This is a genomic window from Gammaproteobacteria bacterium (assembly GCA_013214945.1).
Lineage (GTDB): Bacteria > Pseudomonadota > Gammaproteobacteria > Enterobacterales > Psychrobiaceae > Psychrobium.
In genome coordinates, this window is the sequence record JABSRT010000007.1 from 57,672 (window position 1) to 115,342 (window position 57,671).

General features: G+C 42.8%; 49 protein-coding genes (2 of these 49 cut by a window edge). 23 read left to right on the plus strand and 26 right to left on the minus strand.

Translation table 11 applies throughout. The features are described 5' to 3' along the window. Together HRU23_06770 and gabT are read left to right on the plus strand one after the other, a co-directional pair. Positions 1–748, plus strand: partial view of an NAD-dependent succinate-semialdehyde dehydrogenase gene (locus HRU23_06770; GenBank protein NRA53832.1) — the 3' portion only. It extends 710 nt beyond the left edge of the window; 748 of the gene's 1,458 nt are visible here — the last part of the coding sequence; its start codon lies beyond the left edge, outside the window; it ends in the stop codon at positions 746–748. A 94-nt stretch (positions 749–842) separates the two neighbouring features. Then, positions 843–2,120 carry a 4-aminobutyrate--2-oxoglutarate transaminase gene (gabT, locus tag HRU23_06775; protein ID NRA53833.1) on the plus strand — a complete coding sequence of 426 codons (1,278 nt, stop codon included), beginning with the start codon at positions 843–845 and terminating at the stop codon, positions 2,118–2,120. A gap of 106 nt (positions 2,121–2,226) precedes the next feature. Here the strand turns inward: gabT and HRU23_06780 are convergent, their stop codons facing one another. Then, positions 2,227–2,679, minus strand: coding sequence for an Lrp/AsnC family transcriptional regulator (locus HRU23_06780; protein ID NRA53834.1), 453 nt, complete (start codon positions 2,677–2,679; stop codon positions 2,227–2,229). Between the two features lie 96 nt (positions 2,680–2,775). On the opposite strand from HRU23_06780, the gene HRU23_06785 reads away from it, so the two are divergent. Continuing rightward, positions 2,776–3,366, plus strand: coding sequence for a LysE family translocator (locus HRU23_06785; protein ID NRA53835.1), 591 nt, complete (start codon positions 2,776–2,778; stop codon positions 3,364–3,366). A gap of 58 nt (positions 3,367–3,424) precedes the next feature. Here HRU23_06785 and uvrD read toward each other — a convergent pair whose 3' ends face one another. The 7 genes from uvrD to HRU23_06820 form a co-directional block, all read right to left on the minus strand. Continuing rightward, on the minus strand, positions 3,425–5,590 hold the full coding sequence (uvrD, locus tag HRU23_06790) for a DNA helicase II (protein NRA53836.1): 2,166 nt from the start codon (positions 5,588–5,590) through the stop codon (positions 3,425–3,427). Positions 5,591–5,806: 216 nt separating this feature from the next. Next, complete coding sequence (locus HRU23_06795) at positions 5,807–6,532, minus strand: HAD-IA family hydrolase (GenBank protein ID NRA53837.1); 726 nt, start codon at positions 6,530–6,532, stop codon at positions 5,807–5,809. Continuing rightward, positions 6,529–7,437, minus strand: a complete 909-nt coding sequence (xerC, locus tag HRU23_06800; GenBank protein ID NRA53838.1) for a tyrosine recombinase XerC — start codon at positions 7,435–7,437, stop codon at positions 6,529–6,531. The genes HRU23_06795 and xerC overlap by 4 nt, the downstream gene beginning before the upstream one ends. Then, the gene (locus HRU23_06805; protein NRA53839.1) at positions 7,437–8,108 is read right to left on the minus strand and encodes a DUF484 family protein; all 672 of its coding nucleotides are present in this window, start codon (positions 8,106–8,108) and stop codon (positions 7,437–7,439) included. Before HRU23_06805 ends, xerC begins: the two co-directional genes overlap by 1 nt. After that, positions 8,105–8,935: a diaminopimelate epimerase gene (gene dapF / locus HRU23_06810; protein NRA53840.1), complete on the minus strand. Its 831-nt coding sequence runs from the start codon at positions 8,933–8,935 to the stop codon at positions 8,105–8,107. The genes HRU23_06805 and dapF overlap by 4 nt, the downstream gene beginning before the upstream one ends. A gap of 42 nt (positions 8,936–8,977) precedes the next feature. Continuing rightward, positions 8,978–10,234: a diaminopimelate decarboxylase gene (gene lysA / locus HRU23_06815; GenBank protein ID NRA53841.1), complete on the minus strand. Its 1,257-nt coding sequence runs from the start codon at positions 10,232–10,234 to the stop codon at positions 8,978–8,980. Next, a complete protein-coding gene (locus HRU23_06820; protein ID NRA53842.1) occupies positions 10,234–10,368 on the minus strand; it encodes a lipoprotein in 135 nt (44 codons plus the stop codon). Before HRU23_06820 ends, lysA begins: the two co-directional genes overlap by 1 nt. Positions 10,369–10,447: 79 nt before the next feature. Between HRU23_06820 and cyaY the strand changes: the two genes are divergently transcribed. Further along, positions 10,448–10,765, plus strand: a complete 318-nt coding sequence (gene cyaY, locus HRU23_06825) for an iron donor protein CyaY (protein ID NRA53843.1) — start codon at positions 10,448–10,450, stop codon at positions 10,763–10,765. After that, the gene (locus tag HRU23_06830; GenBank protein ID NRA53844.1) at positions 10,766–11,431 is read left to right on the plus strand and encodes a carboxylesterase; all 666 of its coding nucleotides are present in this window, start codon (positions 10,766–10,768) and stop codon (positions 11,429–11,431) included. Between the two features lie 4 nt (positions 11,432–11,435). On the opposite strand, the gene HRU23_06835 is transcribed toward HRU23_06830, so the two are convergent. Both HRU23_06835 and HRU23_06840 read right to left on the minus strand, forming a co-directional pair. Beyond that, on the minus strand, positions 11,436–13,862 hold the full coding sequence (locus HRU23_06835) for a class I adenylate cyclase (protein NRA53845.1): 2,427 nt from the start codon (positions 13,860–13,862) through the stop codon (positions 11,436–11,438). Between the two features lie 54 nt (positions 13,863–13,916). Continuing rightward, positions 13,917–14,552 (minus strand): hypothetical protein, encoded by a 636-nt coding sequence (locus HRU23_06840; protein NRA53846.1) that lies wholly within the window; start codon positions 14,550–14,552, stop codon positions 13,917–13,919. Positions 14,553–14,705: 153 nt separating this feature from the next. Between HRU23_06840 and HRU23_06845 the strand changes: the two genes are divergently transcribed. The 8 genes from HRU23_06845 (at position 14,706) to HRU23_06880 (ending at position 24,193) form a co-directional block, all read left to right on the plus strand. Beyond that, positions 14,706–15,983 carry a hypothetical protein gene (locus tag HRU23_06845; protein NRA53847.1) on the plus strand — a complete coding sequence of 426 codons (1,278 nt, stop codon included), beginning with the start codon at positions 14,706–14,708 and terminating at the stop codon, positions 15,981–15,983. 51 nt (positions 15,984–16,034) lie between these two features. Further along, entirely contained in the window at positions 16,035–17,783 is a 1,749-nt protein-coding gene (locus HRU23_06850; GenBank protein ID NRA53848.1) for an asparagine synthase, read from the plus strand. A 21-nt stretch (positions 17,784–17,804) separates the two neighbouring features. Next, entirely contained in the window at positions 17,805–18,797 is a 993-nt protein-coding gene (locus HRU23_06855) for a polysaccharide deacetylase family protein (GenBank protein ID NRA53849.1), read from the plus strand. Between the two features lie 38 nt (positions 18,798–18,835). Further along, complete coding sequence (locus tag HRU23_06860) at positions 18,836–19,690, plus strand: DUF2914 domain-containing protein (GenBank protein ID NRA53850.1); 855 nt, start codon at positions 18,836–18,838, stop codon at positions 19,688–19,690. A gap of 90 nt (positions 19,691–19,780) precedes the next feature. Next, a complete protein-coding gene (gene hemC, locus HRU23_06865) occupies positions 19,781–20,713 on the plus strand; it encodes a hydroxymethylbilane synthase (GenBank protein NRA53851.1) in 933 nt (310 codons plus the stop codon). Further along, positions 20,700–21,458, plus strand: coding sequence for a uroporphyrinogen-III synthase (locus HRU23_06870; protein NRA53852.1), 759 nt, complete (start codon positions 20,700–20,702; stop codon positions 21,456–21,458). The genes hemC and HRU23_06870 overlap by 14 nt, the downstream gene beginning before the upstream one ends. A 3-nt stretch (positions 21,459–21,461) precedes the next feature. Then, a complete protein-coding gene (locus tag HRU23_06875; GenBank protein NRA53853.1) occupies positions 21,462–23,018 on the plus strand; it encodes a uroporphyrinogen-III C-methyltransferase in 1,557 nt (518 codons plus the stop codon). A 2-nt stretch (positions 23,019–23,020) separates the two neighbouring features. Continuing rightward, entirely contained in the window at positions 23,021–24,193 is a 1,173-nt protein-coding gene (locus HRU23_06880; GenBank protein NRA53854.1) for a hypothetical protein, read from the plus strand. A 157-nt stretch (positions 24,194–24,350) separates the two neighbouring features. Here the strand turns inward: HRU23_06880 and HRU23_06885 are convergent, their stop codons facing one another. After that, entirely contained in the window at positions 24,351–25,712 is a 1,362-nt protein-coding gene (locus tag HRU23_06885) for an MATE family efflux transporter (GenBank protein ID NRA53855.1), read from the minus strand. A 288-nt stretch (positions 25,713–26,000) separates the two neighbouring features. On the opposite strand from HRU23_06885, the gene HRU23_06890 reads away from it, so the two are divergent. Together HRU23_06890 and HRU23_06895 are read left to right on the plus strand one after the other, a co-directional pair. Next, positions 26,001–26,516, plus strand: coding sequence for a winged helix DNA-binding protein (locus HRU23_06890; protein NRA53856.1), 516 nt, complete (start codon positions 26,001–26,003; stop codon positions 26,514–26,516). A 78-nt stretch (positions 26,517–26,594) separates the two neighbouring features. Then, positions 26,595–26,813 carry a DUF1107 family protein gene (locus tag HRU23_06895; GenBank protein NRA53857.1) on the plus strand — a complete coding sequence of 73 codons (219 nt, stop codon included), beginning with the start codon at positions 26,595–26,597 and terminating at the stop codon, positions 26,811–26,813. A gap of 40 nt (positions 26,814–26,853) precedes the next feature. Here the strand turns inward: HRU23_06895 and HRU23_06900 are convergent, their stop codons facing one another. Next, positions 26,854–27,381 (minus strand): cell division protein, encoded by a 528-nt coding sequence (locus HRU23_06900; GenBank protein NRA53858.1) that lies wholly within the window; start codon positions 27,379–27,381, stop codon positions 26,854–26,856. Further along, on the minus strand, positions 27,378–28,001 hold the full coding sequence (lexA, locus tag HRU23_06905; protein NRA53859.1) for a repressor LexA: 624 nt from the start codon (positions 27,999–28,001) through the stop codon (positions 27,378–27,380). The genes HRU23_06900 and lexA overlap by 4 nt, the downstream gene beginning before the upstream one ends. Positions 28,002–29,268: 1,267 nt before the next feature. Here lexA and HRU23_06910 point away from each other — a divergent pair. Continuing rightward, positions 29,269–30,153, plus strand: a complete 885-nt coding sequence (locus HRU23_06910; protein NRA53860.1) for a LysR family transcriptional regulator — start codon at positions 29,269–29,271, stop codon at positions 30,151–30,153. Between the two features lie 17 nt (positions 30,154–30,170). Here the strand turns inward: HRU23_06910 and HRU23_06915 are convergent, their stop codons facing one another. From HRU23_06915 to HRU23_06940, 6 genes are all read right to left on the minus strand, one after another. Further along, positions 30,171–30,839 (minus strand): HAD-IB family hydrolase, encoded by a 669-nt coding sequence (locus tag HRU23_06915; protein NRA53861.1) that lies wholly within the window; start codon positions 30,837–30,839, stop codon positions 30,171–30,173. A gap of 10 nt (positions 30,840–30,849) precedes the next feature. Next, a complete protein-coding gene (locus HRU23_06920) occupies positions 30,850–32,160 on the minus strand; it encodes a hypothetical protein (GenBank protein NRA53862.1) in 1,311 nt (436 codons plus the stop codon). Positions 32,161–32,239: 79 nt separating this feature from the next. Then, entirely contained in the window at positions 32,240–33,070 is an 831-nt protein-coding gene (locus HRU23_06925) for an outer membrane lipoprotein-sorting protein (protein ID NRA53863.1), read from the minus strand. A 24-nt stretch (positions 33,071–33,094) separates the two neighbouring features. Further along, on the minus strand, positions 33,095–35,440 hold the full coding sequence (locus tag HRU23_06930; GenBank protein NRA53864.1) for an MMPL family transporter: 2,346 nt from the start codon (positions 35,438–35,440) through the stop codon (positions 33,095–33,097). Further along, positions 35,437–37,053, minus strand: coding sequence for an FAD-dependent monooxygenase (locus tag HRU23_06935; protein NRA53865.1), 1,617 nt, complete (start codon positions 37,051–37,053; stop codon positions 35,437–35,439). Before HRU23_06935 ends, HRU23_06930 begins: the two co-directional genes overlap by 4 nt. Continuing rightward, positions 37,050–37,790: a hypothetical protein gene (locus HRU23_06940; protein NRA53866.1), complete on the minus strand. Its 741-nt coding sequence runs from the start codon at positions 37,788–37,790 to the stop codon at positions 37,050–37,052. The genes HRU23_06935 and HRU23_06940 overlap by 4 nt, the downstream gene beginning before the upstream one ends. 563 nt (positions 37,791–38,353) lie before the next feature. Here HRU23_06940 and plsB point away from each other — a divergent pair. Beyond that, entirely contained in the window at positions 38,354–40,771 is a 2,418-nt protein-coding gene (gene plsB / locus HRU23_06945; protein NRA53867.1) for a glycerol-3-phosphate 1-O-acyltransferase PlsB, read from the plus strand. 257 nt (positions 40,772–41,028) lie between these two features. Beyond that, on the plus strand, positions 41,029–43,326 hold the full coding sequence (locus HRU23_06950) for a nitric-oxide reductase large subunit (protein NRA53868.1): 2,298 nt from the start codon (positions 41,029–41,031) through the stop codon (positions 43,324–43,326). An 84-nt stretch (positions 43,327–43,410) separates the two neighbouring features. On the opposite strand, the gene HRU23_06955 is transcribed toward HRU23_06950, so the two are convergent. Then, positions 43,411–44,364 carry a LysR family transcriptional regulator gene (locus HRU23_06955; GenBank protein ID NRA53869.1) on the minus strand — a complete coding sequence of 318 codons (954 nt, stop codon included), beginning with the start codon at positions 44,362–44,364 and terminating at the stop codon, positions 43,411–43,413. 238 nt (positions 44,365–44,602) lie between these two features. Between HRU23_06955 and HRU23_06960 the strand changes: the two genes are divergently transcribed. Next, the gene (locus HRU23_06960; GenBank protein ID NRA53870.1) at positions 44,603–45,940 is read left to right on the plus strand and encodes an aspartate aminotransferase family protein; all 1,338 of its coding nucleotides are present in this window, start codon (positions 44,603–44,605) and stop codon (positions 45,938–45,940) included. A gap of 417 nt (positions 45,941–46,357) precedes the next feature. Here the strand turns inward: HRU23_06960 and HRU23_06965 are convergent, their stop codons facing one another. Then, positions 46,358–47,356 (minus strand): NADP-dependent oxidoreductase, encoded by a 999-nt coding sequence (locus HRU23_06965; GenBank protein ID NRA53871.1) that lies wholly within the window; start codon positions 47,354–47,356, stop codon positions 46,358–46,360. A gap of 134 nt (positions 47,357–47,490) precedes the next feature. Here HRU23_06965 and HRU23_06970 point away from each other — a divergent pair, with 134 nt between their 5' ends. Next, entirely contained in the window at positions 47,491–48,396 is a 906-nt protein-coding gene (locus tag HRU23_06970) for a LysR family transcriptional regulator (GenBank protein ID NRA53872.1), read from the plus strand. A 121-nt stretch (positions 48,397–48,517) separates the two neighbouring features. On the opposite strand, the gene HRU23_06975 is transcribed toward HRU23_06970, so the two are convergent. Continuing rightward, positions 48,518–49,462, minus strand: coding sequence for a carbon-nitrogen hydrolase family protein (locus HRU23_06975; GenBank protein ID NRA53873.1), 945 nt, complete (start codon positions 49,460–49,462; stop codon positions 48,518–48,520). A 54-nt stretch (positions 49,463–49,516) separates the two neighbouring features. Then, positions 49,517–49,951: a GFA family protein gene (locus tag HRU23_06980; protein NRA53874.1), complete on the minus strand. Its 435-nt coding sequence runs from the start codon at positions 49,949–49,951 to the stop codon at positions 49,517–49,519. Between the two features lie 129 nt (positions 49,952–50,080). Between HRU23_06980 and HRU23_06985 the strand changes: the two genes are divergently transcribed. Beyond that, on the plus strand, positions 50,081–50,767 hold the full coding sequence (locus HRU23_06985; protein ID NRA53875.1) for a helix-turn-helix transcriptional regulator: 687 nt from the start codon (positions 50,081–50,083) through the stop codon (positions 50,765–50,767). Between the two features lie 87 nt (positions 50,768–50,854). Here the strand turns inward: HRU23_06985 and HRU23_06990 are convergent, their stop codons facing one another. The 3 genes from HRU23_06990 to pepA form a co-directional block, all read right to left on the minus strand. Beyond that, positions 50,855–53,617 (minus strand): valine--tRNA ligase, encoded by a 2,763-nt coding sequence (locus HRU23_06990; GenBank protein NRA53876.1) that lies wholly within the window; start codon positions 53,615–53,617, stop codon positions 50,855–50,857. 63 nt (positions 53,618–53,680) lie between these two features. Next, positions 53,681–54,106 (minus strand): DNA polymerase III subunit chi, encoded by a 426-nt coding sequence (locus HRU23_06995; protein NRA53877.1) that lies wholly within the window; start codon positions 54,104–54,106, stop codon positions 53,681–53,683. Between the two features lie 81 nt (positions 54,107–54,187). After that, positions 54,188–55,696: a leucyl aminopeptidase gene (pepA, locus tag HRU23_07000; GenBank protein ID NRA53878.1), complete on the minus strand. Its 1,509-nt coding sequence runs from the start codon at positions 55,694–55,696 to the stop codon at positions 54,188–54,190. Positions 55,697–55,945: 249 nt separating this feature from the next. Here pepA and lptF point away from each other — a divergent pair, with 249 nt between their 5' ends. Both lptF and lptG read left to right on the plus strand, forming a co-directional pair. After that, entirely contained in the window at positions 55,946–57,046 is a 1,101-nt protein-coding gene (gene lptF / locus HRU23_07005) for an LPS export ABC transporter permease LptF (protein ID NRA53879.1), read from the plus strand. Next, positions 57,043–57,671, plus strand: the 5' portion of a protein-coding gene (gene lptG, locus HRU23_07010) for an LPS export ABC transporter permease LptG (protein NRA53880.1). It continues 436 nt past the right edge of the window; the window shows 629 of its 1,065 coding nt (coding positions 1–629); its start codon is at positions 57,043–57,045; its stop codon lies off the right edge, out of view. The genes lptF and lptG overlap by 4 nt, the downstream gene beginning before the upstream one ends.

The following is a 57,671-nucleotide window of genomic DNA, read 5'->3' on the forward strand; positions in this document are numbered from 1 at the left end:
TGGTAAATCACTGATTAGCCAATGTGCTGCTGGCGTTAAAAAAGTGTCAATGGAACTGGGTGGCAACGCGCCATTTATCGTATTCAATGACGCCGATATCGACGCTGCGGTTACTGGTGCAATTGCCTCTAAATATCGTAATGCCGGTCAAACTTGTGTTTGTACCAACCGTATTTTTGTTCAGAGCGGCGTGTTGGCTGAGTTTACCGACAAATATACCACCGCAGTGGCAGCGCTTACTATCGGTAATGGTTTAACACCAGGCGTTACGATTGGCCCGATGATTTCGAGCAAAGCGGTTGCTGATGTTGAGAAACTAGTTGCCGACTCTATTGCACAAGGCGCGACCTTGGTTATTGGTGGTAAACGCGATGCTGCTGGCGAAAATTTCTATCAGCCAACTATTTTAACCAACGTTACCAATGATATGCCGATTGCGCGTAATGAAATTTTTGGTCCAGTATCACCGATCATTGTCTTTGAAACTGAAGACGAAGTTATCGCGCTGGCTAATGATACCGAATACGGTTTAGCGGCTTATTTTTACTCACGTGACATTGGTCGAGTATGGCGTGTTGCTGAAGGCCTAGATTACGGCATGGTTGGCATTAACGAAGGCATTATCTCTAATGCTGCAGCGCCATTTGGTGGCATGAAGCAATCAGGTAATGGCCGCGAAGGTTCGAAGTATGGTCTAGATGATTACTTAGAAATTAAATACCTTTGCATGGGCGGTCTTGATAAGTAACGCAAGTTCTATCAATTGGTTAATACGTAAAATAAAAATAATAAGTGTCGCTGTGGCTCAAGCTGCCACAGTGACCACAATTTAGGTAAAGAAAATGAGCAATCAAGCGTTACAAGCAAGAAAAACCAAAGTTATCGCCCGCGGTCAAGGCAACATGTATCCAGTTTACGTTGAGCGTGCACTCAACGGCGAAATTTGGGACGTTGAAGGCAAGCGTTATATCGACTTTGGTTCAGGCATCGCGGTCTGTAATACGGGTCATAGCCACCCGAAAGTTGTTGCGGCAGTAAAAGCGCAGCTTGATAAGTTTAGCCACACTTGTGTGATGGTTAACCCATATGAAGTAGCCGTTGAACTGGCTGAAAAGCTAACGGCTATTGCCCCTGGTGATTCAGAGAAAAAAGCAATTTTTGTCTCAACCGGTGCTGAAGCGGTTGAAAACTGTGTCAAGATTGCGCGTGCTTATACTGGTCGTCGCGGTGTTATTGCGTTTAATGGTGGTTTCCACGGCCGTACCAACTTGGCGATGGCACTAACAGGTAAAATCACCCCATACAAAAACTTGTTTGGTCCTTTCCCGGGTGATATTTTCCATGCCCCATTCCCAATTGAGCTGCATGACATCACGGTTAAGCAATCACTAAAAGCCATCGAAAACTTGTTTAAGGTTGATATTGCGCCAAGTGATGTGGCAGCGATTATCGTTGAGCCTGTACAGGGTGAGGGCGGTTTCTATGCGGCACCTGCTGAGTTCTTGCAAGCATTACGTAAGCTGTGTGATGAGCATGGCATTATGTTAATTGCTGATGAAATTCAAACTGGCTTTGGCCGTACTGGTAAAATGTTTAGCTTTGAACATGCTGGTGTTGAAGCAGACATCATGACGATGGCCAAAGGCATTGCTGGTGGTTTCCCTATTGCGGCGGTTGTCGGTAAAAGCGAAATCATGGACGCACCATTACCTGGTGGTTTAGGTGGTACTTACGGTGGTTCTCCAACGGCTTGTGCTGCAGCATTAACCGTGCTTGATATTATTAAAGACGAAAATTTGATTGAACGGGCAAACCAGCTTGGTGACCTTTTCAATGAACGTTTGTCAGTACTGCAGGCGCAGCACCCACAGCTAATTTCTGATGTTCGAAATCAAGGCGCGATGATCGCGATTGAATTAATGATTGACGGTGATCTTGAGCAACCAAATGTTGCATTGACTCAAGCGTTAATTGCTGGCGCTGCTGAGCATGGCTTAGTATTGTTGGCGTGTGGTTTCTACTCTAATGTGTTGCGTTTCTTGCCCGCGTTAACCATTAGTGACGAGCTAGCGAATGAAGGTATCGATCAGTTTGTTACTTTATTCAATAGCGTGGCTTAATAGCTTGGCTAAATAGCCCGTTAATGAGTGCACTGCAGTGGCAATCGATGTCATTGTTGTTGCCCTTGCCCTGAATACTCTAACTGTTCAGGGCGAGATTTCACCCTTAAGCGCGATCATCTTTCGGCGAGTCCATCACCATGTAAGTGGTAATCGAATTAACTTGCGGTAAAATCCCCAACACATCACTATGAAATGCCTTATAAGAGGCCAAATCGGTTGTTTCAACCCGTAATAAATATTCGTACGAGCCGGTAATGTTGTGACATTCACGCACTTCATCTGATTTTGTTATCGCCACTTCAAATGCTTGTTGAGCGTATTTGGTATGATCCGACAAACCCACCGCGACATAAGCAACACAGCCAATGCCGAGCGCTTTAGGCGAAAGCACCGCTTTATAACCTTGAATCACTCCCGAACGCTCTAACTCTTGCACCCGACGCAAGCAAGCCGAAGCGGACAAGTTGACCCGATTAGCCAGCTCAGCATTACTGATCCGACCGTTATTTTTTAGTTCGCGCAAGATTGTTGCGTTAATTTTATTTAAATCATTCATAAGTTGCATTATAAGCGGCAGTGGCGCAAAACAAGCAAGATAATTCTTCCTAAATCTAATTATAATTGCTTAACGATTACTAGATAGGAAAGCCTAATGACTAACGAATTATTAACCGCACTGATTGTATTTGCTGTGGTTTCGACTATTACCCCTGGCCCGAATAACCTGATGTTAATGTCGTCAGGCGCAAACTTTGGGTTTAAACGGACTATTCCGCATATGTTAGGCATTGGGCTTGGCTTTGCATGGATGGTGGCGCTGGTTGGCATTGGTTTAATTGAAGTTTTCGATCGTTTCCCAGTCAGTCACGACATATTAAAGGTGGCGAGCATCGGCTATTTATTGTATTTAGCCTATAAAATTGCTACTTCGCAACCTATCGAAGAGCAAGGCAATAATAAAGTGGCACCGCTAACTTTTATTCAATCCGCAGCGTTTCAATGGGTTAATCCAAAAGCTTGGAGCATGGCGTTGACCGCTATTAGTGTTTATTCGCCCTCGCGCAGTCTTGAGTCGATAGCACTAGTTTCAATCATTTTTGCGCTGGCCAACATTCCTTCGGTCAGTCTGTGGACGGTGCTGGGGCAACAGCTACGTCGCTTGCTAAGCAGCACAATTAGGCTGCGGGCATTTAACTGGACGATGGCAGGATTGCTGGTGGCTTCGATTTATCCGACCTTGTAGCAAGATGTTCACGCTTAGATAAAAGCGTGAACATCATTTGCTCAGTTGATAACAGTAACTAAATGGCTTCTAAGCGTGCGTAAGCGACTACTAGCCATTTACTGCCAACTTGTTCAAAGCTAACTTCAACGCGCGATTGGGCGCCGCTGCCTTCGTAATTAATAATCACACCTTCACCAAACTTGGGGTGATTAACGCGTTGGCCCAAGGTTAAACCGGTTTGGTTAAACTGGTCCTGACTTTGGTTAAATCGGTTGTGTTGCGTTGGGCGGCTTACTTGAGTCGTTAGGCGAATTTCTTCGACTAATTCGCTCGGAATTTCTCGAATAAAGCGTGACGGTTTATGGAATTTTTCCTGACCGTACAGACGTCGTGATTCGGCATAACAGATCACGAGTTGCTTCATTGCTCGGGTAATGCCAACGTAAGCGAGACGACGTTCTTCTTCCATTTTGTCAGGTTCTTCAATGGTGCGCTGACTTGGGAACATGCCTTCTTCAACACCGACAATAAACACCATTGGAAATTCTAGACCTTTGGCGCTGTGCATGGTCATTAGCTGCACTGCATCTTCATATTCGTCTGCTTGAGAGTCACCCGACTCTAATGCAGCATGAGACAAAAAGGCATTAAGCGGGGTCATTTCTTCCGCTTCTTCAGGTACCACAAAGTCGTTCATCGCTGTGAGTAGCTGATCAAGGTTGTCGAGTCGGTCTTGACCACGCTCGCCTTTTTCTGCCTGATACATTGCTTTAAGACCACTGTGATTAATCACTAAATCAGCGGTCGAACGCAGAGTCATTTCGACACTGTCATCTTCAAGTCGGTTGATTAAGTCGATAAAACCCTTAATCGCATTGGCAGCGCGACCGGTTAGGATTTTTTCCCTAAGCAATAAATGGCTAACTTGCCACATAGTCATGCCATGTTGACGAGCATTACTGCGCAGTTTATCGAGTGTGGTGGTACCAATTCCGCGGGTTGGGGTATTAACTATCCGCTCGAAAGCCGCGTCGTCGTCACGATTGCTCATTAAGCGCAGGTAACCTAAAGTATCTTTAATCTCTAGACGATCATAAAAGCGCAAGCCGCCGTAAATACGGTAAGGTAATTTTTGGGCCAGTAACGCTTCTTCGAGAATGCGTGACTGAGCATTGCTGCGGTATAAAATCGCGACTTCTTCAAGGTTGCCACCTTGCTCGTGCCAGTTTTTGATCCGGCTGGTCACAAAACGAGCCTCGTCCATTTCATTAAACGCGGCATAAAGTAAAATCGGGTCGCCTTTGCTGCCATCGGTCCATAACTTTTTACCAAGGCGTTGCGAATTATTGCTGATCACCGCATTGGCGGCCTCAAGAATGTTGGCGGTTGAGCGGTAGTTTTGCTCAAGCTTTATGGTGGTGGCTTTCGGGTAATCTGTTAAAAAACGTTGGAGATTTTCAACTTTGGCGCCACGCCAGCCATAGATAGATTGGTCATCATCACCAACAATCATTAAATTACATTGTTGGCCTGCCAGCATTCGGATCCAAGCATATTGAATGTTGTTGGTATCTTGAAACTCGTCGACCAATATGTTGCCAAAGCGGCGCTGGTAATGGGCTAATACCTGAGGATTATGAAGCCATAACTCGTGTGCGCGCAGCAATAACTCGGCGAAATCAACTAAACCAGAACGATCGCAGGCATCTTGATAAGCTTGATAAACATCACGTTGAGTCGTCTCAAACGAATCGCCATAGGTATCGATATGAGAGGGGCGTAATCCTTCATCTTTATGGCTGTTAATGTACGACTGCATTTGGCGCGGCGGAAATGACTTATCGTCAAGGTTCATTGCTTTAAGCAGGCGTTTTAGCATTTTCAATTGGTCATCAGAATCGATAACCTGAAAGTTTTCTGGCAATTTTACGTCGGCATAATGCATGCGCAATAAGCGGTGCGCAATACCGTGGAAGGTGCCAATCCAAATGCGGCCTAGTTGATCACCAAGCAAGCTTTCGATCCGGTGACGCATCTCTTTCGCGGCTTTATTGGTAAAGGTTACCGCCAGAATTGAATGCGGCGATTGACGCTCAACACTCATTAACCAAGCTATTCGATGAACCAAGACTCGGGTCTTGCCACTACCAGCGCCGGCTAATACCAGTTGGTTGCCCGGCGCGGCGGCGACAGCTTGGCGTTGATGTTCGTTTAATGAGTCGAGTAGCAGAGATACATCCATGGCTAATCCTAGAGTTGTTGGGGCAAAATAAATAAGGGCGATGTTGTTTTATCAATCGAGGGAATAAATTAGATAAATTTTGCCAAGATTATATACTCAATCGCCCCTAAGATGCGACTTATGGTCACTGATTTTCGGCTTAAATGCGACGGCTGATGTAATCGTAAGGGCAGTTAGTTATGGCGGTGAGCACGAACATGCGCCGCCGAGTCGGTTTTAGTCACACAGTTGCTGTAAGTCGCTGAGCTGCGAAAATTCAAACGTTGGCAGTTGCAAAGGCTTAGTTCGGTGATCAAGCGCTTGGCCAGTGGCATTAATCCAGCCCGTTTGCCAGCCCGCGCGACTAGCACCGACAATATCAGAGACGGGGTGGTCACCAATATAAAGAATTTGAGCGGTGCTTAAACCGAGTTTGCTGTTGGCCAGATCAAACAGCTGCTGGGCCGGTTTCATTGGCTGGTTAATATCGGCGCGTAAAGCAAATTCAAAATATTGGCTTAAATTTAATGTGTCAGGGCACGCGTTGCCGTTCGTGATCGCAAATAAGCGATATTCTTGAGCTAATTTAGCCAGTAATTGATGGGTTGAGCACGCAATATCAATGGTATTGCGCCAGCGAAGAAACTCGGCCATTGCGTTATTAGCACCGTTGATTGCATCAGCTTGAGCATAACCTAGCTTGATTAACCCTTGGGTTAGCGCCTCGACCCGCGCGAGGCTAATGTCGTTACTCAGTGCCGGATTAGCTGCGACGGCCTGATTGCGCAGGGCTAGCCAATTTTGCGTTGTCATGGTGGTTGTGCGTGGGAAATTGGCGGTTAAATATCGCTGAAGTTGCTGCTCAGCCTGCTTTAGCACGGGCGCGTTATCGTATAGGGTATCGTCTAGATCAAAGCCAATAGCCACCGGTTTGGTGAAGCTCTTATAACATCGAATGGTCATATTTTTTTCTTCTGAGTGGTGGCTAGTTTTGCCCTAGGATGAGCGGCGTCATAAACCTTGGCCAAATGTTGAAAATCAAGATGAGTATAAACCTGAGTGGTGGCCAAATCGGCATGGCCTAACATTTCTTGTACCGCGCGCAGGTCGCCGCTGCCTTCAAGCAGATGAGTCGCAAAAGAGTGACGTAATTTGTGGGGGTGAACCGTGGTTGATAAATTACGATTTACGGCCCATTTAGCCATGCGTAATTGCACGCTGCGGTGTGAAATTCTACGGCCTAGTTTACTGACAAACAGTGAATTTTCAGCTGAGTTGGCCATTGACGATCGCACGGGCAGCCATAACTCAATTTGTGCTAGCGCTTTTTTAGTGACTGGGATAATCCGCTCTTTTGAACCTTTACCCGTTACTTTGACCAATTGTTCGTGTGCTGAAATATCAGCGATATTTAACGACACCAATTCAGCGAGACGTAAGCCGCTCGAATAAAATAATTCCATCATTGCCCGATCGCGAATAGCCAAGGGATCTTGGTCGTCAAAGTCGAGCAATTGGCAGACTTGGTCAACGTTGATATTCTTGGGTAATGGCTTGGCCTGTTTCGGCGCACTGATGCCAATGCAAGGGTCGAGCGCAAGATGGCCGTGCCTTAACAAATAACGGCAAAAACTGCGCAACGCCGATAAGCGGGTCGCTATTGAGCGGTTAGCCAGGCCTTGGCGTTTGCTGTTGGCAATCCAAAATTTTATTTCATTGGCGTTTAATTGCTGCCAATTACTGATTTCTTGTCGGGTTAGTTGTTCAACCAAATGGTTTAACTGGCGACGATAATTACTAATAGTGTGAGGAGATAACTGCCTACTGTCGGCTAAACTGGTTAAAAATTCTTGCAGTAGGCTTTCCATTACGGGGGAGTAAGGTTGGCTATTTGGTTCGAAAACTGGCGGCATAACTGCATTAACATCAGGTTATCCATCGTCGGTTCGAAATGGTTTGGATCGGCACTGGCAATGGCTAACAGGCCAAGTTCACCATGTTTACCCAACGATATAAGCGCAACTGAACCTGGGGTAGTTTGGCCAAAGAGCAAATGTTGCTCTTGCTGGTTAATCCGGCCAAAGTAGCAGTGAGTTTTGTCTAAGCGTTGCACCATGATGTTGTCTAGCGTACTACGTTGGCAATGAAGCTCAGTTGGCGAATGAGTTTTAAATAGCTTAATCGCGACTTCTGTCATGCCCAATTGCTCAGTAAAGCTGGTGTATAACACGCTGGCCAGCTGCTCTACTATTTCGCAATCGAGCAGTTGGTTGTGCAGCTGCGAAAACTTTTGATACAGCTGCTGGTTATGGCTCGCAATCGACATTAAAGCGGTGATTTCGTCTTCAAGATTATGAATCTTTTCCCGCATTAACTGCTGTTGCCGCGTTACTAATGAAATGGTGCCTTGCTGGGCTGTCTCTAAACTAAGCTGATTTAATAACTGTGGATTATTTTGAAAAAAATCAGGATGATCTAACAAATATTCTGCCACAGTAGTCTCGTCAACGAGTGTACTCAGCTGGTTTAGATTATTCATAAGCGAATTTGTCCATCGTAAACATGCACTGCTGGGCCCGTCATTTTTAATTGGCTTTCGCCTTGGCGCCAGTTTATTTTTAATTTACCGCCGGGTAATTCAACGGTCACCGATTGATCAAGTTGACCTTGCAGTTGACCGATTACAACGGCTGCACAGGCGCCAGTACCGCAAGCTTTGGTTTCGCCAACGCCGCGCTCGTATACCCGCAATTTAATATGATTACGCGACACAATTTCCATAAAACCAACATTTGCTCCTTGTGGAAAACGTTGGTGAGTCGCCAGTGCTGGGCCTAAGGTGTCGACTGGTGCCTGGGTAACATCGTCAACGGTAACCACACAATGTGGATTGCCCATCGAGACGACACCACACAAAACCGTTTGATCTTCGGTCCGTAAGATATAATTGGTTTCTTTTTTCTGAGCGTCAAATGGCACTTTAGCCGGACTGAGCTGAGGTATGCCCATCGACACAGTTATTTGACCGCTGCGCTCGTGTTTGAGCTGCAACTTGCCGCCTTTACAGCTAACACCAAGCCGATATCTATTGCTTAAGCCTTTCATTCTGACAAAGCGGGCAAAACAGCGAGCGCCATTGCCACATTGCTCAACCTCTGAGCCGTCGGCATTAAAGATCCGATAATGGAAATCGAGTTCAGGATCATAAGGCGCCTCAACCATTAATAATTGGTCAAAGCCAATGCCGGTATTACGATCGGCCAAAAAGCTAATTTGCTCAGTCGATAAAAATATATTTTGGGTCACTGCATCAACCACGACAAAATCATTGCCGAGGCCGTGCATTTTTGAAAAATTAAGTAGCATTTAATTTCTTATAGTCATATTGCTCAACCGATAGTCTTGATGCTAATCGATATCTAGCGTTTTTAATTCGCCTCGCCATAAATCGGCTAAAGTTTCGCGTTGACGAATTTCGATGGCTTTATCGTTATCTACCATCACTTCAGCAGGCTTTACCCGAGAATTGTAATTTGATGCCATCGTGAAGCCATATGCACCAGCAGATCTCACCGCAACATAGTCACCTTGCTGTAACGCCAGTGACCGTTCTTTACCGAGGAAATCACCAGTTTCGCAAATCGGTCCAACCACATCATAGATACGGTTTGGTTGATCGCTTGCTTGCACTTCAACTATCTCTTGCCAAGCACTATATAGTGATGGTCGAATTAAGTCATTCATTGCGGCGTCAATTATTGCAAAATTCTTATCTTTGGTCAGTTTTAAATACTCAACCTTAGCGACTAAAATACCCGCATTAGCCATAATGGCACGACCCGGTTCGTATATAACGGATAAGTGCTGATGATCTACAAGGCATTTGTTGATCGCTTGCGCATATTGCGCCGGTTCCGGTGGTTGCTCGTCTTTGTAGGTTACGCCAAGGCCGCCACCAACATCGATATGGCTAATTTTTATGCCTTGCTGGTCGAGTAAATCAATTAAAGAAAGCACCCGCTTGATCGCGTCAGTAAAAGGTAATAAGTCAGTCAGTTGCGAGCCAATGTGGCAATCGATCCCTTTCACTTTTAAGGCCGGGGCATTAGCGGCAAACTGGAATGCTGTGAGTGCGTCTTCCATGCTAATGCCAAACTTGTTGTCTTTAAGCCCGGTTGAAATATACGGATGGGTACCAGCGTCAACATCTGGATTCACTCGAATAGAAATTGGCGCTATAACACCCAGTTCGGTTGCAATGGTATTAATCCGCTCAAGCTCAGGTAATGATTCGGCATTAAGACAGTAAATGCCGGTTTCTAACGCGTATTTAATTTCCCAGTCAGCTTTGCCTACTCCAGAAAATACTACCTTATCTGGATTGCCACCGGCCTCCATGACGCGGGCTAGCTCGCCGCCAGAAACAATATCAAAACCAGAGCCTAATTTAGCTAGAGTATTTAAAATAGCTAAGTTTGAATTTGCTTTTACCGCATAACAAATTAAATGCGGGTGGCTACCTGCTGCTTGATCAAAGGCATGCCAATGGCGTTCTATGGTCGCGCGCGAATAGATATATAAAGGGGTTTTAAATTTTTGTGCTAAATCTTTAACGGCTAATTGTTCGGCAAATAGTTGGTTATCTTTAAAGTTGAAAAAATCCATTATGTTCTATCTTCTTGTTTATTAATGTCTTTTGTAGGTTGTTCTGCTGCTGGTGCTGGGTGGTACAGTGGGCCTTTTTGGCCACAGCCGGCAATAAAGCCAAGTAAAATAAAGACAACTGCTAGTTTCCGCATTTTTTATCCGGTGATTATTTGACAATTTCACCTTATAATCGCATTCCAGAGAGTAAATGCAAATGGTTTGAGGTTTTAAATGAACGATAGCGAATTTCATCAAATTGTTGATAATTATCTAATGCTAATTGAAGAGACGCTTGACGATGCGATGGTCGACTTTGACTACGAGACATCTTCAGGGGTATTGAAATTAGCCTTTAGTGATCGCAGCCAAATAATAATAAACCGTCAGGAGCCGTTACACCAAATTTGGGTGGCGACAAAATTTGACGGTCATCATTTTGAGTTGACTAATGGTCGTTGGATTGACAACCGAGGCGGCGAAGAATTACTGAAGTTAGTGACCGATGCTATTGAGCGTCAGTCGGGTGAACGCATTGAAATAAGTGAGTAAATGGTGTCTTTACAAGCAATTATAACTGAACCAAAAATAGCTGCTGATGCAGTGGTTATTTGGCTGCATGGCTTAGGCGATTCGGGTGAAGGCTTTAGTGGGGTGATCCCAGCGTTAGGCGGAAAACTCGATTCAGTTCGTTTTATCTTTCCACATGCGCCAAAGCAAGCTGTCACTATTAGTCGCGGGTTAGTGATGCGTTCTTGGTACGATATTAAAACCATGGATCTCGACGGGCGTGCTGATATTCCTAGCCTGCAACAAAGTGAAATCTTGATTAATCAATTGATTGAACAGCAGATTGGCACAGGAATTTCACCAGAGCGGATTGTTTTAGTTGGCTTTTCCCAAGGCGGTGTATTGGCCTTGTATAGTGGTTTACGCTTAAAGCATAAGTTAGCAGGCATTGCTGGCTTGTCTTGTTATTTAGCGCAGGATCAGCTGCCCGCAGTTGGAGCCGCTGGCATTAATAGTAAAACCCGCTTGTTCATCTCGCACGGTGAGCAAGATGCCACGGTGCCTTTTGCGGCGGGTCAGCAAAGCGCGCAACAACTGAAAGCGGTCGGTTTTGACGTTAGCTGGTCGCAGTACCCGATGGAACATTGGGTATGTGAGCCACAACTAGCAAAGTTAGGGCAATGGATCACTGAGCGCTTGTCTGCTTAAATCGTTAAAACCCTTCGTCGGCATGACGGTCAAATGGCTCGATAATAATCAAGCTGTTTGAGCGTTTTATTCGACTAAATTGCGGTAAATTAAAGCTTATTTCTAACTTTTCCTGACTAATGTTCTGAGTATCTTTGGTGAAAGTGTAAAAACGATAAATCGATTTAATTAATTCGGATTCATCGAGGTCATCTTGCAAATAACTTGAAAAGTTGTTTTGCTCATCCAAGACGTAAACTTGAATCCCCTGTGGCTGTTGTTCTAAAAAAAACTGAACGTAACCACTGCTCGCGTATTCGGTAATAATTTGATTAATTTTACTGTCTACTGGATTTTGACTTGGTATTTGAGTTAATGGGTTGTCGGTTAATTTGCGATAAAGATCTAACGCGCTACTAATCTCTTGATATTCAACCTTGTCGGGATGAAAAAACAGACCAAAGAGTTTGCCTGCCACCACCAGGGATTTAACCTTGATCCCTGTTTTGGTCGATTTCTTGCGAATAGTTAAACATTCTTTAAGCAAAAATAGCACTTTGTCACTCAGCAGTCGTTGCTGGTTTTCGCCGACACACAGGGTTTGAATATTAGGTGTTTTACTTGAAGAGCTAATCAGGCTCAGAAAATAGCTTAAAAAATCCAAGATCGCTTGGTCGCCGCTAAATTCAACTGCGTGATGCTCTTGCCATGAGTTACGATAAACAATATCAATGCTTGATAGTAGGCTGTACTTTTTATGCCCGATCGAAAATAGATTGCTTTTAATCCAGTTCATAATCAGTTCTTGGCCATGAAACGAGCGAGTTGGATCTGCTCGCATATTCAAAATAATCACCACTTGTTCAACTTGTGCCGCTTGAACTAAGGCATTTTTAGTCGCCTTGGTCTGGGTGCTAAACATGCGATGGATAGCCTGCAGCGCCTGTCGTAACTTCGGTGACCAATGACTAATATCTGCCGGTAACTTAACTTGAGTAGCGATGCCACAGTAGTTATTAATTGCTGCCCAGCTAATCAGTTTAATTAATTCTTTATCTTGATGAATTTGGTAATCTTTACCAAAAACAGGAGCCTGATTAAGCAGCAACCAACTTTGCTCGCCCGTCGTTGAGACTGCGCGGCGGATGTAAAGTGCCGAGTTTTGCCCGCTTGTTAGCGCTTTAGATGGTAACTGATTAATTTTAGTGGTGCTGCTTTGATAAGCTGAATAAAGTCGGCGACTTAAAATAGCCATTTCTTGGGGGTAAAGCGCTTCGTCGATTTGATGATGCTGCGCCATGGCTTTTAGCCGTTGGTGGCTTGTTAATAGCGCGGTGACTAAACGGTGGTGGTGCTGTTGAACTGCGACCGGATCCCAACGTGAGGCGCGATCTAGATGGGCGATCTTAGTGGTGCTAAATTGCCATTGGTTGACTAATATCTGCAACTGTTGCTGCTGATATGTTGGGGTTGATGTTCGATTGAGATAGCTTAAACCCGGCGAACATTTTAAATAAAAGCACTCGCGCACTAATTCTAGTCGTGAAGGGTCATTAAGTTCGGTCAGGTAAATCGAGATCCGTTGCAGCAACAATAAATAATGGTCAACAAATTCTTGCTGATCAACTAATCGTTTCCATTGTTGCGATAGCAGTTCGGTGTGGGGAAAATCATTAAAGTAAGACTCCAGCAGTAAAGCTTTTAATAACGACTTTTCTGGTGAATCAATACCCTTATAAAGCTGCCACAACATTGCGCCAAAATACTCTTTAGCTGGTGGTACGGGTATGTCACCAAAATCGACATAACTCTCGTTATTGTCACTTAGTTGAGGTTGTTGCCAAGCAATGGGTTTGCCCGCTAGGGTTAAAGCCGAACGATAGAATTCGTCCAATAATAACCAGTGCTGAGCACTGCCGCTCGACTCCTGATCTAAACTTAATTGGGTACCATGGTGAAACTGGTCTTGCGAGACCATAAATAAGTGAAGCTCAGCGCCAACTTGGGCGGCCCAATGTTCGATCCCGCGACATTTCTTAGCGAGATATTGCTGCTCGCTAAGAGAAATCTGAAGGGGAAAACAAACCCAAATATCCCAATCTGAATGACGGCTTTGGCCAACGCTGCCAACGCTGCCAATCGTATAAATACCATCGATACTGTCATGCTCTATCAATGAACAGTCGGTAATGGCAAATAGCTGATTAACAATAACTAGGGTTTGAGATCTAGCTTGATAGTTGAATATTTTTCCTAGTGGATAATCACTGACATAACCTGGTAACTCAGGGTGATTGACACTGAGTAAATAAGGTAAAATTTCCAATACCAATTGGCTGCCAGCCGATAGCTCGGCGGTTATTTTTTTACTATGCTGGCTTTGTTGCTCAGATATAAAGCAAAAATTGCCAGCAGGAGTTTGAGCATTATTAAAACGGGTACTACAAGCCATTGAGATATCGTTATTTTAGTCAGTGGTTAAATTTGTAACCGCTAAGAATAACATTTAGCCTTGATACTTGGCTAATTTATTCTTGAGTCCTTGCAGTGGGTAACCTTTGCTGTAGGCAATAGTTGCTGCTTGTTGTGCTTCTTTATATTGTTTTAAGTCGATTAACAATAAGCCGTAATTGTAATTTAACTCAGCGCCTTCGGGGCGGATCCGCAGCGCCAGCTCGTATTGAATTTTAGCCAATTGTAGTTGCTTAGTCATATGAAGATGAATAGCAAATAACATTTTGCTGATGTCATCTTTGGGTTGTAAATAGATTGCCCGTTTAAAATAACACTCAGCGTTATAATATCTTTTATGCATTTTACGACCGAGTCGTTGGTACTTCGCAATTGCATGTAACGCCCGATGATAATTGGGGATCGCCCGTAATGTATAGTCTATATCAGCATGAACGCTGCCGGTGTTTCCTTTAATTAAGCGTTCAACTTCGGGGGTGAAATGGGCACCTATTACTATCGGCAATTTTGCATGGTGCTTCGGATTGGTAAAGTCGTATGGCCCATACGAGTTGGTTAGTGGTTTGCCTGGAGTTATTCCGCAAGTCAATAAATTTCTTGCCGCCTGCGCTGTCGCAGGAATGACTAAAAACGCCAAGACTAACGCAGCTGCTGATAGATTAATTTTCACCTTTGTTCCCTCAAATTTGTACTATTATCTTCAGTATAGTCTTAAATAGTGTGAACACTCACCGAGACTCAATTAAACAAGCAACGGGTGCTGGAGTGTTTTTTATACCAGCGAGTAATTAATCGGCAGCATTGAGTTAAAAATATCAAGGGAATGAGTTTGAAATTAACCGACAAGTCAGTTCTTTATATTGCGTACCACTATCCACCATTATTAGGTAGTAGTGGCGTGCATCGTAGTTTGGCCTTTAGTCGCTATTTAAGCGAGAACGGTTGGTCTACGCGTGTGCTGACAGCATCGTTAAAAGGTTACGAGCAATGGTCGCCTCAGCAATTAGATTTTATTCCACCTGAGGTTGAAGTCATACGCGCTTTTTGTCGTAATGCTGCAAAAGATTTTAGTATTAAAGGCAAATATTTTTCGTGGATGGCGATGCCTGATAATTGGCAAAGCTGGATCGTTGGCGGAGTAATTAGTGGTCTTCGTGCAATTAATAAGCAGCGACCGTCGGTGATTGTCTCAACTTACCCTATTGCATCCGCTCATTTTATTGCTTACTTTTTACATCGAATGACCGGGGTACCTTGGGTGGCGGACTTTCGTGATCCGATGGCGCAAGATGATTACCCGATAGATCCAGCAAAAAAGAAAGTTTTTCAATGGATCGAAAGCAAAGCGGTCGCTCATTGTTCACATATTATAGTAACGGCCCCAGGGGCATTAGCCTTATATCAAGAGCGCTACAGTTCAACCAATAAGGATTTTTGGCAACTAATCAATAATGGTTACGATAAGGTTATCCTCGATAAAATTGAGCAAGAAGTACAAGAAAAACCGCAACCTAAGAATCTTGGGTTGCCTTATGTATTGTTACATAGCGGGGTAATTTATCCGAGTGAACGAGATCCTAGCCAGCTATTTGCTGCGATAGCTCAGCTAAAAAAAGCGAAGCTGCTCGATGCCAATATGCTGATATTTCGTTTGCGAGCTACCGGTCACGACCATTTATATCAAACAATAATCGCAGATCTCGATATTGCAGATATGGTGTTTTTAGAACCCGCGATCCCTTATCAAGATGCGCTGCAAGAGATGTTCGCTGTTGATGGGCTGTTATTACTTCAGGCTGATAACTGTGACTTTCAAATACCTGCTAAAGCTTATGAGTATATTAAAGTGAATAAACCGATCTTGGGTTTAATGCCCCGAGATGGTGATACTGGTCTACTATTACAGCAGGTTGGTATTTCAAGTATTGCACCATTAAATAATCAAGAACAAATTGAACAGGCATTGCTTAGCTTTGTTAGCCTGCTGTTCAATGGCGGTTTTGTTGGGTTGGCAGCAACGAAAATAGAACAATATTCTCGGCAAAGTCAGGCGGTACGATTCGAGCAGTTATTAAGTCGAGTAATTAGTAACAATCAATGACCTTCCCATGGACTGGTGCCTTAAAATGACGGATAAAAGTTGAGACAAGGAATGCAAACAACAATAAATAACAATACTGATGTTAATACGCAGCAGTTGGTGTTGCCATGGCTGCAACAACAAGTAACTATTGCCAATGATAAAACACTGAGCCAAGCGGAAAGTGAGCGTTATACCGTGGTGGTGTTTGGTACCGTCAGAGCGTATCAGCAATTGGTTAGTCACGAAATAAGTGCCGCCAAATGTTTATTAAATGCCGTAGAACACGATGCGGAGCTTTTTTATCACAATATAGCGGGATTTTTTAGTGCCGTTATTATCGATAAAGAATCTGGCCAGTGTTTTTTAGTTACCGATCATGTCGGTTCTATTGCGTTGTATTATCACTATAATCAGAGCGGTTTATCGATTGCGACAAGCTTGGCAGCTATGTCACCTGAGCAGTTTGAGCTTAACCCGCAAGGAATTTTTAATTACTGTTACTTTCATTGCATACCTGCACCAACCACCATTTATCAAGATGTCTATAAAGTAGAAGCTGGGCATCAAGTGCGCTTTAATACGCAAGGGTTTAAAGGGTCAACGTTACTCTACCGGCCGCAATATAATTACAGTACCGCACCCGATGACAAACTTTACCAGCAATGTCACACCTTAGTCTCACAAGCAGTAAAGCGCCATATCAGTCCAACGTGTGGTGCATTTTTAAGTGGCGGATTAGACAGTTCGACCGTGGCTGGCATGTTGGCGACTGAACAGGAACATGCCAAAACATTTTCGATAGGCTTTGCCGAAAAAGATTATGACGAAACTAAATATGCCAACATCACCGCCCAGCATTTCAAAACGGACCATCATCGATTAGAGCTAAAACCCGAGGCGTTAGTCAGTAATTTTGAACAAATAGCGGCTTATTTTGACGAGCCTTTCGGCAATTCATCTGCGATGGCAGCCTACGCGTGTGCTAAATTCGCTAAATCTCACGGTGTTGACCAAATGTTGGCCGGAGATGGTGGCGATGAAATATTCGCTGGTAATGAGCGTTATGCCAAGCAAAAGGTCTTTGAACGCTTTAGTAATAGTCCGCCGTTAATTCAACGGATGTTAAATGGATTATTTTGCCAGACCCCGCTTGGTAAGTTGCCCTTAGGAACCAAGGCGGCTAGTTATATCAAACAGGCGCAGCAAGGCTTACCCGATCGGTTAGAAAGTTATAACTTTATTAACCGTTTTGCGGTGACCGAAATGTTCAGTGATGAATTTTTGGCTCAGGTTAATATCGAGCAACCGATTGAGCAAAAGCGTGCGCGTTATAATCAGGCCGACTCGTCTTGCATGATTGAAAAAATGTTGTTTCTCGATTGGAAATTCACCTTGGCAGATAACGATTTAATTAAAGTTAGCAAGATGGCTGAAATGGCTGGTGTCAGCGTTAAATACCCCTTGTTGGAAAAAGAGTTAATTGATTTCAGTTGCACCTTAGATGCCAAGAAAAAATTGCCAAAACAGCAGCTACGTGATTTTTTCAAACAGGCATTTTCAAACTTTTTAGCGCCGCAAACGCTTACTAAAAGCAAACATGGTTTTGGTCTGCCCTTTGGTGCTTGGATGCAGCAAAGTGATGAGCTAAAGACCTTAGTGGCTAAAACTTTACGGCGTTTAAGTGATCGCAACATTGTAAAAAAAGAGTTTATTGAGCGAGCTATCACTATGCACCAGCAAGAACATTCAAGCTACTATGGTGAGCTTATTTGGATTTTAGTCGTACTTGAATTATGGCTTGAAGCGCATCAGCGTTGAAATGGCTTGGAATGAGATGAAATGACTCAAGACAGCATGAATAATAATTATAAAATGCCTATTTCTCGGCGGCTGGCCCACCGGGCTCTTTCATTTGGCTCGAAGGTATTATCTAAAAATAAACTCAATATTTTAATTTACCATCAGGTGATGGAATCACTCGACCCAATGCGACCAACTGAGCCAACTCGAGATGATTTTTATCGTCAAATGTTATTGATCAAACAATATTACAACCCGATCCCCTTGAGTGATGCAGTAAAATTGCTGGCGCAGTCAAAGTTACCAGCCAACAGTATTTGCATTACCTTTGATGATGGCTACCTCAATAACTATTCTATTGCGGCGCCGATCTTAAAAGAATTAGCCTTGCCGGCCACTATTTTTATCGCGACTAAATTTAGCGAAGGCAGCAATATGTGGAATGATAACCTAATCGATTTAATTTCAGATCCCGCTCGAATTAAATTCGATTTAAGCTTAATTGATTTAGGGATTTGCGAGGCTCACAGTTTAATACAGCGGCGCTTATTAGTAGAAAAAGTGATCCAAAAGGTCAAATATACCCCTTATCAACAGCGTTTACAGCTAGCTAATCAAATTTTATTAGTTAACGGGAAATTGAATTCTAGCGCTAAAATGATGTCACCAATTCAGCTAAAAAAATTAGCCCAACAAGGAATAGAGATAGCAGCTCATACTCATGACCATCCGATATTGGCTGTATTAGAACCTGCGGAACAAAAAGCCCAAATAACTCAAAGCCAACAAAAACTAACTGAGTGGCTAGGGGTGCCTATTAAGGGCTTTGCTTACCCAAATGGCCGATGGTCAACCGATTATAATTCGGAGACTATAGATGCGCTTAATCAGTGTGAATTTGATTATGCGGTGTCGACTGACAATGGGGTATCAACTCCAAGTACCAACCCGATGCAGTTAAATCGTTTTACGCCATGGAATAAAGATTTATTAAAATTCCACTTAAAACTGCTCATTAACACCGTACAATAGCAGCGGAACCAAGTGAATTAATTAAAGAAGATTAGAGTGTGAAATTAACAATTCAAATAAAATTAGATGATGTGGTAAATTTTCAAGAGTTAGAACAGGCGCCAATAGATCCGCGTAAAGTAGTATCCTTTATCGTGTTATTAATATTACCGCTAGTACTTTTTGGGGTATATCACTGGTCTGAAAGCAATCAAAATTCAGTTGTTGCTAACGAGTTTACCGTTACGTCAGAGCTGCAACAGCAAGTTGATATTACGTCTGAAGTTGTAGAACCATCAAACCAACAGCTGCCAATAGAACCGCTAAATTCGAGTATGGTTCAACCAATCGAGCGTGTGGAAATAGACGATCCGCAGTTAACAACAATTACCCTCGCAGCACCACTGCAAGTTAAGGCGCCAGTTAAGGCGTTAGTTGAAGAGATTGCCGAGCCTGTTGAGGCAAAAGAGACAGCTCAAACTCAGGAAATAGCAATTAACCAACCGTTAGTTCAAGATATAGTCATTGAGTCGGCTAGCCAAAAAATCGCCCTGTCAGAGACCGAGCAATCAGCGAAAACTAATCAGTCAGATTATATTACTCGGATAACATTAACGTCGGGTATTGTTCAACGTGAACCCGTTGATGATTTGGGTAACCGAATTGACGGTGATGATGAACGGATCGTATTCTTATTTAATGAAATTCGCGATTTGGCTGGTCAGACATTAACTCATCGTTGGTTGTTAAATGGTGAGGAAATTGCCAGGGTTAATTTACCAGTTGGTGGAGCGCGCTGGCGGACTTACTCGAGCAAAACGATTACGCCGACAATGGTAGGAGTGTGGCAAGTTGAAGTACTTAACAATAAGGGCGAGTTACTCTCGGTCCATAAATTTGATTATTATCATTAACGGCCTAAAAAAGTGGTTTCAAACTTATACAAACTATTAAGGCAATGATAGGATCGGGTATAAATCAATACAACACTATTTGGAAATATGATGTCAGGTGAAATTGTACGTATCGCAACCCGAAAAAGCCCATTAGCCTTATGGCAAGCTGAATTTGTCAAAGCGCAATTAGAGCATTTTCATCCTGGACTGCAAGTGGAACTAGTGACCATGGTAACCAAGGGTGACATCATTTTAGATACGCCATTAGCTAAAATTGGTGGCAAGGGCTTGTTTGTTAAAGAACTTGAAGTTGCGATGCTTGAAGGGCGAGCTGATATTGCGGTTCATTCAATGAAAGATTTACCGATGGATTTTCCTCCTGGTTTAATGTTGCAAACGATTTGTCGTCGTGAAGACCCACGCGATGCGTTTGTGTCGAACACTTATAGTTCAATCAGCCAGCTGCCTGCTGGTGCGGTGGTCGGTACGTCAAGCTTACGTCGTCAATGTCAGCTGCGTGCGGCTCGACCTGATTTAATTATTAAAGACCTGCGCGGCAATGTCGGTACTCGATTAGGAAAACTTGATAAAGGCGAATACGATGCGATTATTTTAGCGGCGGCAGGTTTATTACGTTTAGAACTGCCACACCGGATCGCGGCCTTTATCGAACCTGAAGAATCACTACCAGCGGTAGGCCAAGGCGCGGTAGGCATTGAGTGCCGCGAAGGTGATCAACGAATTCAAGAGTTGCTAGCGCCGTTAGAGCATCAAGAAACCCGCTTACGAGTATTGGCTGAGCGCGCATTAAACAAACGCCTAGAAGGCGGTTGCCAAGTGCCAATTGGTAGTTACTGTATAATCGAGAATGATCAATTTTGGCTGCGAGCCATAGTAGGAAGCCCCGACGGTAGCATAATGCTAAAAGAAGAAGTGCGAGGCCCGCTAGCCGATGCACAAGCGCAGGCAATTATATTAGCTGATAAATTACTCGACAGTGGCGCCCGAGAAATATTGCAAAAAGTGTATGCCGATCAGTAAAGCGCCGATCGATATCGGGCGAGTGTTGCTTACTCGCCCTGAGCCTAAAAATAAAGAATTGGCGCAGACTCTTGCAACGCTACAGTTTGAAACTGTAAGTTGCCCGATGGTCGAAATCGCGCCAATTGCTACTCCACAACTGCAAGTACAAATCAATCAACTGCGAACTAGTGACATAATTATTGCTGTGAGTGCTCACGCCGTGACTTATGCGACTAAAGTTATTAACGTTTGGCCTCAAGAATTTAAGTATTACGCCATTGGTAAAGCCACTCAGCGCATGATGGCTAACGCAGGAATCGATGCAATCTCACCAAGCCAACCAATCTCCGAAAGTTTGTTAACCGAGCCGGGTTTGCAGCAGGTGTCTGGCCGCAAAGTTTTGATTTTACGTGGTGTTGGCGGACGAGAGACCTTGGCTCAACAACTATCCTTACGCGGTGCTCAGGTTGAATATTGCCAATTGTATCGCCGAGATCCGATAAAGTATGATCCTGAATATTTGATTCAAAGCTGGAAAAATCATAATGTTAAGACCATAGTAGTAACTAGCGGTGAAATCTTGAAAAACCTGTTAACCTTAGTAAGCACTATCGATCAGCAGTGGTTAGTTGGTCTTAATATAGTTGTGCCTAGTGAGCGGGTAGCAATTTTGGCGCAAGAGAGAGGATTTAGTCGTTGCTTTGTCGCCGCAGGTGCCTCAAATAAAGCAATTTCACAAACATTAATGACAATAGAGCAATAATTAATGAAAAAAAACAGTGGACGAAAAACTAAAGAGCAAATGACAAAGACTGAAAACGCTGATAAAAATTTATCGAGCGTATCACCTGAGTCACCAAAATCTGAATCTAATGATATTACTGTATCAAAGGGATCTGTTGAGTCAAAAAGCACCCCAGATACCGCTGACAACAATGCTCAAAGCTCAGTCAAGCAAGTTGCGTCAGCTAAAAAGCAGTCCTCGGGACAAGCTGACTCTCCAGTAATGAAGCCGCCATCTGTTGATAAAGAGTCCTCAACTATTAAAAAGCCCTCAACAAGCGAAAAACTTTCAGTTAAAGAGCAGTCCTCGGCTACGCAAGCATCATCAGCCAAGGAAGATCCCACAGCTAATGAAGTGCCCTCAGCTAATGAGAAGTCTTCAGTTAAAAAAGAGCTTTCATCAGGCGATAAGCCATTAGCTAAAGCTGAGCCAGCGACCAATAAAGCAGCAGAGGTTAAGCCTAAACCTAAGGCGAAATCCAATGGGCCTAGCTCACCATCACAGCCGCAAGCTCAAGTTGTGGAACAAAATAATAGTAATGTGATTGCTATTATTGCGATAATTTTAGTCTTTGTATTAGGGGCTGGTGGTTATTATTTTTACCAGCAACTCAACTCTCAGCTACTTGCAAATAGCAATAGCGTAACGAAATTGTTAACGTCACAGTCTCAAGAGCGTGATAAAACTAGAGCTGCCATCAATGAACAACTAAATAGTGCAGAACAACAGGTTCAAGCATTATCGACTCAAGTTTCAGTATCGGACAAGAACGTTGCTCTGTTGCAAGACAAGCTGCTTGATCTGTCAGGGCGACGCCCTAATGACTGGCTGTTAGCCGAAGCTAACTATTTAGTCCGACTGGCAGGGCGCAAGCTGTGGTTAGAGAAAGACCAGCAAACCGCTAGCTCATTGCTTGCCACTGCAGATTTACGAATTGCGGAAATGAATGACCCGTCATTATTGGCTTTACGCAAGGCACTGGCTAAAGATATTGCAGCCTTGCAGGCGTTGCCAACGGATCAAACTGAATCTATTGCCCTGCGAATAGACGGTTTAATAAGCCAGGTCGACAACTTAAAGCTAAATAATATTAAAGTGCCGCAAGCGCTGGCTAATGATGACGGTAGCTTGTCAAAGTCGCCCGCTGATTGGAAAGAGAACATTGCTAAAACATGGGACTCATTTCTAGAAGGTTTTGTTACTGTACGACGTCGCAGTGGCACTATTGAGCCGTTAATGTCACCGAAGCAACAATGGTATTTAGAAGAGAATCTTAAGGGTAAATTGGTGCAATCACAGCTAGCGTTATATCGCCAGCAGCAAGATGCATTTGAACACTCAATTGAGTTGGCTACCCGCTGGGTGATGCAATTTTACGACCGTAGCGACAGTACGACCGAGTTTATGCTTAAAGAGTTTGCTCAGCTTCAACAGTTAAAAATTAGCGTTAAATATCCACAAAAATTTAATACCAGTGACCTGTTATACCTTGAGTTGTCACGTCGCAGCATTGCTGCACCAACAAATAAGAGAGGTTAACAATGATCAGATTACTAATATTAGTACTGATTGTTTTCGCTGGCTTATTGGTTGGGCCGATGTTAATCGATCAAAAAGGCTATGTTCTGATTGCCGTGAACGATTGGACGGTTGAAACAAGTGTTGTAGTAATGGTGATGCTTATTCTTGTTTTTTATGCCTTATTACAATTGTTTGAATGGCTGTTAGTTAACACATTAACTTTCTGGGGCCGCACTCGTAACTGGTTTGGATGGCGACGCCAGCGTGTTGCTCGTGAAAAAACCTTAGCCAGTGTGCTTGAGTTGGCTCAGGGCGAATATTTGTTAGCGGAACAAAATAGCGCGCGCAATGCTCAGCTTAGCGACAAGCCCTTGTTGAACTACCTAACAGCGGCTCAGGCCGCTCAACGTCAAGGTAAAAGCGAGCAACGCGATCAGTATTTAGAGCGAGCCGATGAGCTAAAAGGTGGCAAGTTGGCGGTGCAAACAACCCGCTTAAAACTGCATATCGACGCCGATGAATTTGACGAAGCCTTAGCTTGGTTAAAAGAGCAGAGCGAAGCAACCCTGAGTCAAAAAGCGATCTTACGTTATGCCCATTTGGTTTATTTAAAATTAAACTGCTGGGATTTACTGCTACCTCAACTGGCAGGATTAAAAAAGCACGGCATAATTGACGCTGATAAATCACAACAATTATTAGTGCAATGTCATCGCGGATTACTGCGAACTGCTGCGGATCAAGGAATTGATCAACTCAAGGCCTATTACCGTGGTTTGAGCCGCAAGTTACGCAGCGACATTGATATTTTTACCGATTTCGCTCAACTGACAATAGAACGTGGCGGCTTTAAAAAAGTTGAATCTGAGCTGTTTAAGCGATTGCGCAAGAGTATTCACACCCCTTTATTAATGGCACTAACTGCCGTCGATAAAGATGATGCCGAGGCGATAACAGAAGATGTCGCATTATTAACCCGACAACATCCTGATGAGGTGGTTACCTTTGATATCGCAGGGCGCTTATCAATGAAGGCCGAGCATTGGGAAAAAGCCCAAGAATGGTTTAACACCGCAATTGCGATTACGCCATCACGAGAGCTTTATCAAAACCTTGCCTTTGTCCAGCATCAGTTGGGTGAAAACAATGGCGCGTTAACGAACTATCAATTAGCGATAGCCCACGGTAATTAACCAATCGACCTAATTAGTTAAAGCAGAACACGGGGCCATATTTGGCCCCGTACTTATTTGCAATGTGCTCAGCAGCTAATTAGCGATAGCCCAGTTTAATCAACCTAGTCGACTTAATTAGTTAAAGTAAAACACGGTGCTAGATTTGGCCCCGTACTTATTTGTAATTTGCTGAGCTTATTTTTATAAAACGCAATGCGAGTAAAATAGCTGCCAGTGTTAAGCCGGTAATAATCGCTATCCAGTAACCTGAGACCCCCATCTCGAAATATTCTGCCAAGACGTAACCAATCGGAAAACCAACGATCCAATAGGCAAAAGTGCAGATATACATTGGTATTTTAGTGTCTTTCATTCCGCGTAATGCGCCGTTGGCGTTGACTTGGATTCCGTCTGAAATCTGAAAGATTGCCGCTAAGAATATCAACTGCAATGCGACCGTTGTTACTTGTGGATCAGAAGTGAATACAGCTGTTAGCTGGCTTGAAAATGCCAGCATGATCGACGCTGTAAATAAAGCGATAATCATGCCAAAGCCAATGCCGAGCATTCCGGTGTTCTTAGCCCTAATCGCGTTACCCTGACCAGAATGAAAGCCAACCCGTGCCGTAACGGCAACAGACAATCCTAGGGAAAGCGTAAAGGCTAATGACGCGATATTCAATGCGACTTGATGACCAGCAATATCAGGTACAGTGTAGCGACCAATCATTAAACCGACGGCGCCAAACAAGGCTACTTCCATACCTAGTGCTAGCCCCATTGGGATACCAAGTTTGAAAATTTCACTGAAATTATCATAACTAGGCTTTAACCAGCGGCTAAACATGTGATAGCCCTGATAACGACGAGCGTATACGGTGTAACAAAATATACAACAGGCCATTAGGGTCCAAACCGTTATCGTAGCCCAGCCGACACCGACCGCACCCATGCTAGGCACGCCGAGTCCACCATTGATAAACCAGTTATTAAATAAGATATTAAAAGGCAGAGCCGCTAATGAGATATACATAATGGCATTGGTTGCAAACATGCCTTCGTTGCAAAATCGCATTGCGAAAAAACAAAAAAGTGGGATTAGGCCCCAGGCTAGTGCTTGTAAATAGCCGTTGGCTAAGGGAATTATATCTTCAGTTATGCCAATAAATAGCATTACCGGTTCTAATAAATACAGTAAGACGGCACAAGGGAAAGCAAGCACAACACCAAGAATTAGCCCTGTTTGAAAGGTTTGTTTAATGCCTTGCTGATTATTTTGTCCATGATAATGGGCAATAATTGGACTTAGCGCTAAAAAAATCCCAACAATAAAGATACTGATTGGATTAAATAAGCTAACCCCAATCGCCACAGCGGCTAACGCGTTAGCGCTATGTTGTCCCGCCATAACCGTGTCAATTACGCCCATCGACATTTGAGCAAATTGGGCTAAAATTGCTGGTCCAGCAAGCGTAAGAAGCTGCTTACCTTCGGTGGTTATGCTCACAGGTTGTGATGTTGGGTGACTATTTTTCACTTCGGTACGACGCCTTAAAGGTATAAAAGAACAATATTATGGATTTACTGTGTTTTATTAATGCAAATAGTATTAGTAAATACTAAGCGACAAATTTAACAGGATGTTAGCTATTCAACAAGATGATTATAAAGCGAATATTTTTACAGCGCCTTTGAAAATATTCAGGCATGAATAATCTCACTTTATTCAGTTTGCTCTAAAAGGTTTAAAGCCTATATCACCTAGGATTATCAATTGGCATCGTGTATTATGCACGCCTGTTATTTACCTACCTTGGGAGGAGTTATGTCGACTTCAGACAACAATGGAATTGTGTCATCTTCGCATCTCGTTTCTGAGCAGCGCCCTGTTCTTAGTGAATTTGAGTATGGATTAACTGTGGTTAATAATGCTTTTTTACGCTGGATGTCTCACTGCGCTAAGGCGACAGGCATGTTAGAAATAGGCGTATTAGATATTCAGGTAATACATCATATTGCACATCGTGATCGAGCAAAAAATTTAACAGATATTTGTTTTGCTTTGAATCTAGAAGACAGCCATAACGTCGCCTACAGCTTACGAAAGTTAGTGAAATTAGCGCTTATAAGCGGCGAACGCCGTGGCAAAGAAACCTACTATCGGCCACTTCCTGCAGGCTGGGATTTTTGTGAAAGCTACAAAGCCGTTCGAGAACGTTGTTTAATTGAATCACTCAAAGAGCTGAATTTATCGGACCAGCAAATCTCGGACATTGCCAGTTCGCTTAGAGCTTTGTCTGGATTTTACGATCAGGCATCACGTAGCGCAGCAACATTTTAAAAATTTTAGGTGTACAACTGAACTAATTTTTAGTTCTAGCGTCAAACGATATTACAGTTAATGTATGGTATGGATACTATGAAAAAATTTACGAGCAACTCACTCAATCAAATTGTAAAATACATCAAAATATTTTTTGAAGGCAGTTTAGAAGTACTCGAATTAGGAGTCTTCAATTTTGAGCAAGGACGGCTGTGTAGCCCAAACAATGCAACAAAAGCACAGGTTGTATTCGTTAGAGAAGTTAATAATTTAATCAAGCTTAAGCAACCACAAGCCGAATGGGCAGAAGCTTAACTCTACTCACTAAGCCTTTGCTGCGGCGTTGAATAACCGCTTAATGAATGAAATACTTAATCTTGTTTAAACTTAGTTGCTGACATGACTGGTCAGTTGTGTGGCAGCTAGCTTGTTTAAAAACGAACGCTAATGCTTGGGAACGTTTAGCCGCAATTTGTAACCGCCTAATATCTCGCTCATCGATAGCACCCGGCCAACCTAACACAGCACTGCTGGTTCCTGACATTAATGCTTGCTCCATGGCCCACAACGCATCAATTTGATCTTTTGGGTGAACGAGTAAAACCTTATTACTTGCAATGCCATACTCGGATAGCAGTTGTTTTATCTCGTTTTTTTGCGCGCCAATTAATACAATCCAGCGCCCTTGTTGGCTCAATGTTGCTAACGTTGGCCCTAACACTTTTAATGGATTAATTTGCTGCTCATTGCTGACAAGCTCATTAATGACTTGGGTTTTCCAACCCCCTAGCGGCAATGCTAAATCGATGGAGTTGTTGCCCGAGCTAATAGCTCGGGCCTGACTAGGACGCTGGATGTTGTTGTTTAAATACAGAGATTTCATTGCCAGTCTCCGTTTCGAATGATCCCTACAGCCAAGCCTTCTATTTCTAGTGATTGAAATTCTAAATCAACCTCAATAGGTTCAAACTCAGGATTTTCAGCGTGCAGAATAATTTTTTTACCTTGATGCTCAAAGCGCTTAACCGTTACATCATCGTCAACCCGAGCTATTACAACTTGGCCGTCTCTGGCTTGTGTCGTTTTGTGTACTGCTAATAGGTCACCATCCATAATGCCAATGTCTTTCATGCTCATGCCATTTACTCGTAACAAGTAATCTGCTTGAGGTTTAAACATGTTGGGGTCAATCTTATAATGGCATTCGATATGTTCCTGAGCCAAAATAGGTTCGCCGGCAGCGACACGACCAATCAGGGGTAAGCCAGTATCTTCAAGGTTTTCATCATTAGAGCTAATGACTCTAATGCCGCGCGAGGTTCCTGGGATTATCTCGATCGCGCCCTTTTTTGCTAATGCTTTAAGATGCTCTTCGGCCGCGTTGGCTGATTTAAAGCCCAATTGCTTAGCTATTTCGGCGCGAGTTGGAGGCATGCCCGTTAATGAAATATTGTCTTTAACCAGTTGCAGTATTTCGGCCTGTCGGTTCGTTAGTTTTTTCATTATGTTACCCTTTAGTCAACATTAGCGCTTAACTTCACTTGCCTAGCTTTGTCACTTAGCTGTTATTTTTAAGCATTTTTGAGACTGTTATTTCATACAGTTGACTGTCAGTATATACAGTATTTTATACTGTGCAAGTAATAAACAGCTATTAACTGAATCTTGTGTGGGTTCCAGTTTAAAAATAAAAAAATCCAGCATGATTAAATTCTGTCTATGTTGTTTTTCAAGGCTAGGTATATTTATATATCCGATTTAGCCTTCAATAGCTTTAATTCATAGCGCCTGTATTAATATATTGTATATATGCATAATATTTAGCATTGATGTTCGTTAAAAACCTTACTGTTAGGTAGAGCTATTGCGCGATAACTGTGGCACATAAACATAAAAAAAGGATTTTACTATCGCATTTTTGGTTGGCGTTATACAACGATGAGGAGTTGAGTTTTCTTTTTGAAATTCTTAGTTTTTTCCGTTCTTCTTATGTAAAAACAGCGAGTACTTTACTGATACAAGGTAATTACTGAAAGAAGCAACCCAACACGAAAATAGCTTGATGATACATAGCAAGCTCAGGTCACCGCGTAATGAAAAATCAGTAATATTGCTCAATCATCAAAGTAACTGCTTCTGCTTATATTCGTTTTAATAATGCTTATTTACTTGAGATACGATATTTTTACTTTTGCTCATAGCCGTGCTTGTGGCTTAGGTATAGCCCTGCAAGCATGATGATGACTGGTGTTGACCATAATAGGTATTCGATTACGTTGCTTTCTAGCATTGTGCTCTCCTTGTCTGAAGCTTCAGTATACATGATGTTGTTGACAGTTACTGAATGACCGTTGAGCCGGCAACACCGGTAGTTGCGTTCAGTTGCCCTTGAGTCTTAGGCTATATAGGTATTATGTTAAACCGAACTCCACAAACCTCCAGTTTTTCGGCACAGGATTAACATTTACTACCTATTCTGTGTGTGAGTTACTTGGTGCCTAGCTAGGACTAGTCGCGCCAATTTTTTCGCTCTTCCACAACAGAAAAATTTAGCGATAAATGGCGTGTAATATGCCTGTCATAAACTATGTTAAGCGAAATATAGATCACTAAACTCGGGACTATCCATGGCGTAAAACGTGAGTGCGTTATTTAAAGCGCTTAACTATTTAACGATATTGCAGCGCTAGTCTAATTGACGCGACTATTTTTATCGGGTAAAAGATAGGCAGTAATTTCCTATTCTGTCTATTAGGTTTTAAATATTAAGATGTCAAAATTTTTAGAATATCAAAACTATGTACATGTTTATGAACAAAAAAGCATTACCAAAGCAGCAAAGCAACTTAATATATCTACTTCATCGGTCAGTAAGCGCCTCGTTAAGTTAGAGTCGGCGATTCAAGTACAGTTGGTTGATCGAACAACCCATAACTTATCAATTACGCCACTGGGCGAGAAATTTTACCGACGTTGTAAGGCTATTTTAGAACAAGTCAAAGACTCGGAATTATTAATCCAAGAAGAAAACGAAAAGATCGATGGCAGGATTAGAATTTCAGTGCCAGAAATCTTAGCCAACAGAACATTTTTATTAGGGTTAAAAGGCTTCTTCTCCGACTTCCCTGAAGTGAACCTTGAAATCAATGTGACTAATGAAATCACCAATATGATCGATTCAGAAATAGACTTTTGTTTTAGAATCGGTTCGTTGGCCGATTCACAGCTCATTGCTATCCCCGTTTTAACACTTGATTTTATTTTTTGTGCCAGCCCTAATTATTTAAAAAATAATGAGATCCCAGATAATTATCAAGATTTAATAAGAGACAATAAGCTTATTTTACCCACTTATATTAATGTGGCTAAAGAATCAAAAGATTTTTTTCCTAACGATAATATCATCATTAAAAGTACTGAAAAATTTCACTGCTCAGATAATTTTAATACCATATTTAATCTGGCATTAAGCGAATTTGGGGTCACTCTTTTACCGAGAATGTATATTAAACAAGCACTGGTTAGTGGCCAACTAGTTCAAATATATCCTAATTATCAATCACCAGAGTTTAATGTCAGCTTAGTGTATAACCGAAAATTGAGCATGACAAAACTAATGGCCGAGTTTAAGGATCATGTTAAAACCAACTATTGAACTATATGGTTCGAGGATCATAAGGTGATTACTGTCCACTTGTTTGCTTGTGAAATTGATAATAATTGTGGGCAGTGACCAACAGCGACAGGGTGACCAACGGACTCAAGCATTGATACATCACTAATATCATCGCCATAAGCGAAACTCTCAATTAGTGATATGTTGTTTCTCTGTGCATATTTATCAATAACTTGACGTTTTCCATGACCAATCACTTGCTGGTTTAAATCACCAGTGATGCGATTGTTTATTAACACTAAGTCGCTACATAAAATATGTTTGACTCCTAGATCTTCTGCTATTGGCTTTAAACAAGGTAAAAATGAGCCAGACACGAATATAACAGCATCACCAACCGTTTGATGATGCCTTAAACGGTCGAGTATCGGTTGCTGATAAAATGTCGCACTTGGTTTACTTGCAAACCAAGTGCGACCCAAATCCATCAAATACGGCCAACTTACGCCGATAAAGACCTTATAATATTCTCTATTTAATTGTTCTCGGCTAACGCCTGCTTGTTGTAGCGCCATCAGCTTATCTTTAACACAGGTAAAATCAATAGAGGGCTCTTGGTATGGTGGTTGGTGACAATAGAACATTAAAAAGTCGAGCATGCTTTTGATATTTATTAAGGTATCATCGACATCAAAAAAAGCAGCAGTGTTGTGATTATTGTTCATCAAATTATTCCTAATAAGTATATTTAATTGATAGATTTATATGATCATTATTATCATATTGGCCAAAAATACCGTTTTTATTGCCAAAGAAGTAATTTGCACCTAGCGATACCACTAACTCATCATTGATGTTCCAGTCGGTTTTTATTCTGATTAAACCATCTTGATTATTAATGCTTTGTAAATATATAAGGTTAAGATGATATATTTGGTTTTCAAAATACTTGTCAAACATCACGCTCCATGTTGAATCAACTTTATCCCGTTGCAGTTGGGTCGCGGAGCCCGAAATAATATTTTGAAATAGCTGGCCGCTGATCATACCTTCATTTAATACTGACCAATCGAATGCTACTACATAATTGAATACGCTTCGTTTAGCGATACCCTCAGTGATCTGATTATTTAAAGTATGGAAATATTGTTGATCAACCAAACTGAGCTCTGAACGCAGCACAACATCGGCGAGTTCTTGTGAGTAAGATAAGCCAAATATATTAGCGCGGTAATATTTTGCTCGTAGTTGTAACGTATTGTCATCTTCTAATACTGACTGGTAAATATAGCTATCGTTATATTGGTTAATATAAATCAAGCTAATGTCTTTACCGTCAATGCTAGTACCCAATCTCATCGCGTAGTCGGCATTTTTTAATCGATTTTTGACACCTGATGCTGGTTTAGTATCAACTTGGTTATAATCACCAACAAGGGTTGGTGTTAGCTGAGGCGTGGTTGGTTGATAAAGACCATCTGGGATAAGAGAAGTCGTAGTGTCAGGGATATAAAGCAATTGCAGTGTCAAAGCGTCGAAGGACTTTGAATAATTAATCATCCAAATTGGGATTCTGGCATCATCGAAATCTTGTAGAATAAACTCGCTATAATCAAAAGGATTAATAATGTCTAACACACGTAGACCGTCACTTTCACCCCAAGCTACTTGCTGTTTTCCTATTTTAAAGTAATGTTGTTCGAGATAAAATTGCAAATAAAACTCCCTTAAATCTAAAGAAAGTTTGTCGTTAATATTATTGGTTTTACTCCAATCACTATAATTTTTCTGCAGATAATTAGTGCTGACTAATTGATTATCAAAATCATAGTCAAGGCGTAATAATCCTGTAAAACTAAGATTAGAATTGAGATCTACAGTTAATTCATTATCGTATCTTAGTCGATTTTGTTTGCTGTGGTGATCGGCTATTGAATAAGATGAATTAAAGAGTAATTCACTGGTTAGATCGTAATCACTGCCGTAGCAATTTGTCGTACAAAGAAGTATCAGCGGGCTAATACAACGAAATATTGTTTTTTTCATGGCAAGTATTTTTTATCATTTGTAAGGCTTGCTTTCACAAGCCTATGAATCGTTAACGCTAGAAACTAAACAATTATTTCTAACCTCGAGATAGGTTTTCACGAGTAAATAGCTTAGGGTTAAGTGGTTTATTTAATACAAAGTCATAAAATTCAATAATAGTGGAATGATTGGTTCTTAGGGTATTCATCGCTAATTTATGAGGACGTAGTTCATTGTTTCTACTGCCTTCAACAACCCGAAAATCTGAAGCATCCATTGTTTTAAATAAAGTACCATCGCGGTCAAAAAACTCAGTGTGGACTGCTTGAAAGTGAGCTTTTGCTACCCATATCCATCGTTTGCTATAGCCACTATTGTGAGATTCTTGCTCGGTTGCAGGCAAAGCCTCAATTACCCAACATTCTTCACCATTGCGTTTTTCTTCGCGTAAAATGGTATAACTGCGTTTTTCTCCGGCGACTTCGCCATCGAGAATTTCAAAATCCTCAAAACTAAAGTCAGTACCGACAAAACTATCGGTCTTTGAACTACCAGAAATACGGCGAGTTTTTCGCAGCGCCGGTAAATATAACCACCGATCATTTTCTCTCGTTTGGTGTTCAAGCTGGACGAAGGAAGTACCTTTGATATTTTTTGGTGAACTAAACTTCATATACGATTTGCGTAAAACAGGGTTGGTATCATCTAAAATGAACGTTGCTTTACGGACCCGCTTATTGCCGTGGTCATTGATTAAGGTCATGGTTATTTGAGCCACTTCACTAATTTCAGCTTTACGTGCCCGCTCATTTTTAACCATAATTTCTCGCGCCGATAATTGATTGTCTTGGGCAATTGCTGGACTACTTAGCATCGCCGCCAAGATCCCTTGGCTGAGGGTTAGCGCTAATAATTTGTTAAATTTCATGTCTATTCCTTAAATTAAGTAAATTTAAATACGAGATATAGCCGATTCGTCAGCAATGCTTACGGATTGTTCAGGATCTTTAGCTGTTGCTTGGGCTGAAAAGATAAACTTAGGTTTGACGATCGCAATGAGTGCTGGATATAGGAAAATCACACTCAACCCCATAATCAGCATAGTGAATGATACTAAGTAACCAAAAACTTGGACCGGTTTAAAGGCCGAAAATATCAGCATTGAAAAACCTAGCATATTGGTAAAGGTATCAAAAAACACGGCTTTAGCCGACGTGACTGCCGTTAGCGATAAGGCCTCTGAATAATTACCTACACTGATCATGTTTGTTCGTAATTTGCTCAAGTAGTGAATTGAAAAATCAATTCCGATCCCTATGGCTATCCCGGTAATAATCGAGGTTGGCATATCTAAACGAAGACCATAAAATCCCATGTAGGCGAACGTAAGAATGACCCCAAATGCAATAGGTAATACCCCAAGTAGGCCAGCAGAAAAAGAGCGATAAGCGAGGGAACATAGAACGATTATTAATAAGAGTGCCACAACAATGTTTTCAATTTTACCTTTAATGATGTAATCGACTTTGGCTAGCCATAAGATGATGTCACCACCAAAATCAGCGGTTGCTCCTTGCGGAAAATGTTGGTCTAAATAGTGCTTTGCGGTCAAATAGAGCGCTCGGTGTTCATCAGGATCAGAAGTCTTTAACATCACCTGAATTTTAGCTCGTTGATACTGATAATCGACCAGATTTGAGAAGTCACCAGGATCGCCGGACATATCATATAGCAGCATATATTGGGCAAGCTGTTCGTCAGATGTTAATGGTGTTTTTTGCTCACTATCGACATTGATGGCATCGGATATTTGATTAATGATGTCGCTAATCGAATGGGTATAACCAACACCAGGTTGTTGATCCATGTAGGTTTGAAAATCTTTAATAAATTCAATATATTTAACAGTTTGAATATCTCCACTGCTTTTCGCGGTGATCATAATGTTAAAATAGCGAGCGCCGGCTAGTGAGTCATTAAATACGTTAAATGCAACTCTCGCTTGATTGTCTTGCTTAAATAAATCTAAAAAATCTAAGCCAGTCTTGATTTGACTAATGCCAAAAACACCGATTAAGGTTAAACACAGATAGCTAAAAACTACCTTAAATTTATGTCGTAGTGAAAAAGCGGTGACCGTGATTAACAGCCGATCTAACCTTGAAGTACCGATAAGTTTCTGCTGATCTTTGCGATCTTTAATGTTTATGCATAACTGTAAGATAGCCGGTAAGACAGTGATATTTATTAACCAGGCACCAAGAATGCCGACCATCGAAGCAATGGCGAACTCTTTGATCATTAATATTTCGAAAACCGCTAATGATGCAGCCCCAAGCGCCGAAGTGACGCCGACGAGTATCAGAGAGGGCAATACTTTGGCTAATGCCTGCTGTACTCGTGTTTTACTCGATACTGGTTCATTATAATAATAAATTAGAATGTGAATCGCATAAGAGCTAGCAATAGTGACCAATAGTAATGGTAGAGCTGTCGATACTGCCGTTTGAGGTAACCCCAAATGCCCCATCATTCCCATTGCCCATATGATGCTTAAGATGACGCAAACCATCGGTAATATCACACCGCGCACATTTCTAAAGCAGACAAATAAACCAATCATAATCAGCAATAATGCTAATGGGATTAGGGTTGCAGTGTCTTTTTGAATACCACCATCAATCTCTTGAGTAAAGATTGGCTCGCCGGTGACATAAATTTGTTCGGGGCCTTGGTATTTATCAACAATGGCATAAACTTGGTTATATAAAGTTGCTTGATCGTATCCAGGATCCACTTGTGCCGTAATCACGGTAAACTGGTTATCTTTAGATACGAGTCGGTTATTGACTAAAATATTACGTTTAACCTCCTGTTCAAGTGTTTTTAGTCCAGCGTTATCAGTTGGCACTGTTTTCATGAAAACACCAACATCGAGCCCCCACTCCTTACCAACAACATTATTAACGGTAGCTAAACTGTTGATTTGATCTGGTACTACAAAGTCGACCCGTTTGAGTTCATTTGAAATTTTTGCCACCTTAGTTAAGGTGCTACTTTGAAATATATTGCTATGGTGGATCCCGATCATTATTTCGGTTTTATCGCCAAAAATATTATCAATACGTTTTTTAGTCGCGACAATAGGATCGATTTCAGGTAAATCGGCATCTTGATTGGTTCGAATTGTCATTTTAGATAAACCACTGCCAATCATGACGGTTATCAGTAGCATTAATAATAAAACTTTTATCGGATGCTTTGTGACGAGCTCTGCATACTTGTTGGTTAAATTCATGAGGATCCCTTAATGCTTATATCTGTTAGGTTATTAGCGATGAATTGGGAAATTAGATCTGGTATTTCCGTGGCGTTTTTTATGTGACCAGCCTGTTGGATATGGCAATCTGGTCTAACAAATATAAATATATTTGATGATAAATTCTTATTTTGTAATGGACTCAGCGACTCTCTGATTAAGCTGTAATGAAAAGATACACCTTGTATCACGCTTTGATTTGAGAGCTGGATAACTTGTAATGAGGGGTGTTGAAAAGAAATCAATTGGTGTTTTATTTCATGCTGTTCTGCGAGTAGCAATAACGTATATTTATCGAGATTTAATAAAGGATAAAGCTGGCTAATCACCAGACCATTATTGAGCGATAAATTAGCCATACGGTCACCAGCTCTAAACTGAGTTTGGTTCATTTGGTTCGAAATAAGCTTCTGATAACTATGGCTCATACCAGAGGCTTCCATCACCATTTTCTTTTTCACTCGGGGAGATTTACTCAGTAGTGGTAGGGTATCATCTTGCAACATAACGGAAAAAAAGTTACTGATGGAGAATAATCTATATAACTTACCGGTGGAGCCTAAGGCTTGTTCGGCAATGAATCGACGTTCATTATTGTAACTTTGCAATAATTTAATATTGGATTGTTTTTTGATAATCAAAGATAACTTCCACGCTAAATTAAAACTATCTTGGACGCCTAAATTGATCCCTTGTCCTCCGACAGGGCTATGAATGTGACACGCATCACCGACTAAAATAACCCGATGATGGACATACTGTTCAACAAGCTTGTTGTTTAGCTTAGCCTTAGATAACCAATCAATATACTCAAAACGTAAATCAGAAAAACCTCGTTCATCAAGTAATTTGTTGAACTGTTTTTCATCGAAGGCAATGTTATTTAGCCGACTCTGTGGAATATCAACAACAATGCGGTGCTTGCCATTCGGGAGCGGAAATAACATGGTGTAGCCCTTAGGCGAAAGGAAGGTATGCCCTTGGCTAAGGTTAATATTGGAACGTTTAAATTGAGTTGTTATCTGCCCGTCAGCGACAATATAGCTTTCGTCATAATGTCGGCCGGGAAAGTCTATTGCTAAGTTCTTTCTGACAGCACTTTGCGATCCGTCGCAACCTATCACAAAGTCATGATTTTGAGAGTAGCACTTACCATCACTGCGTAAAGAAGCGATAACATTAGTGTCCGTTTGATTCAGGCTTGTTAGCTCTACGCCATACTCAATGGTGCCACCTAATGCTTCATACTGCTCAGCGAGTAACTCTTCAAGTCGATATTGTTCCAAGCTAAATACGCTATCAAAATTAGGATTCTCTAATAATGGAAAGTCGAAGTTGAATACATGGCTGCGTTCTGAGTGAATATTCATGTTCTTAACAGCTAACGCATGTTGTTTTATTTTCTGACCTACACCAATTAATTCAAGTAATTCAACTGTGCGAGCATGGAGGCTAAATGCCTTTGAGGAAGGGAGTCGTACCATACGTTTTTCAATGACAATACAAGGTATACCATAGGTTAATAATAAGCATCCTAGAGTTAATCCAGCTGGACCGCCACCAACAATGAGTACACTTTTATCGATGCTCATTGAGATACTCTTTGTGGTGAATCACCCTTAGTCATTAAATTGAGTAATTGCTTGCTCCGTTGACCACTTTTCTTTTTCATGAGTAGATTATCCATTTTGGATAATCTTTGACTTGGGACAACTTTGAATGTGGCAAAGGTTCGAACGATAAGTTCATTGTTCTGGTTAAAGTTAATATCGACGTGATAGTTTTCACCATCACGCTCAATACTGACTGTGATATGAGTACAAAAAGGAAAGGTGAATTTTATATATTCACAATGAACATCATTAATAATCATTGATACGTTAACTGGGTCATCTCCAACAAAAGAGGCCCATGATGCAATTGATATTTGTCTTGTTGCTTCTAGAAAAATCATGCCGGGGTTAAGCTGACCGCTAAAATGATCGAGTAGAAATTCGTTGTCATTATCAATAATTAATTCAGCTAGGTATTGGCCTGGTGCAATGGTTTGTAATTGTGTGATTAATACATCTTTTTGATTTGACTTACGCATAGCTTCTTTACTTTGCATAATAATTTCGTCGGAATTATTGTTGTTATTTAATCGTGCATTCACATCAATAATTTTTTGTCGACAGCCTTTATTTAAGCCTTGAGCGGGAACGTAATACGGATGCTTAATTTCTGATATCGTTTGACTTGCAGTTTTTTTTATAAAATCGCTGTAGGTAATATATAACTTGTCCTGCGATAAATTAGAAAATCTGTCGTCGACCACAAATTGTAACATGGTAATTCCTTCACTTTTTGTTGAATCAATACGTGCCTGTATTGACTTTTAGTCCGATAAGATTAGTTTTAAATGCTAACTGTTCATATTTCCAATTTAGAAAAACCATTTTTTATCGTAGAGAAAAGAGAAGGTTTCTCTTTAATTTTGTGATTAACGGGAATCTATTAAACGAGAGTAACAAGTTGACTGGTAAAACTTGATGGATCTAGTTTCGCTGTTAAAGGACGGGGCAATATCATGATATTTCTCTGATGAGAAAAGTGCTCACAAATAGTAGCAACACAACATTTGTGAGCTTACGGCTGATAGTTCAATTAAACTGATTTTGTCATATTAACTTCAATTACAAGGGGCAAACCCTTTGTTGAAGTGTCCAGCAGATTCAATCACAACATATTTAACCGACGGGGTTGTCAGGGCCGCGCAAAGACGCAATTAACACGCAGCAGAAATTGTCATTATCTAGTACTTCGCGACGAATAACGTCTGACAAAGCTATAGAACACGGGGCTTTTTTGCTATATTAAGGCGTTTTTCTCGCAACGGTTCCCTTTTATATTATGACAAGCCCTCTTTTTCGTTGGATCCAAGTATTACGCTGGCCTCTAAAGCTCTTTGTAAAGAGCAAGTTAGTGCCTAAGGATCCGTGTTCTGAACTCGGTATCGATCGCACCAAGCCGATTGTCTATGTGCTTAAAAATGAGTCTGCGTCTGACTTGTTAGCCTTAGAGCGGGTTTGTCAGCAATTAGCAATTCCAGCGCCAACAGAAAAAATCACCATTAACGGTAATACCATTCCGCGTTATTTTTGTATTCAAGGCCGCAAGCCGCTGTATGTGAAGCAAGACGATTCTGAAAAATTCATTACTCGTTTTAGCGAATTTATTGGGTTAATCCGTGCCGATACTGAACAAGATGTGCAAGTGGTGCCAGTGTCGTTATTTTGGGGTCGCAAACCCGGCCGTACCGATGATTCAGTAACCTCGGCAGTATTGCAGCGTGAAAACGCCAGCTGGTTACGTAAAATGATGATGATCATTTTTCTGGGGCGTGACAACTTCGTTCGTTTTAGCCGACCTATTTCAATGCAAACGTTGCTTGAGAAACGTGGCAGCGATGAGCAAGTAGCACATAAATTATCTCGATTAGCGCGTTTTCATTTTCATCGTCAAGCTCAAACTATGCTTGGGCCTAAGTTGTTATACCGCGCTTCGCTAGAGCGTAACTTGTTGCAATCGGCGGCGTTGCAAAGCGTGATGAAAGACTATGGCGAACAAAAGAATAAAACCAAGGAAGAAGTCGAACAAGAAGTACGTGATTTTATCGATGAAATTGCGGCAGATTATTCAGAACGCGTACTGCGGATTTGTGACCGTGTATTAACTTGGTTGTGGAATAAGTTATACAAGGGCGTCAACATCACCAATGCTGAGCGGGTTCGTCAGCTTGCACAAAATGGCGATGAAATTGTGTTTGTGCCATGTCACCGCAGCCACATGGATTACTTGTTATTAAGCTATGTTATTTATCGTCAAGGCATGGTGCCACCGCATATTGCAGCCGGCATTAATTTAAGCTTTTGGCCTGCCGGTCCTATTTTACGTCGTGGCGGTGCATTCTTTATGCGTCGTAGTTTCCGCGGTAATAAACTTTATGCCGCGGTATTTAGAGAATACCTGCATCAGTTATTTAGCAATGGCCATTCTGTTAAATATTTCACCGAGGGCGGGCGCTCGCGTACGGGGCGTTTATTAGCGCCTAAAACGGGCATGATCGCGATGACAGTTCAGGGCTTGTTGCGCGGTATTGACCGTCCTATTACCTTGGTGCCTGTGTATCTTGGTTATGACCACGTGATGGAAGTGAGTACTTATCATAGTGAGTTAAAAGGCAAGTCGAAAGAGAAAGAGTCGATGGGGCAGGTGGTTAAAACCTTGCGCAAGCTGAAAAACTTTGGTCAAGCCTATGTTAACTTTGGCGAGCCAATTCAGTTAAATAAGCTGCTTGATGACAAGGTTGAGAATTGGCGCGACGACATTGATACGTTAGCGGTGCAAAAACCTAGCTGGCTAACCCCAGTGGTGAACGACATTGCTAATAATGTGATGGTTAATATCAATAACAGTGCGGCGGTGACCTCGATTACTTTATCTGCGCTAGTTTTGTTGGGCGTTGAGCGACGCATAACCTCTAAAGATGCGCTAGAAAAGCAGCTTGAACTGTATTTGCAATTGTTACGCAAAGCACCCTTTATGCCTGATGTAACGATACCCGACGTTAACGGTCAGCAGTTGTTGTCGCAAGCGATTGGCTTAGAGAAATTTACCCTAAGCTCAGATCAGCTTGGTGAGATGGTTAGTCTCGATGTTTCAGGTGCGGTAACCATGACCTATTACCGTAATAACATTTTGCACTTGTTTGCGCTACCGTCATTAATTGCGGCTATCTTTATTTATAAAGGCAGTAAAACTCGCGCCCAGTTAGCTGAGATTATTGAGCCACTTTATCCGCTGTTTCAGGCCGAGTTTTTCCTTGGTTTTGAGCATGACGCTCGTGAAAGTTATATCAACTCGGTCTTAGCAGCCTTAATTGATTTGGGCTTAATTGAGTTGGTTGATCAGCAATATCGCTTAATTAGCGAAACGCGCAGTCAGCTATTTATCATGGCGCAGCACATTCAAGAAACGTTAGAGCGTTATGCGATTGTACTTAAAATATTGGAACGTAAACCTAAAATTGAGCGAGCGGCGTTAAGTCAAGAAAGTCACGCCTTGGCCCAACGTTTATCGAAAATTCATGGCATTAATGCCGCCGAATTTTTTGATAAGCAGGTGTTAACAACCTTTATTTCGGGGCTTAAAGAGCAAGATTACTTAAATGATCAAGTGCCAGCTAAGTCATTAGAAGAGCTAGCGACTTTAGTGAGTTCGTTAATGCGACCTACGGTATTGGCGACCATTCGCGCAAGTTTAAATTAATTGTATTTGAGGTGGGGTTATTCAACCCCACCTCAGCCAGAACAACCATTCGTTATAAACCCACCCAATCAATCAACCGTCTTTAGGTTAAGTATTTGATCTTAAAAATTGATTTAAAATAATTAATCGGTAAAAACTTGGCTGTTATTTTCCCCTCTTGAGCAATGTCATGGCGCCAATCTCCGTTTGCGCTTAGTTTCTCTGTATTCGAACACCGTAACCTTGATTTCAAGCATTGCAAAGATATGGAGAATTAAATAATGAAAATAAAATATACAATTTGGGGGCTGTTGATCATTATGATTTGCTCCTTTAGCGTATTGCTGTCTTTGGGCAGTGATATTTATCAAGAAGCGCCACCATTGCCCCAGCAAGTAATAACGACGCAAGGCGACGTTATTTTTAGCTATGACGATATTGACCAAGGGCAACAAGCTTGGCGCTCAATGGGTGGTCATCAGCTCGGATCTATTTGGGGGCACGGTTCTTATGTTGCGCCCGACTGGACAGCTGATTGGATCCATCGTGAAGCGCTAGCTTGGTTGGAGCTGGCATCATTGGATCAATTCAATCAAAGCTTTAAAGACTTAACCAAGCCACAGCAAGCTGGCCTTGAACAAGCACTGATTGGCGAAATTAAACCCAATAATTATCAACCCGCTAGCGAAAGCATTGTGATTTCGCCACGTCGAGCGCAAGCTATTGCTGCGGTAACCCAGCACTATCAATCGTTATTTAGCGCTGATCCTGCAACAAAACAGATGCGTATAGATTATGCAATGAAAGACAATACCTTGGTCTCTGCTGAGCGCCGAGAAAACTTTAGTGCCTTTGTTTTTTGGACCGCGTGGGCGGCAGTAACTCAGCGTCCCGACCAAGATTATACTTACACTCATAATTGGCCTTACGACGAGCAAGTAGGTAATGATATTACCTCTTCATTAATGGTGTGGTCTATTTTAAGTGTCTGTGGCTTGATATTTGGCATTGGCGCTTTAGTTTTTTATCACGCGTCGATTAAGGCTGAACATCCACCCATCGCACCGACTAGTGACTCGCTATTTAATACCGAAGCGACAGCATCACAAAAGGTCGCAGGGTTATTTTTTGTCACTGCGATTGGGCTATTTCTGCTGCAAATATTACTCGGTGCGGTTACAGCGCATTACGCCGTTGAAGGGCAGGCTTTTTATGGGATTGAAATTTCACAATGGATCCCGTATTCACTGACTCGTACTTGGCATACTCAGCTGGCAGTTTTTTGGATTGCGACGGCTTGGCTTGGCACAGGTTTGTATATTGCACCGGCCTTGTCAGGTTATGAACCTAAATATCAGTGGCAAGGCGCGTTATTTTTATTATTTGCGCTAGTGGTTATTGTTTTGGGATCAATGGCTGGTGAATGGTTTGCCATACAACAGGTTATTGATCTAGATATCAGTTATTGGTTTGGTCACCAAGGTCAAGAATACATTGATTTAGGGCGTTTCTGGCAGCTATTCCTGATGTTAGGTTTGGTTATTTGGTTGGTATTAGTGACTCGTGCTATCTATCCGGTACTAAGTAAGCGCGACGAACAGCGCCCTATGGTCTGGATGTTATACCTGTCATGTATTGCAATTGGCGGCTTCTATTTTGCTGGCTTAGGCATGGGCAAACATACCAACTTAGCGATTGCTGAATATTGGCGCTGGTGGGTGGTACACCTATGGGTTGAAGGATTCTTTGAAACCTTTGCTGTGTCTGTAACTGCGTTATTTTTCGTTCGACTTGGGCTGGTTAGCGCTAAGTCTGCCACCGCGGCGGTACTGTTTTCAACGTTAATCTTTTTAACTGGCGGCATTATAGGTACTACTCATCACCTGTATTTCACGGGCACCACAAACTCAGTGATAGCGTGGGGCGCGATGTTCTCGGCACTAGAAGTTGTGCCATTAGCGATCATTGGTTTTGAAGCAATTGAAACTTATCGGATGCGCAAAATGCAGCCTTGGGTTCAAAAATACCACTGGGCGATTATGTTCTTTGTTGCGACCGCATTTTGGAATTTAATTGGCGCTGGCGTATTGGGCTTCTTAATTAATACCCCGATTGCGTTATATTTCATTCAAGGCTTAAATACAACTGCAACCCATGCTCATGCGGCCTTTATGGGCGTGTACGGCAACTTGGGTATTGGTTTGATGTTGTTCTGCTTGGCTGGGATTACTAAACGAATTGGTTGGCAAGACAGACCATTAAAATGGGCCTTCTGGAGTATTAATATCGGCCTAATGGCAATGTTGTCTATGTCGTTATTTCCGGTTGGTATTATTCAGTTTTTTGCCTCGGTTGAGCACGGTTACTGGTTTGCCCGTTCGTCTGAAGTCATTCAAAGTGATCTAGTGCGTAGCTTGGTCTGGAACCGAACTTTCGGCGATATCATCTTTGGTATTGGTGGTCTGCTACTTGGTTACTTTGTGTTAGGGCTGCTCTTTCCACGCCTAGGCAGTAAGAATAAAAGTAAAAACAGTGATACCTCGACTGATGGTGTTACAGGACTTACTAACGAGTAATAAAAGTTAATTTATACCGATTGCGGCCACCTTAGTTAATGCTTTTGCAAGACTAAGTAAGTGGCCGCTTAACGTTATAGGCCATTAAAGCTTAAAATTTTCGTTAGTATGCTCTTTGTTCTTTTCATTATTTAGTAGTTCAACAAAGGTATCGAGCAGCATGTTGGCGCGGGCGCTTTTTCTTGTGATAGCAGAGTAGGTGCTAAGAATTTGAAAGTTTTCAGGTCTTATTGCGCGTAATGAATTGGTTTGAACCCAGCGTTTGGCGAAATGATCCGGTAAATACCCAATATATCGTCCGGTGAGAATTAAAAAAGCAATGCCTTCTCTATCGGTTGCGCTGGCCGTGTTATTGAGCTTTTGCAATTGATTTTTTATTTCGGGCGTTTGTTGATAAGACAGGATTACCGCATCGGATGCTGAAATCATCGCATTGGTTAACTGGCTATGCTCAAGTGAAAAAATAGGATGATCTTCACTGCAATATAACAACGAACGTTCTTGATACAGCGGATTATAATCTAAGCCAGGCAAGGGTCTTAGTTCAGGAACCACTCCAATATGTAACCTACCATCAAGCACATCTATTTCAATTTGATTTGGTGGCATCATTTTTATATTAATGATTACGTCAGGGCCAAGATCTTTTAGTGCCCGTAATGAATTGGTTATTTTCATGTGCTCAAAGCTAACTAAACTGTCGGTAATGCCGATGTTTAACTCACCCTTTAGTTGCTCATTTATGCCGTTAACTTGGGTGGTAAATGCTTCTAAAGCGCTTAGTAATTCCATCACCGATTGGTAAACCTGGGCTCCTTCATCGGTTAATGAAAACCCGGTTCTGCCACGCTGACACAGTTTAAGATGAAGCCTTTTTTCAAGATCAGAAATTGCAATGCTAATTGCTGGGCGGCTAATATTTAACTCAACTTCTGCCGCAGAGAAACCGCCACAATCGACCACTGCTTTGAAAATTCGTAACATCCGCAGATCAATGTTACTAACTTGGCCGGTTAGGCCTCTTTTGGTCGCTGCCATATTCCACCAATAGGTAAGTAATGTGCTTATCAAAAAAAATAACTTAACAGGCTGGTTACCTATGGTCAAGTTGAAGCAGGCGCAAACTCAGGCTGTTGCTGCTGTTTGTTTTAGCGAGTAGAGTTAGGTAAGTAGTTGGTTAACTAAAGTTCAAAACAGAAATATTTAACAATGTGTTCGAGAGCATGATAATGGAATCACTTACTTAATTCTTAGTTTAATGATCGTTAGGTGGAACATGGATAATAACAAGACAAATCATGGCATAAGCCAAGCTCAGCTCGATGCTCACTGGATGGCCTTTACCGGTAACCGCCAGTTTAAAAAAGATCCGCGAATTATTGTGTCGGCTCAAGGAAATTATTATACCGACGCTGACGGTCGACAAATATTCGATGGCCTATCTGGCTTGTGGTGTTGTGGTGCCGGTCATAGTCGCCCCGAAATAACCGAAGCGGTCAGTCAGCAGATTAAGCAACTTGATTACGCACCAGCGTTTCAGTTTGGCCACCCGAAAGCATTTCAATTGGCTGAAAAAATTGTCGAGTTTATGCCGCAAGGATTAAACCGGGTCTTTTATACTGGCTCTGGCTCTGAGGCGACCGAAACGTCACTTAAAATGGCCCGTGCCTACTGGCGTAAAAAAGGCTTATCAAGCAAAACTAAGCTGATTGGTCGTGGTTTGGGTTATCACGGGGTTAACTTCGGTGGTATTTCAGTGGGCGGCATTGGTGCTAACCGCGCTACTTTTGGACCGGCGGTTGAGGCCGATCATTTACGCCATACCTTATTAGCGGAAAATACCTTTGTTAAAGGTCAGCCACAAACTGGCGGCGACTTAGCCAGTGAATTGCTTGAATTAGTGGCGCTGCACGATGCCTCAAACATAGCCGCAGTGATCGTTGAGCCGATGGCGGGTTCCGCTGGGGTTATTCCACCGCCCGTTGGTTATTTAAATCGACTGCGCGAGATTTGCGATCAACATAATATATTACTGATTTTCGACGAAGTTATTTGTGCTTTTGGCCGCATGGGTGCCAAAACTGGTGCTGAGGCTTTTGGCGTAACGCCAGATATTATCAATGTTGCCAAGCAGCTGACTAATGGCACCATTCCGATGGGCGCGGTGATCGCCAAGCAAGAAATTTACGATACCTTTATGGAGCACGGCGGACCAGAATACATGCTGGAATTTCCGCACGGTTATACTTATTCTGCACATCCGGTGGCCTGCGCCGCAGCTTTAGCCAGTTTAGAACTGTTGCAAACCGACAAACTTATTGAGCGAGTTAGTGATCTGAGCCCATATTTTGAAGAGGCGGTTCATAACCTTAAAGGCTGTAAACATGTCACAGATATTCGAAACTATGGCTTGGCCGCAGGCTTTAACATTGACCCAATCGCGGGCGAACCGGGCCTGCGCCCGTATCAAATCGCGATGAAAATGTGGCAAAAGGGTTTTTATGTGCGTTATGGCGGCGCGACCGTTCAGCTAGGGCTGCCGTTTACCAGTGAACGCGAAGAAATTGACCGCCTGTTAAGCGCGCTTGGGGAAACCTTTAACGAGGTTGGATAACGTTTTTTAATCACATTGGTTATGTGCTATTTAAGTGTATTTTAAAGTTAGTTCAGCGACTTTTATGATGTGCTTTTATAGCCTCTCTCTATTCTACTTTTGTGTCAGCACACCAGTTACTTTTCTTTGCGTCGCCAAAGAAAAGTAACCAAAAGAAAGGCGACCCGCAGTTTAGTTGCTTATATTCAATAGAATCACCGTCTTAACGAAACCGCTTTTTATGCGCGTCTCGGCTTTGGCATCCTGCGTCGCTCTAACTGCGCCATCCATGGCTTCGCATGCGCAAAAAGCTAAAAAATCATCCCTGATTTTTTCTTCTAACGGCCATACTCTTGAATGCAACTAATATCGGGAGCTACAACCGACACCTCCGTGTTGTAACTTTTAATCTGCTGTGTTTAATTGCAATTTAACTATTTACAGCTTAACGAGCAGTTTGCCTTTGTTGGCGCCGGTGAAAAATAAGTTTAAGCCATCGATTGCTGACTCCAGCCCCTCTAACACATGCGAGCGATGCTTTATTTGGCCAGCCATTACGTAAGGCGTTAGCTTTTCGAGCAGTTGCGGTGTTTGATGGAGGTGATCTGGCATAGTGAAACCTTCAATGGTGATACGTTTTTTAATTACGTTTAACCAACTTGGGCCAGCGTCTGGCGTTGCCTTGGCGTAATCTGCGATCAAACCACAGACAACCACTCGGCCATGTGCATTCATCCGTTCGAAAATTAGGGGCTGAATTTCACCACCGGTATTTTCAAAAAACACATCGATACCTTGTGGAGCATGCTGGGCAAGTTGGGCATCGAGATCTGCTGATTTGTAGTTTATCGCCGCATCAAAACCTAGCTCATTAACAATCCAATCGGCTTTTTCATCACTGCCAACCACACCAATAACGGTTAAGCCTTCAGCTTTAGCCAGTTGACCAACTAAAGAACCGACCGATCCAGCGGCGCCAGTTACGATGAGTGTTTCACCTTTTTTAGGTTTGCCAACATTAAACAGACCTTGGGTTGCTGTTAAGCCTGGCAGGGCGAAAATAGATAATACCGCTTCGTTTGGCAGTGGTGCTTGAACTTTATTTAGCCCTTGGCCATTACCAACATAAAATTGCTGCCAGCCCATCATGCCCATGACGCGATCACCGACTGAAAAGTCAGGGTGATTACTTTCAATCACTTCACCAATACCAAAGCTGCGCATAACATCGCCCAGTGCAACTGGTGGAATATAACTTTCCAGATCAGGACTCATCCAGCCAAACATTGCAGGATCTAAAGAGAAATGTTGCTGTTTTACGAGCAACTCACCGGCTTGAATAGTAGGCACGTCATGCTTAACTAGTTCGAACAGATCGCTGGTGATTGGTCCGCCAGTAGGGCGTTTAATTAATTTTATCGCAGTATTTTTATGCATCTGGCTCTCTCTTTATTAATGGCTTTATCAAGCTGTCTATCTGGCTATTATTACCTGTTATTAATGTGGTATATATAGGCTAGTTTGTGAATCTTTATTGTCTTTATGACAATAGTAATTAAGGTAAGAGCGCGATGGATCAGTTAAAAGCGATTAGGTATTTCGTGAAAGTAGTAGAAACTGGCAGTTTTACGCTGGCGGCGAAAGCGTTTGGGGTACCAGCTTCATCGCTATCGCGGCGAGTTGCCGATCTTGAGCAAAGTTTGGGTGCAACCTTGTTAAAGCGCACTACTCGAACCGTTAATGTCACCGAGGTGGGCACCAGTTACTATAAGCAAGTGACTGAAGTACTTTCGTTATTAAGAGACAGCGATGAAACCGTGCGTGCTTATCAAACGACCCCAATGGGCGTGCTTAATATCAGTGCAATGGTTGGCTTTGGCGAGCGGATCCTCATTCCTTTATTGGATCAATTTAATACCTTATACCCGCTGATCACCCTTAACGTTAGCTTGAGCGATGAGCTAACTACATTAGGGCGCGATGACGTTGATATTGCTATTCGAGGTGGATATGCGCCACAGGAACGAGTCATCGGAATTAAGCTAATGGAAAATGAGTTTATTACCGTTGCCGCGCCAAGTTATATTCAAGCGTATGGTTGCCCTGAAAATCCTCAAGCGTTAAAGCTACACCAAGGCTTATTTTTTCAAACACCAGCTGGGCCAACGCCATGGCTTAGTGATACTCAAGGGCAGTGGCAAGATGTTTCAGCGCCGAGTGCTCTAACCACCAATAATGGTAAATGGTTGGTTGATCGAGCCGTTGCAGGTAAGGGAATATTAGTCTTGCCAAGGTGGGTATTACAATCTTATCTTGATAGTGGGCAGTTGATAGAATTACCGATAAGTGGCGCGATAAAAATCACTCAAAACCCTGATTTGGCGGTCTATTTACTTTACCAAAAACAGCGCTATCAAGTGCCAAAAGTCAAAGCGGCAGTCGATTTTTTGGTGGCCAATATTAAAGGCAATTATTAGCGCCTGTTACCAGCAACTAAGATGTCGGGGCAAATCTCAACGTCGATCAATTTAGCACTAAGCAGTGAACAAAAGACGGTTCGACAATATCGCCCCGTCTTTTAACTTACTTATGTCAGTCCTAATCATCATCAAGAAAGCTCAGTGGCGGCATTGCGCGGCGGTCGATTTCTAAATGGAAAATATCCGGTCGATTATAATGTCCTGCAATATCTAGCCCCTTGCGCGAATCCCGCGCTGCGTCGACCTCAATATCGGTAAATAATACCCCCTGCTCTTGATGGAGCGGGCCAGCGACAACCCCGCCGCCAGGTTTAACGACCACCGCGTCGCCGGGATTTATCCATTCATCAGCTTGAAATAATTCATCACGTTGCGGAAAGGTATCGGGAATGTCTTTACCTTGCATTGCTGTGGCTGTGCTTAAGACCCAGCAACCACCTTCGCGTGCTATGTGCTTCATCGACGCTAGCCAAGTATCACCGCTGTCCCAAGTGGGCGCGACATAAATATCGATGTCTTGCGCAAATAGACTGTAGCGAGCCAGAGGCATATAATTTTCCCAGCAGATAAGGCAGCCGATCCGCCCGACAGCGGTATCTACTACTTTGAGGCCACTGCCATCGCCAAAGCCCCAAATCATTCGCTCCGGGTTGGTCGGCATTATTTTTCGATGGCGGTTTAAAATGGTGCCGTCGGCGTCGATTACTACCACGGTATTAAATAATGTTGTGCCACTAAATTGCGAGTCAACCTCGTTCATACCCATGACCACGACGATGTTATTTTTAGCCGCTGCTTCACAAATACTGTCAAGGTCGCCGTTCGCTATATCGACCGAATTGTGTCTCAACTTTTTGAAAATTTCATTGCCAAGGGCGATGTCACCGCCTGGTCGTAGTCGCCATATCCACGTGGGATAACCTGGTAGAAATGCTTCAGGAAAGACAACCAGTTGCGCTCCTTTCGCCGCGACTTCGTTAATTGTCGCGATGGCTTGAGTGGTTGATGCTTGAAGGTCGAGTAATACTGGTGGTTTTTGTGATATTGCAACGTTGATGTTCATGGGATTTCTCCGTGTGTTAGTCAATATGTTCTAGTCCAACTACTTAGTTAATTTTTATTCGGTTAATAAGGCGCCCGAACCTCCGGCCTCTTGCGGTAAATCTTTCATTTTGGGTAGGCCATCGATAACCCGCAGGACCGACTCTTGATAGTTAACGTGTAATACCGGCTCGAAGGGGAAATCTTTTAACACCGCCACTGGCACATCAATTAAGCCCATGTCCGGATGCTCGGTAAAAAGGTGTCCGCCACAACACTTGCACCATTTTCGCGTGCTGCCAGGGGTTCTATTGTAATGACGAATATTACTTTGGCCTTGGGTTACTAGCACCGAGTCTGGTTGCCATAAAGTGAAGGCGCTAATGGGGCCGCCTGACCAGTGACGACAAGATTGGCAATGGCAGTAAGCAGCAAGGGCTGGTTCTTGGGTAACGGTAAATAGAACGCTGCCGCAAAAACAGCTACCGTGATATGTTGGTGTGATGTTCATGATCCTGTCTCTCAGTGGTTGTTCGAGTCTTAAGTACAGTTGATCGTCTATACTTTATCAAGTACGGAAAACGTAGCTTAAGCTACGAAAAGTGTAGTGTTGTAGCGGCCATTGTGAGGAGATTTTTTCATGAAAGGGTACGGACAATTTTGCCCTATCGCTAAAGCCTGCGAAGCGCTTGGCGAGCGTTGGACACTGTTGCTGATACGGGAATTATTATGCGGTAGCCATCGTTTTAATGATTTTAAACGAGGTTTACCCCTCATTTCCCCGACGATGCTCTCGCAACGGCTTAATGTTTTGCAGCAGCGTGGCTTAATTGAGCTTAAACGCTCGGCTGACAACCGCAGCAAGGAGTATCACTTAACGCAAGCAGGGCGTGAACTTGAATCTATTGTGATGGGACTAGGAGAGTGGGGGGCTCGATGGGTACGCAGCCAGATGTCGGATGACGACCTGAGTGTCGAATTATTAATGTGGGATATGCGCCGTACCATTAATATTTCACAATTGCCTTCAGGGCGTAATGTTTTGCACTTTGAATTTAAAAACTTGGCGCAAGCTTATCGAAATTGGTGGCTGCTGGTTGAAAATGGCGAGATTGATCTCTGTGTTGATAACCCCGGATTTGAACCTGATATGGATTTTATTACCGACCTTAAAACAATGACCCAAGTATGGCTTGGCGATATCAGTTTAGCGAGTGCAGAAACTAGCGGTAAACTCACACTTAGCGGTGCTTCATCATTGATCAATAATATGGACCAATGGTTGGTTTTTAGTGGGTTTGCTCAGGTTAAAAGCGCGTTGAAATAAGACAAGTCATTGATAGATTTAAGCCAAAAAAAATTGGTTACCGTCGTCACGGTAACCAATTTTAGTATGGAGATTCTTAAAGGCTAATTAAAGCGCTTCAATCGTCGCACGTTGCTCTTTTAATTTAGCAACGGTTTGTTCCATTTCTACCATTTTAGCACGTTCTTTTTCGATAACATCAGCTGGGGCTTTACTAACAAAACGTTCGTTAGACAGCTTGCCTGAAGTACGGGCTAAATCTTTTTCAACTTTTTCTAACGCTTTAGCAATACGGGTTAGTTCAGCGGCTGTGTCAATGAGACCCGCCATTGGAATAAGAATTTCCATTGAACCAACAATAGCCGTTGCTGACGCTGGCGCTTCTTCGCCGTCGTTTAGCTCCGTCAATGTTTCTAACTTAGCCAAGGCCATTAAGAACGCTTGGTTGTCGTCTAAACGACGCTTGTCTTCGCTGTTAACACCTTTAAGCAATACATTTAATGGCTTGCTTGGCGCAATGTCCATTTCGCCACGAATGTTACGAATACCAACGATGAACTCTTTCATCCATTCTAAATCGTTTAAGGCGTTAGTGTCTTCAAGCGCGGCATTAGCTTTAGGGAACGGTTGAATCATAATGGTGTCCCCTTCAATGCCAGCAAGCGGTGCAACACGTTGCCAAATTTCTTCAGTAATGAATGGCATTAATGGGTGTAATAAACGCAGGGTGGTCTCAAGTACTTCAACCAGCGTTTTACGGGTACCACGTTTTTGCGCTTCGGTGCCCTTAAACAATATCGGTTTGGTTAATTCTAAGTACCAACCACAGAACTGATTCCAGGTAAATTCGTAGATAGCTTGAGCCGCTAAATCGAAGCGGTAAGTATCTAAATGGCCACGATAAACTGTAATTAGCTCTTGTTGCTTAGCTAAAATCCAGCGATCAGCCAAACTTAATTCGTGATCATCACCAGTTAGGAAGTCTTGATCTTCGGTATGCATTAATACATAACGGCTACCATTCCATAACTTGTTACAGAAGTTGCGGTAACCTTCAACACGGCTTAAATCGAAGCTGATTTCACGGTTAGCTGAGGCGAGTGCCGCAAAAGTGAAACGCATCGCGTCAGTGCCGTACGAATCAATACCTTCTGGGAATTGATCGCGGGTCGACTTTTCGATTTTAGCGGCCATTTGTGGCTGCATCATGCCGCCAGTACGCTTGGTCACTAGGTCTTCTAAGCTAATGCCGTCTAACAGATCGATAGGGTCAAGCACATTGCCTTTCGACTTTGACATCTTGTTGCCTTGCTCGTCACAAATTAGACCGGTGATGTAAATTTCTTTGAACGGTACTTTGCCAGTGAATTTCTTGGTCATCATGATCATGCGGGCAACCCAGAAGAAAATGATGTCAAAACCTGTTACTAATACGGCACTTGGCACGAAGGTTTCTAATTCTTCGGTCTTTTCAGGCCAGCCCATGGTTGCAAATGGCCACAACGCAGATGAGAACCAAGTATCAAGCACGTCTTCGTCTTGGCGTAACTTAATCTCGCTGCCTAAGTTATGCTTTTGACGCACATCGGCTTCGTCTTGACCAACGTAGAAATTGTCTTGCTCGTCATACCAAGCCGGAATGCGATGGCCCCACCAAAGTTGGCGTGAAATACACCAATCTTGAATGTTTTCCATCCAGTTATAATACGTTTTGTCCCAGTTTGATGGCACAAACTTAATTTCACCACTGCGCACAGCTTCAATAGCAGGTTCAGCGAGAGGTTTTGTTTTAACGTACCATTGGTCAGTCAGTAGCGGCTCAATGATGCTGTTTGAGCGATCGCCACGTGGCACCATTAATTTGTGCGGCTTAATTTCAACTAAGAAACCTTGCTCTTCAAGATCGCTAACGATTTGCTTACGCGCATCAAAGCGGTCTAGACCACAATATGGCGCTGGGCATTCTTCGTTAAGTTCAGCATTCTTGGTTAGAATGTTGATTAACGGTAAGTTGTGACGCTGGCCGACTTCGTAATCGTTAAAGTCGTGTGCTGGGGTGATTTTTACACAACCAGTACCCAATTCTGGGTCGGCGTAATCGTCGCCAATGATCGGAATAAGACGGTCGGTTAATGGCAGTTTAATTTCTTTGCCAATTAAGTGCGCGAAACGCTCATCTGCTGGGTTAACGGCAACAGCGCTATCACCTAACATCGTTTCAGGACGCGTGGTGGCTACTACCAGATCGCCACTGCCATCGGCTAGTGGGTAACGGATGTGCCACATAAAGCCATTTTCTTCTGTATTAATTACTTCAAGATCTGATACTGCGGTGTGTAATACTGGATCCCAGTTAACTAAACGCTTGCCACGGTAGATAAGGCCTTCGTCGTGTAAAGAAATAAAGACTTCTTGCACGGCTTTTGATAAATCTTCGTCCATGGTGAACGCTTCACGCGACCAATCTGGCGAAGTACCAATGCGGCGCATTTGGTTGGTGATGGTACCACCTGACTTTTCTTTCCAGTCCCAAATCTTTTTAACGAAGGCTTCACGGCCTAAATCATGACGGGTTTGACCTTGGGCGATAAGCTGACGCTCAACCACCATTTGGGTCGCTATGCCCGCGTGATCGGTACCAGGCTGCCATAATGTATTGTCGCCATCCATACGGTGATAACGGGTTAGCGCATCCATAATGGTATGTTGAAACGCATGGCCCATGTGCAGGCTACCAGTGACGTTTGGCGGTGGCAGTAAAATACAGTAGCTGTCTTTTGACTTGTCGCCGCTTGGTTTAAAGTGACCGCTCTGTTCCCACTTTTGGTACAGTGCTTGTTCAATTGCTGATGGGTTATATGTTTTTTCCATGATCCGCTCGTTTGTCTAGCTTGTTAGGTGCGATTAATCTTGATGTAACTACTGCTAATACAGCTATTCTTTATGCAGCTGGGGGGCAAGGTTTAATACCCGACAGTGGTGAAAGCGTTCACGCGCCTGTTGTTTTTGCACAGTATCATCAGGGATGAAATCGATTATTTGATTAAAGTTTACCGCAAATGGCGGTAAGGGGTGGCACAGATTAATTAAAATGTGACGTCGACCTTGTGGCGGTTGATGACCTATCTCAATTGGGGCGCCGTAATGTGGCCCTTCACCTTGCAAATTATGCGGTATAAACTCGTCGTTGGGCAGCTGCCACATCAGCTCATCGATTTGTTCGGCCGTTTTAACATCGGTCGTGGCAATAAAGACCCGCTGACCTTGCTGATAAAATTGACCGGCCAATTGACAAGCTTTTTCGAGCATGGCATTGGGCTGGTTTTCGGTCGCGATCTGATAAAAAGTGGTTTGAGTCATACGTCATTATTTGTGGTAAAAGTGATATAAAAAAACTAGAGAGGCCTAAGCCTCACTAGTTTTACCGAGTTTTGACCGTGGTTAGTCGCCAGTAACAACATTAGCACGGTTAAGTAAAAACTGGGTTAGCAAAGGAACCGGACGACCGGTTGCTCCTTTGTTCGCGCCGCTGTTCCAAGCCGTACCCGCAATATCAAGATGAGCCCACTGATATTTTTTGGTGAAGCGTGACAAGAAACAAGCCGCGGTAATAGTGCCTGCGGCACGACCACCAAGATTGGTCATGTCAGCAAATGGGCTGGTTAGTTGATCTTGATACTCGTCCCACATTGGCAAGCGCCATGCGCGATCGCCAGACTGGTCGCCAGCATTTAATAATTCATGCGCTAGCGGGTTATGGTTACTTAACAAACCACAAGCATGCTTGCCCAGCGCGACAATAACCGCGCCGGTTAAGGTCGCGGTATCGATAACCAATTCCGGATCGAAACGTTCAACATACGTTAATACGTCACATAAGACCAAGCGGCCTTCGGCGTCAGTATTAAGTACTTCAACCGTTTGGCCTGACATCGTCGTTAGGATATCACCAGGGCGATAAGCATTCGACGAAGGCATGTTCTCACAGCCCGCCAAAATACCAATGACATTAAGCGGTAGCTGTAGTTTAGCTAAAGATTCCATCGTGCCTAAAACACCCGCAGCGCCGCCCATGTCGTATTTCATTTCGTCCATGCCTTCACCGGGCTTAAGCGAAATACCGCCGGAGTCAAAGGTTAAACCTTTGCCGACTAATACAATAGGTTTAGCATCTTGATCAGGGTTGCCTTGATACCTAATGATGGTCATTTGTGATTCGTTATCACTACCACGACCTACTGCAAGGTAAGACTCCATGCCCAGTTCAGCCATTTGCTCTTCACCAATGACTTCAACCGTTACGTTGTCGTAACCTTCAGACAATTGGCGTGATTGACGGGCCAAATAGGCCGGATTACAAATGTTTGGTGGCATATTCGCCACGTCTTTACACAAGGTCATGCCGCTAGCAATTGCTTCGCCATGATTAATCGCGCGTTCACCAATTGGCAATTCGCGGCGCGTTGGCACATTAAAGACAATTTTACGTAATGGACGACGTGTTTCGTCTTTTTTGCTTTTAAGCGCGTCAAATACATATAGGCTATTTTGGGTGGTCTCAACCGCTTGGCGGACCTTCCAGTACGTATCACGACCTTTAACATGTAATTCAGTTAAAAAACACACCGCTTCCATTGAGCCTGTTTCGTTTAACTTGTTAATGGTCTTTTGAATGATTTGGCGATATTGGCGTTCATCAAGCTCACGCTCTTTGCCACAGCCAACTAACAGAATGCGTTCGCTCAACACGTTTGGCACATGATGCAATAACAGCATTTGGCCAGCTTTGCCCTCTAGGTCGCCTCGACGCAGCAGATTACTGATGTAACCTTCACTGATTTTATCAAGCTGCTCGGCAATAGGTGACAGACGGCGTGGTTCAAAAACACCAACGACAATGCACGCACTGCGTTGCTTTTCTGGGCTACCACTTTTGACACTGAACTCCATGAGCTCTCCTTGGTTGATAAAGACACGATCTCTAGCTAAAGTCTACAGACAAAGTCTTCTATTTGTTAGATAATAGCAACCAAACCAGTGTGAATTATTATTCGTTGCCAAGCTATGGGTTGCTTTGTGTATGTGTATCATAGTGAACATCACATAGATATGCGACGATAAAACTATCTAAAATAGCTAGTTTACCGAAAATATTGACTGTTTCCAGTAAAATTGTACCTTTAGTCATGGAAAACCATCTTGATTATATTTAGTTATCTCATTCGCGAAGCGTTAAAGTCGCAAATTGCCGTATTGTTTGTCTTAATGGCAATCTTTATGAGCCAAAAGTTTGTCCGTATTTTGGGCAATGCCGTCGACGGCGATTTCCCCGGCGCGCTAGTCGCGACTCTATTAGCCTTAAACTTACCAAAACTGGCCGGACTTATTTTACCCTTGAGTTTATTCCTTGGGATCTTAATGGCGCAGTCTAGAATGTACGCCGACAGTGAAATGGCGGTTATGCGCGCCACTGGGATTAGCGAGTGGTATGTGGCGCGAGTCACCTTGGTGCTGGCATTTGTTATGATGATTATTGCCGGTATTAATACCTTATGGCTTGGGCCTTGGGCGCAAGAACGCGAATATCAGGTAATGGAACAAGCACAAGCCGATGCTGGCCTAACAACGTTAGCGTCGGGTCGCTTTCAATATTCATCGAATAACAAATCGGTGATCTATGTTGAATCGATCAATGATGGCAAGCTCAGTAAAATCTTTGTTGCGCAATTGCCCAAAAATGCTAATTCGACGGAACATAACATTATTGTGGCGGCGTCAGGTGATGTGATTGAAGAAGCGAGTGGCTCGCAACAGCTTAAATTAATGACCGGTAAGCGCTATCAGGTGGCTCCGGGAGTAGCAGCATATTCGGCCCTTGAATTTAGCGATTATCAAATGCAAATTAAAGAACAGGCGGTTGAACAGCGCAGGCGTAAACTCAGTGCGATCCCTAGCGCTCAGCTATGGGCGCGGGGCGATGTTGAGGCAATGGCTGAAATTCAATGGCGCTTGTCTATTCCGTTAACCATTCCATTGCTGGCGTTAATTGCCGTGCCATTGGCCAGAGTTAATCCGCGCCAAGGCAAGTTTGCCAAACTATTTCCGGCAATTTTGTTGTTTTTAGGTTACTACGTCATGCTAATGGCGGGGCGTAGCGCACTTGATGATGGCATTATTCCAATTAATATCGGGCTATGGTGGATTCATCTGAGTGCATTAATTTTAGGCTTGGCCTTGCTCAGCAAAGAACGTCAATTTGGCGTGATTATTCGCGCTAAATTAAAAGGTCATAAATCATGAGGATTCTAGACGGTTACATTGCTAGAACCATTGCTGGAACCACGGCTTTTTGTTTGCTAGTTTTGGTTGGCTTAAGCTCAATGATTAAGTTTATTGAGCAACTTAAATCGGTTGGTCAGGGTGATTACTCAATATTTGATGCGGCGATTTATGTGTCGTTAATGCTGCCGCGTGATATTGAGGTGTTTTTCCCAATGGCTGCGCTGTTAGGTGCGTTAATTGGTTTGGGCGCGATGGCGCAAAGCAGTGAACTGGTGGTGATGCAGGCCGCTGGTATTTCACGGTTACAAATTATTTTCTCGGTGATGAAAACGGCGATCCCGTTAATGCTAATGGTCATGGCATTAGGGGAGTGGGGCGCGCCTTGGACCGAACAAAAAGCACGTAATATGAAAACCCAACAAGTATCTGGCGGCAGTTTGCTTAAAGGTAGCAGTGGGTTGTGGGCTAAAGACGGCGCGCGTTTTGTGCATGTTAATAAGGTTATTGAAACCGGTTTATTGCATGGGATAACACTGTACGAGTTTAATGAGAACAGTGAATTATCTGAAATTACTAAAGCGAAAGTTGCGCGCTATCAAACCGACTCGTGGCGGCTTGAAGGCGTTGAACAAACCCAATTAAG

Bases quoted from the DNA above. Each gene is read 5' to 3' on its own strand.
- HRU23_06975 (NRA53873.1), bottom strand. From the start codon at position 49,462: ATGAACATCAACGTTGCAATATCACAAAAACCACCAGTATTACTCGAC.
- HRU23_06850 (NRA53848.1), top strand. From the start codon at position 16,035: ATGCAAACAACAATAAATAACAATACTGATGTTAATACGCAGCAGTTG.
- HRU23_06780 (NRA53834.1), bottom strand. From the start codon at position 2,679: ATGAATGATTTAAATAAAATTAACGCAACAATCTTGCGCGAACTAAAA.
- lexA (NRA53859.1), bottom strand. From the start codon at position 28,001: ATGAAAAAACTAACGAACCGACAGGCCGAAATACTGCAACTGGTTAAA.
- HRU23_06920 (NRA53862.1), bottom strand. From the start codon at position 32,160: ATGAAAAAAACAATATTTCGTTGTATTAGCCCGCTGATACTTCTTTGT.
- HRU23_06795 (NRA53837.1), bottom strand. From the start codon at position 6,532: ATGACCATTCGATGTTATAAGAGCTTCACCAAACCGGTGGCTATTGGC.
- HRU23_06805 (NRA53839.1), bottom strand. From the start codon at position 8,108: ATGAATAATCTAAACCAGCTGAGTACACTCGTTGACGAGACTACTGTG.
- lysA (NRA53841.1), bottom strand. From the start codon at position 10,234: ATGGATTTTTTCAACTTTAAAGATAACCAACTATTTGCCGAACAATTA.
- plsB (NRA53867.1), top strand. From the start codon at position 38,354: ATGACAAGCCCTCTTTTTCGTTGGATCCAAGTATTACGCTGGCCTCTA.
- HRU23_06935 (NRA53865.1), bottom strand. From the start codon at position 37,053: ATGAGCATCGATAAAAGTGTACTCATTGTTGGTGGCGGTCCAGCTGGA.
- HRU23_06855 (NRA53849.1), top strand. From the start codon at position 17,805: ATGACTCAAGACAGCATGAATAATAATTATAAAATGCCTATTTCTCGG.
- HRU23_06930 (NRA53864.1), bottom strand. From the start codon at position 35,440: ATGAATTTAACCAACAAGTATGCAGAGCTCGTCACAAAGCATCCGATA.
- HRU23_06820 (NRA53842.1), bottom strand. From the start codon at position 10,368: ATGCGGAAACTAGCAGTTGTCTTTATTTTACTTGGCTTTATTGCCGGC.
- HRU23_06785 (NRA53835.1), top strand. From the start codon at position 2,776: ATGACTAACGAATTATTAACCGCACTGATTGTATTTGCTGTGGTTTCG.
- HRU23_06835 (NRA53845.1), bottom strand. From the start codon at position 13,862: ATGGCTTGTAGTACCCGTTTTAATAATGCTCAAACTCCTGCTGGCAAT.
- gabT (NRA53833.1), top strand. From the start codon at position 843: ATGAGCAATCAAGCGTTACAAGCAAGAAAAACCAAAGTTATCGCCCGC.
- HRU23_06895 (NRA53857.1), top strand. From the start codon at position 26,595: ATGAAAAAATTTACGAGCAACTCACTCAATCAAATTGTAAAATACATC.
- pepA (NRA53878.1), bottom strand. From the start codon at position 55,696: ATGGAGTTCAGTGTCAAAAGTGGTAGCCCAGAAAAGCAACGCAGTGCG.
- HRU23_06830 (NRA53844.1), top strand. From the start codon at position 10,766: ATGGTGTCTTTACAAGCAATTATAACTGAACCAAAAATAGCTGCTGAT.
- HRU23_06995 (NRA53877.1), bottom strand. From the start codon at position 54,106: ATGACTCAAACCACTTTTTATCAGATCGCGACCGAAAACCAGCCCAAT.
- HRU23_06980 (NRA53874.1), bottom strand. From the start codon at position 49,951: ATGAACATCACACCAACATATCACGGTAGCTGTTTTTGCGGCAGCGTT.
- HRU23_06960 (NRA53870.1), top strand. From the start codon at position 44,603: ATGGATAATAACAAGACAAATCATGGCATAAGCCAAGCTCAGCTCGAT.
- HRU23_06910 (NRA53860.1), top strand. From the start codon at position 29,269: ATGTCAAAATTTTTAGAATATCAAAACTATGTACATGTTTATGAACAA.
- HRU23_06845 (NRA53847.1), top strand. From the start codon at position 14,706: ATGAGTTTGAAATTAACCGACAAGTCAGTTCTTTATATTGCGTACCAC.
- HRU23_06985 (NRA53875.1), top strand. From the start codon at position 50,081: ATGAAAGGGTACGGACAATTTTGCCCTATCGCTAAAGCCTGCGAAGCG.
- HRU23_06925 (NRA53863.1), bottom strand. From the start codon at position 33,070: ATGAAATTTAACAAATTATTAGCGCTAACCCTCAGCCAAGGGATCTTG.
- HRU23_06955 (NRA53869.1), bottom strand. From the start codon at position 44,364: ATGGCAGCGACCAAAAGAGGCCTAACCGGCCAAGTTAGTAACATTGAT.
- HRU23_06890 (NRA53856.1), top strand. From the start codon at position 26,001: ATGTCGACTTCAGACAACAATGGAATTGTGTCATCTTCGCATCTCGTT.
- HRU23_06900 (NRA53858.1), bottom strand. From the start codon at position 27,381: ATGAAATCTCTGTATTTAAACAACAACATCCAGCGTCCTAGTCAGGCC.
- hemC (NRA53851.1), top strand. From the start codon at position 19,781: ATGTCAGGTGAAATTGTACGTATCGCAACCCGAAAAAGCCCATTAGCC.
- HRU23_06970 (NRA53872.1), top strand. From the start codon at position 47,491: ATGGATCAGTTAAAAGCGATTAGGTATTTCGTGAAAGTAGTAGAAACT.
- HRU23_06875 (NRA53853.1), top strand. From the start codon at position 21,462: ATGAAAAAAAACAGTGGACGAAAAACTAAAGAGCAAATGACAAAGACT.
- HRU23_06965 (NRA53871.1), bottom strand. From the start codon at position 47,356: ATGCATAAAAATACTGCGATAAAATTAATTAAACGCCCTACTGGCGGA.
- dapF (NRA53840.1), bottom strand. From the start codon at position 8,935: ATGCTACTTAATTTTTCAAAAATGCACGGCCTCGGCAATGATTTTGTC.
- HRU23_06880 (NRA53854.1), top strand. From the start codon at position 23,021: ATGATCAGATTACTAATATTAGTACTGATTGTTTTCGCTGGCTTATTG.
- HRU23_06870 (NRA53852.1), top strand. From the start codon at position 20,700: ATGCCGATCAGTAAAGCGCCGATCGATATCGGGCGAGTGTTGCTTACT.
- HRU23_06915 (NRA53861.1), bottom strand. From the start codon at position 30,839: ATGAACAATAATCACAACACTGCTGCTTTTTTTGATGTCGATGATACC.
- uvrD (NRA53836.1), bottom strand. From the start codon at position 5,590: ATGGATGTATCTCTGCTACTCGACTCATTAAACGAACATCAACGCCAA.
- xerC (NRA53838.1), bottom strand. From the start codon at position 7,437: ATGGAAAGCCTACTGCAAGAATTTTTAACCAGTTTAGCCGACAGTAGG.
- cyaY (NRA53843.1), top strand. From the start codon at position 10,448: ATGAACGATAGCGAATTTCATCAAATTGTTGATAATTATCTAATGCTA.
- HRU23_06940 (NRA53866.1), bottom strand. From the start codon at position 37,790: ATGTTACAATTTGTGGTCGACGACAGATTTTCTAATTTATCGCAGGAC.
- HRU23_06990 (NRA53876.1), bottom strand. From the start codon at position 53,617: ATGGAAAAAACATATAACCCATCAGCAATTGAACAAGCACTGTACCAA.